Below are 57,671 nucleotides of genomic sequence, written 5' to 3'. Positions count from 1 at the left end.
TGGCTTTTGTTCCTTTGTCGCTAATTATAGCCAACAATTATTTGCCTCTGTTTGGGGCGTTATATACCTATAGAGGGTTCATGCAAAATTCAGAGGTTAACGAAAATAAAATTTCTACTATAAGGCTTGTCGTCAGGGGGATGATTTTCTTTGTTATAGGCATTATCTTTTTTGGATTTGCTTATATTTTATTCAATTTTAATAATAGTACATTTGGTAGCAACGTGATGGCTGTAATTTTTCTAACTATTGGCTGTACGTTGTCCTATGTAGCTTTTCGACCAAGAAATAATAAGGTTAGAGAGTATTTAGAAATAATTCTGTCGCCATTAGGTATATAACAGTCATTTCAGCAGAACAAAAAACAGCTGGTTTTTGCTCGTGCCTCGCTAATTTTAACCAGCTATTTTAATGCCTCTGAATGAGGCGTTAGGTGAATATGGATCCACATGCCAAACTTGCAGAAAGAAATATAAAGCAAGAACAAGCCTTAAAATCAGAACGAAAGGAAATATTGTTGTTTATGCCATTAAGTGTGGCTATCGGTGTTTTTTACTTGTCTAGTTAAATAAACTTACAGTGCGTTGAATCCTTCTAGCCACTCAATAAAGGTATTTGAGACTTTATGCATGCTACAAGTATCGTGCTCATAAAACCATACAGCCACATCCATTTGTTTATGGTTACAGTCGCTTTTTTTGAAACAAAACATGTTACCCTTGCAATCAGAGGCAAACAAAATATGTCCTTTAGGCATACCGCTCATTTCATATAAATTTGATAGCGAGTAAACATCTTCAAGGCTTAAAAAATCTTGCACTTCAGTAATTTCAACATTTAAATCACAAATTTTTGTTAATACATTCGGGGTGTGAACTAAGCCATAGGTGGTCAGTAAGTATTTATAGGATTCAGGTAAAACGACCGCTAATTTTTCTTCTAATTCAGTAATGTCGCTATGATTAAGTGGCACCATAACGTTTTTACTGCTCCAATTTTTTACGAATAGATCAATGCTATTCATCTCAACATACTCCATAATGTGTGCCATAGATTAAGGCTTGTTATTGTATCTTAATAATACTGCCGAGTACTTTTTTGATTTAGCTCACCTTTAAAAACAGTAGGTAAAATGACAAATTTCAATACCGAACACCAGCAATAATGAAAGCATGTAACCAATGTGGAAAGTGCTGCCTTAAATACGGTGCTAGCGATCTGGTAGCAACACAAGATGAAATTGATTTATGGGAAATATTTAATCCTGAAATTTTTCAATTTGTGAAAAATAATAAAATTTGGTTTGATCCTAAATCAGGTCAGCGTTTTAACGTTTGCCCATTTCTTGGTGTTGAGGCTAAACTTGATGAGCAAGCGTCGGATAAATATACCTGTAGTATTTACTTAAATCGACCAGAAGATTGTCGTCTCTATCCAAGCCATGTTGCCGAAATGGTAAGAGACGAATGTGAAATGATCGAAGTAGTCGATTTGGAAAATACGAAAAAAGCGCAACAACAACTCGATTTATTGATGGAAAAGTAATTTGCGTTTGTTAAGTATTTAGTAACGCTTTTTTACTTTTATTGTTACCTTCGCTGCTGTCTGATTTGTCTTTATGGGTCGGAATTTTGAGCTTTTTTAAGCTTGCGAGTAATGTTTTGGCTCTATAGTAGGCTTCGGTATTTGGATAGGTTTCAATAATATAAAGCACGGTACCAAGTGCATTAGCCGGCTGCTTTAATTTTACATAATTATCTGCTTTTAAAAATAACAAATTAGCTTTATCTTCTTGCGAATATTCATACGTTGATAAAGCTCGGTTAGTTAACCTTAATGATTCTTCATATTCTCCAGCAGTGTATGCCTTATAAGAGCGGCTGGCAGCGCTAGGTCCTAATGAGCAACCGGCTTGAGTTAAGCAAATAACCAGTAATAAAGCTTTTGAAGCGTTTTTCATAAATCCCTCTAAATATTGTTTTATTGCGCTTAATATAAAATAAACATTAACAAGTTACTATAAGTTAATCTAAATTCACTTATAGTTATTTAATGAAAATCAATTTGTTAGCAAAATCATTCCGCTAAGCTTAAGCTAAATAAACATTAATTTTGTGTGGCTTGTACTTTGTTGTTTAAGCTTCTACCTTGCAATGGCGGTAACAATTAAACGTTTAGTTTTATTTGTGCTTGATAAACTAAAGGGATAACAGGTGATTAACGTTATCATGGTATTTTCATGGTACTCATAGGCGCTACTATCGTTTTCATCAACAACGCGCATGTGATTTATCTGATATTGCTTGGTTTGTCCGCTGTTATCTTCTAATTGAAAAATATCACCAATATTTACATTTTCTAAAATAGCGAAATGACTATCGTTATGTGCTGAAATAACGGTGTTGCCAATTTGGTTAGGCTTTGCTGAATCTTGCAGCCAGCCTGGGCCAAACGCCATAGTACGGCCAGTCATACCGGATAAAATAATCCATGAGTGTGCTTGAATAGCTTGTTTATTTTGCATGTGGTTGTTTCCTAAGTGTGTTGGCAAGCTACCTAAATAGGTTAATTTCGCAATAGGGTATGTGTCAGCCCAAGGCCAAGGCCTGATGTTTTTTTCACCTTCAATGGTTTGTTGCCATGTTTGTTGTAATAGGTATTGGGCTAAGGTAGCTTTGCTCAGCAAATATAGTGGCTCTATGCAAAATATACTGGCAATCACAATGGTTAATAATGCAAAACGCTTAGCCCAGTTCATGTTTTTTCCTTTTATGGCTTGCTGTTGTTTTTGATACTGACAACAGCTTGGCGCTGGCGACAAATGAGCAGAAAACTCAAACCGATGAACATAACACTTAATGCCAAACTCAACTTCCATTGCCAATTAAGGGCTGTTTTAGGCATACCTTGACCGGCAGGTAAGTTATTTTTTAGCTGTTTGCTTTTAGCGGTTAAATGGCTAGGGCGTGAAATTTTATGCTCTACCGCAACTAAACTGGTAAACGGCGTGACCAAGTTGAACTTTAACGCTAAATCAATAATGGCTTGCTTAGCGCTTGGGGTTTTATCAAGCATTAGCTGACGATAGTGATCGGCTATTTTTCGGCGAGCCCATAAGGTTGCAAGTGCCGGAATTTCAGCTTGTTGCTTTTGAGCGTCATCGCTATTTTGGGGTGTTAAAGGTTCATGAGTTAAAACCTGGTTCGTGTTTTTTAACGAGACGGGCAATTGCCAATCTTTACCTTGGTAAGTTGCACTCACCATAGCGCTATCTTTGTCAGATAAAAGCTCATCACTTTGATAGCTTAAAAATATTGGCTCGCCAGCATATAAATCAGGGATCGGATTTGGACTTGTGTTGACATTTATCCCTTTGCTGTTTTGGCTCATTTCAAATTTAATGTCGGTTAACACGGGCTGGTCGAGTTTGGTAAATAACTTTTTCATTTCAGGAATTAATTGCTGGTGACTACCAATAAAGTGATAACTGCCACGACCAACTTCAGCGGCACGTTTCATAAAGTATCGGTTAGGTGCTGTTCCTAAACCCACAGTGAATAGGCGTTTATGGGCCATTTGTTGATTGATCATCTGGAATATTTCCGCTTCATTGCCAACAGCGCCGTCGGTTAAAAAAACTATTTGCTCTAAGCGCTTATTGTTTTTGACAAAGGTAGAGTTAAGTTCATCACTATTGAGGTTAGGCTCGCCACTAACGCTTATTGGCATTAACGCTAACGCTAAAGCGGCTTTTATTTCAGTACCGCCGTCGGCATCTAGCTGTTTTACGTGTTGCCAAGCGGTATGTTTATTAAAGGAAGTTGCGGCTACGGCTTGTTCAAAAAATGATTCGGCTTTGTTATTAAAAATGATCAGCTGAAAGGCGTCGTGTTCATTTAAGGTTGATAACGCATGTTTGAACGCTTGTTTTGCTTGCGCTATCGATTGACCCGCCATAGAGCCTGATTTGTCTAAAACAAAAGTCAGTTGACGCGCCTGTGGATGCTCATCGCGTGGTGTTAAGTTTTCAATTTTTTCAGGGATCACCATTAACAAACCATACGTGTTATCTTGATAGTTTTCGGTGAAATTAAGCACTTGAGGTAAAGCTTGATTTTTGTATTGCCAAACTAATTCAAAATCTTTATCGAGCGGATGATTGTGCATTTTCATCACAAAGTGGTGCTGCTTTTGTTGTTCAATTATGACGGTATGATTTAGGCTTTTAAGTTTGGCTAATTCAGCACCACTATTAAGGGTTAAGCTAAAGTCGATGGTGTGAAGCGTGTTACTGTTTTGCTCATCGGTAAGGTTTTGTTGATTGCTTTTAAATAATAAGTTGGGAATTTTTTCTGGAATAAAACTCTCACCTTGCGTTAGCTCTTGGCCATTTTGCGCTGATGTTGGTGTGTATCTAGGTGTGATCGCCATTGGAAAATGTAAACTGAATTGATTGTTATCAACATGTACTTGCTGAAAGTAAGTTAGCTCAACCGTGATCGTTTCATGGGGAGGAATATTGGCAACCTGCATAGAAAATAAATTTGGTCGTAATTGTGCTAATAGGGCGGCTTTTTTTCCTGATTTTTTTGCTTGTTCAAAGGTGCGTTTCGCTTGTTGCTTTTCTTGTACTATGCCAATAATTTCACGCTCAGCTAATTTGATGGTTAGTTGATTAACCGCGGCATCATCAGGCAATGGAAATACATATAACGCATGTTGCCAGTCATCTGTGGTATTTTTAAATACTTGTAAAATTTTGGCGTTGGCAACAATACCTTGCACATTAATATCTGCTTTGCTGTTAAGTTGTGGCGCTTGAAAAAACTTTCCATTTTCCGCTTGTTTAAAAAGTAATTGACCTGATTGAACATCGGCAAGTTTTACTTCTGTTAAAGCCGGTTTTTGGGGAATGTTTTCTGCAATATCGGTTTCTGTTTGATATGACGCCGCATTAACCACATTGTCAGCAATGGCGATACCCGTAAAAAACACACTGGCAAAAAACACCTGTTTAACAGGAATGAAAGTGATGGGTTTGAACAAGGTTTTTAGCAATACGCGATAGGGTAAATATTGCATAGCAGCCTCTTTATTATGTTATTAAGTGAAGTAGGATTTAGTAAAGTTAGGGGCTGTTAAATTCCAGCCCCTGAGCATAACTTAATTGCTTGCGGTTAAACTTTGTTGCGGTTGTAGCTTTATCTCAACGCGGCGGTCAAAAAAGTCATTTTGATAATCTTGTTGACTTTGCATAGGTGAACTTTCACCAAGTGCGGCAGTGACAATGTTGTTTTCATCAACACCTTGCTCAATTAACAAAGCTTTTACTGATGCAACACGATTGGCTGATAACGTTAGGTTGTGTTCTTCGTCACCGTTACGGTCGGCAAAGCCTGATAAATGTACTTTTAATTCAGGGTTTTCTTTGATCAATAAGGCTAATTGTTGAACTTGCCCTTGATAAAATGTCTCAACGTCACTCGAATTAACTTTAAATTGTAAATTCAGCTTTATTTTTTCTAACGCTTCTCGGCTATTGATAGTGTTGTTTGCTAGGTTTAATTGCTCACTTAATAGCTGATTTTGTTGTTCAATTTGATTTAGGCTTGAAATAAGTTGCTGCTTTTGTGTTGTTACTTTATCTAATTGTGCTTGGTTGGCGGTTAAATTAGCTAAGGTTGCTTGACGATCATCATCAATTTCTTCAGCATTACCAATTAATAAACCGATAGTGCCTGCTATCATAGCGCCAACAGGGCCGGCAATGATTGAACCGGCCACTAAGCCACTGCCTAAACCAATAACGGTTGGTTTTTCATAAATGGCTTGTTCTTGATTTTGAGTTTTTGCCGAAACTGAGGTTGGCGTAAATGCCGCAGTTACTGATAAAGCAAGGATGATTGAGCTGCTGATCACATGTTTTTTCATCATAATATTCTCTTTAGTAGGTTATACAGTTAATGGTTGTTTTATCGTTGTCTTGTTCGATGACTTCATTAAACCGTATTGAAATGGCAAAACAGGGGATGAAAAATGGCAATGTGCTGAGCAATTGTGGCAGAAATCTGGCAATTGCCGTTTTGCACTTTTTAACTGAAATAAATGAGGTATTATGTCGGTAAATAAGCTAATGATTTATCAAAAGTAGAGTTAGATGAGCAGACGTATTGCAATTGTTGAAGACGAACAAGCGATCAGAGAAAACTACACTGAGCTATTAAAAAAGCAGGGCTATCAAGTGCAAGCATTTAATAACCGCAAGCAAGCGATGGCCGAATTTGAGCAGCGCTTACCTGATTTAGCCATTATTGATATTGGTTTAGAAGATGAAATTGATGGTGGTTTTGTTTTGTGTCAGGCATTACGGAATATGTCGAGCTCTATTCCTATTATCTTTTTAACCGCACGTGATAATGATTTTGATACCGTCAGTGGTTTACGTATGGGGGCAGATGATTATTTAACCAAAGATATTAGCTTACCGCATATGACTGCACGTATTGCTGCCTTGTTTCGCCGTATTGAAGCTACTAAGCAACCAGCACAACAAGAAGAGTGCATAGAGTGCGGGCCATTAACGTTGTTTGTTGATCGTATGGTGGTGCAATGGCATGACTCACCTGTTGATTTAACCGTGACCGAATTTTGGATGGTTTATTCATTAGTGAAAGTACCTGGCCATGTTAAAAACCGACAACAATTGATGACAGATGCCAAAGTGTATGTGGATGACAGCACTATTACCTCGCATGTTAAACGTATTCGTAAAAAGTTTATGGTTCATGACCACAACTTTGATTGTATAGATACGGTTTATGGCATGGGCTATCGCTGGAAAATAGAGTCTTAGCATGTCGATATCGCTTAACCATGCTCATAAAAAAACGCAAACTAAGGTAAAACATAAAACCAGCCGTTTTCGTGTGGGCTTACGGTTAAAGCTTTTATTCTTGTCTTCTTTTTTATTTGCTATTCCTTTATTAGGCTACCAATACGTTTGGGAAATGGAAAAGTACCTACGAATAGGGCAAGAAAAAACCTTAATGGGTACCGTTAGAGCAGTAGCCACGGCTTTACATGAACGGCCAAAGTTATTTGATGCCCAAGCAAGCTTTTTGCCGAATGTGCAAAAAGGGCGTGATTTATATGCTTACCCGATTGTTGATCCTATTCGCCTAGATGGGGTCTTAGATGATTGGCGTAATAGTCAGCATGCGTTAACGTATCAAGCAGATTATTTAATTTCAGGTGCTGATATTTATCAACCGCAAACCTTGTCATTTGAACATATGGTGGGCAAGTACCGTGACTACCTTTATGCTTATTTTAAAGTGGTTGATGAAGATATTGTTTATCGCCCTAAAAACAGTTTAAAAGTCGATCAAAACGATTTATTACAAATTGCTTTTGTTACCCCAGCAGGAGATTTTCGTCGGTACATTATTGCCGCGCAGCAAGCCGGCTGGTTAACTCCTTATGAATTATTAACCGATTCTAGCGACAGTATCCCGTTAAAACCCGAGCCGAGAATTCAAGGCATGTGGTTAGAAACTGAGCAAGGTTATAATATTGAACTTCGCATTCCGCTTGAATTATTAGGTAGCCAATTAAGTTTTGCAATTGCTGATAAAGATCAGCAACGCGCGCAGCAAATCACCATTGGCACCGCACAATTTACCCAAGCTGAGCAGTTGGGAACGGTATTATTACCATCTCCTGAAATTGAAAATATTATTAAAGGGTTAGGTCATAGTGAATCACGTATTTGGGTGGTGGATCAACATGGCCGAGTTTTAGCAAAAGCGGGTGATATTAAACGCTCTGATGGCGTTTGGCGGAAAATAGCTTATCAAACCCCAGCCAGTAGTTGGTATGATCCCATTCAAGAAAAACTTAGCTGGTTATACAACAAAATTTTGACCACGCCACCAAGTGATTTTACCGATGAATTATATGATGTTGGCCAATTAGAAGGCTCTCATTTAACCAAAGCTCTCACTGGTGAAGGTGCGGCGACTTGGCGTTTAACAACCGATAAGCGCGCGGTAATATTATCGGCGGCTTACCCTATTTATAGTGATGGTATAGTGATGGGAGCCGTTATTGCCGAAGAAACAACTAATGGCATCAGAACATTACGTAATAAAGCATTACAAGGCTGGTTCAACGTTATTTTAGCGGTTATGGGGTTGGGCACATTAGCGTTATTTTTGTTTGCCTCACGTATTTCATCACGTATTCGTGCGTTAAGCTCACAAACGGAACAAGCAATTGATGAGCAAGGTCGAATTGTTCATCCAATCATACCAACTAGCGCTGGCGATGAAATTGGTGATTTACAACGAACCTTTGCCAATATGGTTGATGGTTTAAGCCAATACACGCTTTATTTACAAGGTATGTCGGCACGTTTGTCACATGAACTACGTACCCCTGTTGCGGTGGTTAAGTCATCACTTGAATCGTTAGAAATGGATCTGCCTGAAACTGAAAATAACATTTATATGAAAAGGGCAAAAGAGGGCGTTAGCCGGCTTTCAACAATTCTAACCTTAATGAGTGAAGCTACCCGGTTAGAGCAAAGTTTAGAAAATACTGAAATTACTCAATACGATATTAGCGACGTTGTTTCAGGTTGTGTGCAAGGTTATCAATTAACGCAACCTAAGCAAAAATTTGCTTTAACTGTAGCCACCATGAGTAATAAACAAGTTAATGGCAGCCCTGAATTATTGGCACAATTATTAGATAAGTTATTAGCCAATGCTGTTGAGTTTTCTTTAGCTGAGCAAGCGGTACTCATTTCATTAACACAGCAAAACCAGCAAGCCGTGTTAACGATTGAAAATTTTGGTACGGGTTTGCCCGAAGCGATGCAAGAGCGTTTATTTGATTCAATGGTGTCGGTACGTAGCCATGAAAACTTAAAACCGGATCAGCAAAGCCAACCTCATTTAGGTTTAGGTTTATATATTGCTCGGTTAATTGCTGAATTTCATCAAGGTAGTATTAGTATTGATAACAACAGTGACAATACTGGTGTTGTTGCAAAAGTTACTTTGCCGTTAGTTGACAAGAAAACCTAAGTTATTGACCTTATTAATTTAAATAGTAATAACCGTTAGCATCGAAATACAATAATTATCTTTAGATTGCTTTGCGCTTAGTGTTTTTTTACGTTAACCTGAAATTATTGCCCGCTACCATGTTACATATTGATGAAGCAGATAATTTTAACGTTAGGTTTTAGTTTTTTTAGTGTTGCTGTTTCGGCCAATATGCCGATAAAAGTTATTGATCAATATGGTGAGCCTGTAGCCAATGCTGTTATTAGTTATCAAACTAATACTTCTACTGCTATTTCTAGTACAGATCTCCAAGCACCAAATCAATCACCACCTCAAACAATAGCTGTGATGGATCAAATAGATCGGAAATTTCAACCACATGTTTTAGTGGTTGAGCAAGGCCAGCAAGTTAGTTTTCCAAATAGCGATAATATTCGCCATCATGTTTACAGTTTTTCAAACCCCAAAGCATTTGAAATTAAGCTTTATAAAGGGAGAAGCACAGAGCCCGTTTTGTTTGATAACACAGGTGTTGTTGTACTCGGCTGCAATATTCACGACAACATGGTTGGTTATATTTATGTGCGAGGGGATGAAACGGCATTATTAACCGATCTACAAGGCAGAGTAACGCTACCTGATAACCCGACAGAAATAACCGTGTGGCATGCGGGGTTGTCGATTAATAATAACCTTAGAAAAAAAATAAGCATCGATCATCATGAAAGTACATCGCCGTTAGTGCTCACTCTAGAGTTATTAGCTAAACCTAAGCAAGATAAAGCGGATAGTGGCTTTAAATCAAAACGTTTTGGTAAGAAATATTAGCATGCGTTTAAAGTCATTAAATTTTCAAATATTCAAACTTATCCTTGGATTATTATTATTTACCGCGCTTGGTATTTTGGTGAGTGTATGGACTAATACTAATCAGCATGCGGAAAAACAGTTAAAGAAAAACTTAGTATTAGCAGAGAATGTTTTTCAGCAGCTATTGGTGTCAAGAGAGCAGCAACTATTTAATTCAGCAGATATTTTAACCTCGGACTTTGGTTTTAAACAGGCCATAGCAACTCAAGACAAAGCAACCATTGAAAGTGTGTTACAAAACCATGGTGATCGCATTGACGCGGATATTATGGCGGTTATTTCATTATCAAATGAAGTTGTAGCGAGTACTACCCCTGCGTTGATTTCAGGTAAGCCGTTTCCTGATCAAAATTTAATGAGTCAGGTTTTTAGCGATGGTGGTGCCAGCTCGTTAATGATTTTTGAAGATAAACTCTACCAAGTGATCATGTTAACCATTAATGCACCAACCCCCATTGCGGCGACATTACTTGCGTTTGAAATGGATCAGCAATTATTAAAGCGCTTAAAAGTGATCACTAAACTGGAAAACACTATTAGCGCCTTTAAAAATGATCAACGATTATTGAGTATTAGCACCTTAAGTGAAGTTGCAGCCTTAGATGCCTTAACAAATGTTGATAATCAAATATCTTGGTTTAGCATTTATTTTTTAAATGAAAGCGCCTTAGTGTCACGGCAGTTTATCGTACAGAATCAACAAGATATGTTAATTGTTGTCACGCTAACTGAAGATATGTCGGCTATTTTCCAAGAGTTTTACAACTTGCAGGCAAATATTTCCATTATTGCTTTATTTGCCGTTATGTTGGCGTTAATTTTTGCTTATGTTTTATCGAATAAATTATCGCGTCCGCTGATCTCATTCGCCAAAATAGCAAAACGAATTTCATTAGGGCAATATCATCAAAAACTGCATGAAACGAGTCAGTTGAAAGAAGTTAGACGCCTAAGTGACGCTTTTGAAACCATGCAGGACAATATTCAAGCACGTGAAGACAAAATTATTTTTCAAGCGAACCATGATTTATTAACCAAACTTAATAACCGTTTTTATATTGAACAGGTTTTACTTCAGCACTTAACAAGTTCAACTGGCTTTCAAGCGATCGGGATAAATATTTTTGCTTTTCGTGATATTAACGATGTTTTTGGTTACCAAAATGGTGATTTATGCTTAAAACATATTGCTAATGCTTTAAAAAAGCTAGGTGGCCAATCTGCACGATTAACCGGTGGAGAATTATTATGGCTACCGGATAAAACATTAAGCATAACGGAACTTGAGCTTATTAAAAGCAACCTTGAAGCGCCATTAATAAATGATGAAGTTACTATTCGCCCTAAGTTAGTATTTGGTGTTCTAGCTTGTCCTGATGATGCTCAGTCACTTGAAGTTTTCTTTAAACGGTTAAACATAGTTTTAGATGAAGCAAAAACAACCGAAGGTAAATTGTTAAGTTTTGAACCGAGATTCGAAGAAAAGTATACCCGTCGATTAACGGTAGTGACTGAACTAAAACATGCTTTAGCAAAAAGTGATGGTGAATTTAGACTGTTTTACCAACCGAAATTGTCGATATCGGAAAATAAGGTACAACATGTTGAGGCATTAATTCGTTGGAATAATGATATTTTAGGTTTTGTTTCTCCTGAAGAGTTTATTACTGTTGCTGAGCAAGCGGGTATTATTAATCAAGTGACTGATTGGGTTGTTAAACAAGCGATTATTGATGCTAAATATATTCAACAGCAAGGCATTGATATTTGTATTGCCATTAACTTATCTGCACACGATATTGCCAATCCAAGGTTGCTACCAGATGTATTAGCGCTCTTAGAAAAATATCAAGTTGCTAAAACGTGTTTATCTTTTGAGATCACTGAGAGCGATTTGGTACAAGATCCTGTTCATGCGATTGCTGAAATGAAGCGTTACCGTGAACAGGGCTTTGCTTTAGCGATTGATGATTTTGGTACAGGCTATTCATCTTTAGAATATTTAAAAAATTTACCAGTCACAGCATTAAAAATAGATAAAAGTTTTGTTTTAAATTTAGCGAGCGAAACGAGTGATCAAAGCATTGTGCAAACTGTAATTAAGTTAGCTCATCAGTTTGGTTTATCCGTGATCGCCGAAGGCATTGAAGAACAAAAAGCTTTAGAGCTATTGCAACTTTGGCAGTGCGAATATGCACAGGGCTATCATATTAGCCGACCAATTCCGTTAGCTGAACTGATCGCTTGGCATCAAGAACATCAACAACATCAATGGTTATCTGTATGACAACAAAGAATTTTTTTTCAAGGTGTGAAAACTTCAGTAAAGTGATTTTGTTACCACTGTTATTGGCAAGTACTACCGGTAACGCAGCGGACGGTAAATTAATTGCTACAGCTGGACTAATTCAAGTAGAAGGCAGTGGTGGTGGTGGGCTTGTGCCCTGGGCAACCATAGCTGGTTACGACAGCCAAGAGCAAACCTCATTATCGGCGGTTTCTTCAACGGTAAGTTTAGATGATTATCGTTTAAATGTATTGGGCTTAACGGCATCGTTTTATGATCGGGTGGAAGTTGGCTTGACTCAGCAACGTTTTGATTTAAAAAACTTAGGTGGCGAAATTAAGCAAAACATTATCAGTATGAAATACCGTTTATACGGTGATGTGGTTTATTCTGATTGGCCTCAACTTAGTGTTGGAATGCAATATAAAAGTTTACAAGACAAAGCCGTGGCAGAATTGGTTGGCGCCGATAAAAGTGATCATGGTATTGATTTTTATCTCGCCATGACCAAGGTTCATCTTGGTGCTGTTGCCGGTTATAACGCTTTATGGAATGTGACATTACGAGCGACTAAAGCTAATGAAATGGGCTTATTAGGTTTTGGTGGGGTTAATAATGATGATTATCAAATAATGACAGAAGCTTCTGTCGGCCTATTAATGTCTCGCCATTTAGCATTTGGTGTTGAGTATCGCCAAAAACCCGATAATTTAGGGTTAAATGAAGATGATTGGTATGATTATTTTGTCAGTTATATTCCGAATAAAAACTTTAATATTACGCTTGCTTGGGCTGAGCTTGGCAAAATAGCCGGTAGTGAAAAACAAAGCGGACTTTATTTGTCGATTAATGGCCAGTTGAGGTGATCACCATGCAACATCTTTTTAAAATAGTTTATTGCTTTTTAGCGTTATCCCTTACCGCTTGTAGCACAAATCAGCACTCCATCACTTTGTATCAAGAGTTAGGTGGTGAAGAAAAAGTGGCTGAAATTGTTGAAAACTTTATCAGCGAAATTGAGTTTAATGCTGATATTTATCATTACTTTAAAGACTCTGACATTGGTCGTTTTCGTGACAAGCTTAATGAACACCTGTGCTTTTTAACAAATGGTCCTTGTCAATATACTGGTGATAGCATGGTTGATGTACATACCGGTATGAATATGACCGAGAGAGACTTTAATTTAGGTGTTGATTTGTTTATTAATGCCATGACTAAAGCGAATGTGCCACATCCAGTACAAAACAAGGTACTGAATGTTATGGCGAAAACACGTAAAGAAATTATTTATTTGTAGGCTAGAGCGTGTTGACCTTTCGGGTATAATTTTTGTTCTAACTGAGCGCTTTCAGAACAAGGCGCAAGCGATGCAATATCGTTATTCTCGACAATTTCTCCTGCGTTGTTCTAATAACCTGCATCCATGCAGGAATATATAAAAAGTGAGTAGCGCAGTGCAGGAAGCGCTCAGAACGAACCCGAAAGACAACATCTGTATAGCCTTTCTACTACGTTATCGCTCATTTATGTAGAACAACTACACCTCAATCGCTCTGCCTTGTATAAAGCCCATACAGACTGCCGCAAAAATATACAGCAAAGATCAACACGCTCTAGTTACAGTGAAAAGCAATGAGATACAAGCTACAAAACAAAAAACAAAAGTAAAGCACCAATAGCCATAACGGTATAATAAGGCTTGCCATTTGGTACCGAGCCTAATAACCAAAAATAACAAAAGGCTAATGCTAATAAAATACCGCTGCCAATTAATAAATTAAATAAAGGTGTGCCCATAATTAATGCGGTAATGGTTAACGGCACACTATAAAGCATCGCAGAATATAAAGGTTCGCGTTTAATGGTGTGTAGCTTAATAGCCGCAGCTAATAAAATAACTTTAAAAATAATAATGAACATAAAGGCTCTAAATGAAATTGATATAAGTCAGCATGTTAAAAGAAAATACGTTTTTTAGCGAGTACAAGTAAGCGCTTTAAATAGCTTGAATAATTAAAATTAAGAACAGTACAAAACTTACCCCTTGCCAGAACATAACCGGATCGCGTTGAATTAACGGAGGTTTGGTTTTAGCCAGAAAAACTTTATTGGGTTGGCGCAGGTCATGAATAAACTCAGAAAGTTCAGAGTAACGTTTTAAAGGATCCACTTTTAATGCATGTTCAAGGGTATGATCAAGCCAAACAGGTAACTCTGATTCGTCATTTATAATTGATTTGTAATTTAGTTTACGCTGTGCCGAAACACTTTTTGCTTGCGCTATTTCTGTTCCATAAGGAAAACGGCCGGATAACATTTGATAGGTGATCACAGCTAAAGCATAAATATCAGATGCTTGGCTACCCAGCTTACCTAAGAAGTATTCAGGAGCAGAATAACGAATGGTACCACGCATTAACTCTTCGGTGTCGACATCGGTAACACCAGCAATAAAAGTTGAGCCAAAATCAATAATTTTTACCGTACCTGTGTTGTCAATCATGATATTGGCAGGGCGCAAATCTTGATGGATCATTTCTTGTCGATGAAACGCTTGTAAACCTTTAGCAACTTGTTCAATGATAGTTCTAACTTGTTCTAATTTAGGTTTGGGGTTATCTATCATCCATTGGCTAAGTGGAATACCGTCGATAAACTCACTGACAAGATATAAATAATGACGTTTTCTATTTGAAACAATCGCTTTAGCAACATGTGGGTTATTAATACGTTTAGCTATCCACTCTTCTAACATAAAACGTTCAAGATATTGATTATCGTTTCTTAACTCAGTGGAAGGGGTTTTGATCACCACCGTTTGCCCCGTATCATTGTCTTTAGCTAAAAACACATGGCTACGACTACTAATATAAATTTCGCGTAAAATCTCATAGCCGTCAAATTGCATTCTTGGTGAAAGCCTTGGTGGCAATGGCAGCATAGTTAATTGATGTACTTCGTCTAATTGGTATTCAGGTACATGATCAATACGAACTATCTGTATACTTAAATTATCATCGCTACCAGAGTCTAATGCTTGTTGGATGATGGTATTTGCCGCGCTGTCAAGATCATCGGCATCAGCTATTGTTTTGACAATTTGAGCATGACTAACGAACTCATAGACACCATCCGTTGCAATAATATAAATATCTTCTTGTTCAAGTAATTGGCTTTGGTAATCAATTTCAAAACTTTGTTCTATACCTAATGCTCGGGTTAAATAGCTAACATCAGCTGAAACTACGCGGCGGTGATCTTCGGTTAGTTGTTCTAACTGTTGACCAGATAATCGGTAAATACGCGTATCGCCTGAATGAAACAGGTGTGCGGTATTAGATTTTAAAACTAAGGCACTGAAGGTACAGATGTACCCTTTATCTTTATCAAATCGATAAGGGCTATTTCGTGTTTGGGCATAAAGCCAGGAGTTAATTGATTTAATGACTTTCTGAGCGGAAGTTTTTACCGACCAAGAGTCAGAGGTACAGTAATAATCTTCTAGGAAACCAGAAATTGCCGTTTCACTCGCTATTTGGCTCACCTGACTGGAACTAATACCATCAGCCATTGCTAGTACAATTCCTTTGCTGCTTAACATTGGCTCTTTGGGTATAACACTCCCAATAAAGTCTTGATTAACAGCTTTGATCCCTTTACTGGTAGCACCGCCAATACTGACACTTAAAGGTAGATTCATAACACGTTTCCCATGGTATTGAATTTTTTGATATTTAAAAAAGAAAAGACTTCGTAATTAAGGTTACGAAGTCTTTGTTTATTGAGCAAGTTTACCTAAAAATCTTTATGTTTAGATAAATGAGGCTACCATATTAACCTAGCTTACGGTTAGGTGAAGTTCTAACATGAGTGAGGTATAAAGGTAAACCCACCAATAATAAACCACCTGCTAAATTGCCTAATACCGTAGGAACTTCATTCCATAATAAATAATCGTAAACCGTAAATTCACCACCCATGATCATAGAGAATGGGAATAAAAACATGTTAACAATTGAATGTTCAAACCCCATAAAGAAGAACAGCATTACTGGCATCCACATAGCAGCCATTTTAGAACCTGCTGAAGTTGAGATCATAGCACCAACAACACCCATTGATACCATCCAGTTACATAACATGCCACGAATAAAAATAGTAAACCAACCACCAACACCATGCTCTTGATAGCCTAAGGTTCTTGATTCACCTATTGAAGCAACTTTAGCCGCTAATGCGCCACCATCGGTGCCATAACCATAAGTTAATATAAAGGACATGAAAAACGCGGTGGTTAATGCGCCCCCGAAGTTACCAATAAATACAAGTCCCCAATTTCGCAGTACACCACTAACAGTTACTCCAGGACGTTTATCAAATAATGCCAGTGGAACTAAGGTAAATACACCCGTCAGGAGATCAAACTTCATTAAATAAAGCATAATAAAACCAACTGGGAACAAACATGCACCTAAAATAGGGCTGCCTGTTTTCGTAGCAACGGTAATGGCAAATACCGCTGCTAATCCTAAAATAGCGCCAGCCATAAAGGCACGTATAATGGTATCTTTTGTCGACATGTAAACTTTTTGTTCACCAGAATCGACCATTTTGGTGACAAATTCGCTGGGTTCTATATAAGCCATAAGTATCTCACTGTTTGAAGTTGGTAAAATTATTGTTATTACTTACTTGGAATTGCAGTTATGGTGCCAATTAAGTAACGTACTGATATTAATAGTTAAATTTCAAATTAATGTGTTTTTTTGAGGGATAGGCGCACAAAACTGATTAGCTAAGCGCACCAAGATGGATCACCATGATTTATAAGGTAAAAATTTGCCATTTAAGGTTAAAATAACTCGATCACCTTTGGCATTTTCTTCTTTATCTACCTCCATTGAAAAATCGATAGCACTCATAATGCCGTCACCAAATTTTTCTTGGATCACTTCTTTTAAAGTATCGCCATAAACACCAACGACTTCATATAAACGATAAATAAGTGGATCTTGTGGTACGGATTTATCCCATTCTTTGGTTGGGTATTCCATTAATATCGCTTTCGCTTCGGCAGGTAAGCCAAGAAAGGCAACTAGCTTTTCAGCTTCAGGCTCAGGGCAACTATTCATTCCTAAACATGCTGATGTAGTCCAAACAATCGACATGCCAATGGCATCTGCAATTTCTTGCCAAGATAGTGCCTTGTCTTTTTTAATTGAAAATATCGCTTCAGTAACGTCGAGTTTATTCATGTTATTTCCTCATTTGGGATCAGGTTTAATAAATTAAGCTGGTAAATATTTTTGTAAGCTAAAAACACAAAATAGGGCAAAAGCTAAATTTAAGTGCAATGCGCTTAAGTTAAGCAACAGTATGTTTTTAATAAGGTTTAAACATTCTGTTAACTAAACCTGATATAGCTACAACCGTGCCAGTTAATAAAATATATTTAAGTTATTGTTTTTAAATATTAAAAAGTAAATTTCACTTTTCTTTATAATCACGATATTTCGTTGGTAACGATATTTCGTGGTATTTATAACGAGATCTCGTGGTTTTGGCGTGATAATTGAACAATGAAGATAATGAAAGTTGAATCAGGCAAAAGAGAAAACGTATGTTAAATCACTTATTTATGAATGCTCCTACCGCAATGTTATTGCTCGATCCTCATCAAAACAGGCTGATAAAAGTAAATCAGGCGGCTGATGACTTGTTAAATTTAAACGGTAGTGATTTATCAAACTTTTCTGTTACTCAGTTTTTTCCAAGTTGTTTGGATAAGTTACTCAACTTTACTCAGCAAATACTCGAGCAAAAAACGGCTTGGAGTTGTGATTTAAGTTTAATGCTCAATAATGAGCTTATTCCGTTAGACGTGAATGCCTGTGTTTTAGATGAGTATTTGTTGTTTAGTTGTCAAAAAAGAGATGTGACTTTTGGCCGTTATTTTCAATCGATTGTCGAAGCAAATTATCAATCGGGTTTTCCATATTGGAATAAAAATGAAACGGTCTTTGAAGAAATAGAACGGCAGAATCAATTATTATTAACGGCTGTGGGTGATGGGATTTATGGCGTTGATGTTGATGGTAATACTACCTTTGTGAATGTAGCCGCAGAAAAAATTATTGGCTGGAAAAAGTCTGAGCTGATCGGTCAAAACATTCATGATCTTATTCATCATTCACATTCTGATGGTAGCCACTATCATGCACATGAATGTCCTATTTTTGCAGCTTTTAACGATGGCGAAGTTCACAGTGTTGATGACGAAGTATTTTGGTCTAAAAGTGGTAAAGCTATTCCTGTTGAATATACAAGTACGCCGGTAACTGAAAATGGTTTGTTAATTGGCGCAGTGGTAATTTTTCGTGATATTACTGAGCGTAAAGCGATTCAAGCTAAATTATTAAATGCTTTGCAAGAAGTTGATGCACTAAAACAACGATTAGAAAAAGAAAACGCGTACTTATTAGAAGAGTTAAATGCTGACTTTAATCATCATCAAATTATTGGTCAAAGTGAAAAAGTACGGCACATGGTCAATCAAATTGAATTGGTTGGGCAAACCGATGCTAATGTTTTGATCACAGGGGAGTCAGGTACGGGGAAAGAATTAATTGCGCGCGCTATTCATGAAGTTAGTGAGCGACAAGGACGGCCACTTATCAAAGTAAATTGTGCCGCTATTCCAGTAGATTTATTTGAAAGCGAATTTTTTGGTCATGTTAAAGGGGCGTTCTCAGGTGCTATATCTGATCGCCTTGGCCGTTTTGAATTAGCTGATGGTGCCACCATTTTTTTAGATGAAGTAGGTGAAATACCTTTACAGCTTCAAGGTAAATTATTAAGGGTGTTGCAAGAGCAGCAATTTGAACGGGTGGGAGAGTCTAAAACTCGACATGTTAACGTTAGAGTGATTTCAGCCACGAATCAAAACTTAAAAAGTTTAGTTGAACAACAAAAATTTCGTGAAGACTTATATTTCAGGTTAAATGTTTTTCCAATCCACTCGCCCGCACTGCGGGAGCGTATTGACGACATTCCCTTATTAGTTAAGCATTTTATTGATAAAGTTTGTTTGCGTTTTAACAAGCCACAACCACAAGTGTCGATAGCCCAAATGCAATATCTTCAGCAGTATCAATGGCCAGGAAATATTAGGGAATTAGAAAACATTATTGAACGGCAACTCATCTTAGCAAAAAGTAATAAAATAAATTTTGATTTTTTAGCAAAAGAAATACCCACGTCAAAAGCTAAAATAAGTACTTTTGCTAAAGACAGTTTATTGAATGCGCAACAACAAAAAGAATTAGAAAAGCATAATTTAGAACATGCGTTAGCACAGTGTAAAGGCAAAATTTATGGTGAAGATGGTGCGGCACAATTGCTAGGTTTACCACCAACTACGCTAGCGTCAAAATTGAAAAAATTTGCCATTAATAAGCGCTTGTTTAGTTGATTATGAGGTAAATACAACTTTGTTAGTGGCAGTAATCGTTCGATAAAAAATGTGAACACGAGTATAGATTCGAATTAATTTTGTAAATAACTGTAAATTTATTAGTGTTATTTGGGCTTGTTGATATCTTTAATCTTAATTATAACAATAACAGGGTGATCACATGGTTAACTCTACAACACAGTTGTCGGCAGTCATTGCGATGAACCGCTTTGGTTTAGGTGCTAAACCAGGCGAAATAAGCTTAGCAAAAGCGGATGCAAAAAAATGGTTAAAATCAACTTTAACTCATATTAGCTATGATCCTTCCTTACCCGGCTCTGAGGCGGTGATAGCAGAACTTAATCAATATCGCATGATGAAGCGCAAAGCAAAGTCAGCTCCTACCGAAGAGCAAGAAATGAGCATGAAAAATGCGAAAAATTCCCCTCGAAATCTTGCTCGAACATTGATTGTTGATAGCCTTCGCCAAGCAATTGCATCAGACAATAGCATTAGCTGGCGTTTATTAGATTTTTTCTCCAATCATTTTAGTGTCTCCGATGCTGGCCAAGTGATGGCGGGACTTGCGCCAACATTAGAGCGAGAAGCCATTGCGCCTCATTTATTAGGTAAATTTGAGAATATGTTATTAGCGGTGGTTCAGCATCCAGCCATGTTGATTTATCTTAATAATGAAAAGTCGTTTGGTCCTAACTCAAAACTTGGCCGTAAAAGAAATAAAGGTATGAACGAAAACTTAGCTCGGGAAATACTTGAGCTTCATACTTTAGGTGTAAATGGCGGCTATAGCCAAGCTGATGTGATTGAATTAGCCAAAGGGATCACTGGTTGGACGGTACAAACAAATGAAAAATCCTCGGATCATGGCTTTTATTTTAACGCGAATGGTCATGAACCAGGTAAACGTAGTTTATTAGGAAAAACTTATCCGCAAAAAGGGCGTTTACAAGGTGAACGCATGTTACGAGATGTTGCTAATCATCCAAACACGGCTAAATATATTTGTTTAAAATTAGCGCAACACTTTATTAGTGATTCACCTGAGCCAAGCTTGTTAGCTAAGTTAGAAAAGGTGTGGTTAACCAGCCAAGGTGATATTAAGTTGGTGATGCACGCCTTAATTGATGCTGAAGAAGCCTGGCAGCCCGCACAAGAAAAATTTAAAACCCCTCGGGAGTTTGTTATTTCAACATTACGGGCGTTGAATATTGCGCGTATTAAAGACAGATATTTATTATTTTCATTAACCTCGTTAGGCCAAAAACCTTTTAATGCGGGTTCTCCTGCAGGCTTTGGTGACGAAAAAAATGATTGGAACGGTGCTAGTGCTTTAATGGCAAGAATTGATTGGGCTAATGCTATTAGCGCAATGAGTAAAGTAAATGCAGAACAAGTAATGAAAAACTCGTTTGCCGATACATTAAGTAAAACCAGCTATCAAACCATTACTCGTGCAGAAAGTAGAAAACAGGCGTTAACATTATTGTTAATGAGTCCTGAATTTCAACGGAGATAATCATGACTGAATTAAAAGAACAAAATCAACTTAATCGTCGCCAATTTGTCAAACTTTGTACTGGTGCTAGTTTAATGGTTTGGCAAGCTAAGGCGTTATCGGCAACACAACTATTATCTACCAATAACACCAATAAAAAAATTGTGTGGGTGGTGTTACGGGGGGCGTTAGATTCATTGCATACCATAGTACCTACGTTTGCACCTGAATTAAAAACATTAAGACCTAAATTATCGACAAGTTATAAAAGTGAGTTATTAGCCCTTGATAATGGTTTTGCGTTACACCCAGCATTAACCAATTTACATGCTTGGTATAAAAACAAACAATTAGCTCCGGTAGTTGCCGTTGGCAGTGGTTATGGTGCGCGATCACATTTTGACGGGCAAGACTATTTAGAAAGTGGTAAGCCTAGGATTGATCATGACTCTGGCTGGTTAGCTCGTGCGATTGATATTAAAAATAAAAAAGCCTTAGCAATTGCGCATTCTACACCAATATCTTTAAGAAGCAGTGAGCAAGTCAGTACTTGGTATCCAAGTAAATTAAAAGAGTCTAAAGAAGATATTTATCAGCAGTTAGGTAAACTTTATCGTGATGATGAAGAGCTCTCTGCTCGTTTACAAGAAGGTCTTGAAACCAAACGCTTAGCTGAAATGGATATGGGGGGCGACAAAAAACAAAATGGCAAGTTTAAAGATTTAACGGCTGCTTGTGCCAAATTATTAATTGCAGAGCATGGCGCTGATTGTGCGATGTTAGAACTAGGTGGTTGGGATACTCATAATAATCAAGAAGCGCGCTTAAACCGCCAGTTAACTGAATTAGACCAAGGCTTGGCTATTTTAAAAGATGGTTTAGGAGATACTTGGCAAAACACGGTGGTGATTGTGGCGACCGAATTTGGTCGAACAGTACGAGAAAATGGTACGGGAGGCACAGATCATGGCACGGGAAGTGGGCTATTTATTGCCGGAGGTGCGGTAAAAGGAGGGCAAGTATTAGGGCAATGGCCAGGATTAGCGGATCATCAATTATTTAAACAACGAGATTTAATGCCTACAACCAATAGCTTTTCTTGGTTTGCGAATGTACTTGAACATCATTGGGGCTTTAATCAAAGCGAATTATTAAAGGTGTTTCCAGAGGTTGCCTTATACCCCAAACAACTTGTTTAAACTTTAGCCGAGGGAATATTAGATTTATTATGGAATAATATTTGCTCTATAAGTTTACGTTTATATTGTTAAAGCATTTGCTGAAAACGTGAACCGATAGAGCAAATAATACCATTCCGTATAAAGAAGTACTCACTTAGAACGGTATGGGCGGCATTAGAACAAACAAAATTTGTGAAGATATAGTTATTCTACATCAAATAAATTTTGTGCAGTTATCATGCTGCCCATACGTTCCCAAAGGGCGAGTTTTAAAGGCTTATATGCAGCGTTATTGATTTTGACAAGGGAATAACCATTCTCTTCAATCAATGCCTTGCCTCTAAGCCTTTAAATTCTCGCTAAGCGAGCACTTTCTTATACGGATTGGTATAGGTTGCTGGAATACATAAAGCAACTTTTAACCTGAGTTCAGGTTTTTAACTTTCTTTATTCGGAAATTTCAAAATGTTGTCTACACTTAAAGATAACCTTAGTGTTGTTTTACGGGCTGTTTTAAGTAGAGTAAGGATAGTTAATCAGATGATACAAAAAGTACCTCATTTACATAACAGAGCACAAACTTCAAAGCCATCGGTAACTTTGGTTGAGAGTTGGTTGGCGATAGCCAAGCTAAATGACAAACATGCTTATAATCGTCAGCGCGCAATTGATTTAATTAAACTTATTTTTGGCTCTATTGAATTCGCTGAACGTTATGTGCAAATTGAAAATGAAAAATTACCGCAACGCAGCGTTCACACGACACAAGCTGTAATACGTTTACATAATTAGCTATTACTTATTTTAAAGTGTTGTGAAAATGAGCTAACTCGTCTCATTACTCTTTTTTGTCTGAAATTCTCTCTTATTACCTCGATAATTTATACCCTAAAATAAGCGCTCTGATAGCTTATTGGTTTATGTTATAAAAAATTAATGCTGTTGCTTGTCTTGATTGTAAGCTAAATTACGTTAGTGAAAAATTCATAATCAAAGAGGACTAACAATGAAGTTAATTACCGCAATTATAAAGCCCTTTAAACTTGATGATGTTCGTGAAGCATTAAGTGCTCGTGGCGTTGAAGGTTTAACAATTTCTGAAGTTAAAGGCTTTGGCCGTCAAAAAGGTCATACAGAACTATATCGTGGTGCCGAATACCAAGTAGACTTTCTTCCTAAAATTAAAATGGAAATCGCCATTGGTGACGACCTTGTTGAAAGCACAATTGAAGCTATTTTAAGCTCGGCTCACACGGGCAGTATTGGTGATGGTAAAATATTTGTCACAGCGATCGATAATGTTATTCGTATTCGTACTGGTGAAACGGGTAATGAAGCTCTTTAATATTTGCTAATAATTTACTGATAAAAATAATTAAATACTTTAGTTCTAGAGCAATGGCGCTCTAAAAAGTATCAAAAAATAATAGAGCAACGAAGCTCAAAAAATTTACAATGTGGTAAATATAATGATAAAAAAGTTTAATTTTATACTCATGTTGCTGATGACAACATGTTCTTTTTCCAGTTTTGCAGCAGATGAGTTAAACAGTGCGAATACCGCATGGATTTTAACCGCTACCGCTCTCGTCTTGTTAATGACCTTACCGGGGTTAGCGTTATTTTATGGTGGCTTAGTTCATCGTAAAAATATTTTATCGGTATTAATGCAATGTTTCGCCATTGCTGGTATTTCTTCCATTTTATGGTTGGTTGTAGGTTATAGCTTAGCGTTTGGTGAGGGTAATGGCTTTATTGGTGACTTTAGTAAAGTCATGATGATCGGCATTACTAAAGAGACATTAGCAGGCGATATTCCTGAAAGCTTGTTTATGTTGTTTCAAATGACGTTTGCCATAATCACCCCAGCATTAATAATTGGTGGTTTTGCGGAGCGTATGAAGTTTTCGTCGGTGTTATTATTCAGTGCCTTATGGTTATTAGCGGTTTATGTACCCGTGACTCACTGGGTGTGGGGTGGCGGTTGGCTAGCTGAAATGGGCGTTTATGATTTTGCTGGCGGAATTGTTGTTCATATTACGGCAGGTGTTGCTGCGTTAGTTGCCGCTATTGTCTTAGGACCTCGTGATGGCTTCGCTAAAAATCCACATCTACCGCATAACTTAACCATGACAGTAACCGGTGCTGGTTTATTATGGGTTGGTTGGTTTGGCTTTAATGGTGGTAGCGCCTTATCAGCAAATGGTGATGCTTCTATGGCTATGTTAGTTACCCATATCTCAGCTGCTGCTGGTGCGTTAACTTGGGCGGCAATTGAATGGAAAAAGTTTGGTAAAGCCAGTGTTTTAGGTGCGGTAACGGGTATGGTTGCTGGCCTTGGTACTATCACTCCCGCTTCAGGTTTTGTTGGACCTGGTGGTGCATTAGTTATTGGTATTTCAGCTGGTATTGTTTGTTTTGCCGCAACCGTATATGTAAAACAAAAATTAAAAATTGATGACTCACTTGATGTTTTCCCCGTGCATGGTGTTGGTGGTATTTTAGGTACTTTATTAGCGGGTATCTTCTCAGCAACAACATTAGGTGCGTTTAGTGGTTATGGTTTTGCTGATGGCATTAGTACTATGGGCGAACAAGTTATGGTGCAATTAACGGGTATTGGAGCAACAATTATTTACACCGCTATTGTTTCTTATATTTTATTAAAAGTTGTTGGTGTTTTAACTGGTGGCTTACGTGTTTGTAAAGAAACTGAAACGAATGGTTTAGATTTAGTTGAACATGATGAAAGTGGTTATAACCTTTAATCACATTAATAATAAATGAAGCTCGTTTAACAAAGCAAAAAGGCGCTAATAGCGCCTTTTTTAATACCTACTGAAAACAGGTAATTATTTATTTCTTTATTTTCAAACCATTAAAGGTTGTCTTTACGATAAGCTTCACAAGCTTCTTCGTCGTCGCATTCACCGTATAAGTATAAACTGTGATTAGTTAATTTAATATTATGAGATTTAGCAATATCTAATTGACGTTGCTCAATAATATCGTCTTCAAACTCAACTACTTTACCGCACTTCAAACAAACTAAGTGATCATGATGTTTTTTGTGGGATAATTCAAATACCGACTTACCACCTTCAAAATGGTGTCTAGTTACAATACTGGCATCGTCAAATTGGTTTAAAACGCGATAGACGGTTGCTAAGCCAATTTCTTCGTGTTGTTCTAACAAAATTTTATAAACATCTTCAGCACTAATATGCTGGTTATCGGGATTTTGCAAGATACTAAGAATTTTTACTCGAGGTAAAGTAATTTTTAGGCCAGCGCGTTTTAGTTCTTCGTTTTGATCTGACATACAACCATTATCGATAAGTAAGTTAAAAAAAGAAATTATAGGAGGTTATTGTGCAGGTTGAAAGCCCTAGTTGACATCTTATGGCATTAAATTTTTATTTAAGGCGTGATTTTAGCTATTATTGTCTGGTACGATGAGTTTGAATGCTGTTAATACGGGAGTCAGTGCATAAAATGAAACAAATATTGAGAAAAGCTTGGTTAATGAAATATTTATTAAATATTTGGCCGCCGTTTTTATTCACAGGGATACGAGTGATTAAGTTATCAGCTGATTTTAAAGAAGCTAAAATACAACTAACACAAAGACCGTGGAATACGAATGCTGTTGGCGTTCATTTCGGCGGCTCGTTATATTCGATGACAGATCCGTTTTATATGTTAATGATTTTAGCGCAAGTGGGTAAAGATTATATTGTTTGGGATAAAAGTGCTGATATTGAATACATTAAACCGGGTAAGGGTAAAGTATTCGCTGACTTTGTAGTTAGTGATGGTTTGATTGATGAAATCCTTCGTCAAACACAACATGGGGAAAAATATTTACCACAATTACCGGTAAGTATTGTTAACGAGCAAGGTGAATTAGTCGCTAAATTAAATAGAACCGTGTACATTCGCAAAAAACGAACTAATCAATAATTACCATATGAAGATAAATAATTCCTGCGATATTTATTCGTCAATTGTTGGCTATCATCTTGATGATGAAAATGACTGGGTAGCTGAATTAGCTTGTCAGCACTTTCAGCATGTTCGACATAAACCACCGTTTATTAATCGTCCTTGGGTGGTTACTGAGATTGGTCGAAAGCATATGTTAGGGCATAAGTTAAAATGTATTAAGTGTAAAAATAATGCGCCAATTGATACCTTGTCATCACCAAAGGTTAACTTTTAGCTAAAGCCATTATCTAAAAGTTAACCTTATTATTGGCACATTATCACGACATTTCTCTACGTTACAATTTAGGCGAAGTAAATTGGCCGCTTTCTATTTTATCTAAGGTTGAACTTGCTACCTTATCTAAAAATTCAGCATTTAGGCGGTGTAATTGAGCGAAATCGCTTAAACTTTTTTCGCTAATATCGTTATCATCGGGTCGATACAAATAAAGTACCTTTAACCAGATGTATGCTTTTTTATATTCTTTTTTATCGGTAAAAATAGTAATTAATGACTTTAATAATTCTACATTAATTTCATCACCTTCTTGGTACAGCTCAAGTGCACGATAAAGTAGCATTAATGTTTTTTTGTCATCAATTTTAGTGTAGTAAGTTGCCAAAAAAAACTGAAGCTCGGGAGTTTCTAACTGGTGTGAACCTTCAAGTGCTTTGAACTTCGCTAAAGCATCTTTATTTAAATAACGTGACCAATGATAATAAAGCAGATAAGGATCGTCAGAGTTTTTAGTTTCTTCGGATAACTGTTGGATTTTTTCAAGCGCCTTTTCTTTATTTTGTATCCGATAAGTTTGTTTTTCTTTGAGTTTGATATGCTCGATTTTAGCGGCATGGCTCATGCAATCTTTATAATCTTCGAACTTGATCAATAAACGGTATTTATTAACATCAATATTCGATAATTCTAGCTCATGATAACCTAAGAGAACTTGTTTTCTTTCTGCTTTACACCAAGAATCAGCGATAAATTCTTCACATACATCGGCATGCATTTCACATAGCTCATTAATTGTTGGTGTTGGGTTGCAGGCAGATAACCCAATTAGGCTACTTAAAAGTAAGGGAATTTTTATTTTTATGGTCATGTTGTCGGTTCAACATTGTGTAGTATTGATATTAAGTTATCACAAATTACGATTTTACTGTTAGCCTGCCAGGTTATTTTTTTAGATTATTTGCGCTTTCTAAGCATTGTTGGCGATTTTTTAACCTACACCTATAATTAACTAATAGCTTATATTTTTAATGGGGTGCTTACGATGAAATTCATCAAGGTTTTATTTATCACCATGACAATTATGGGTGTAAGTATCTTAACGGTGGGTTGCCAGTTAACAGAAAAAATATATCAGCCCCAGAATACATTTGTTAAAAGTGAGCTTTATGCCGATGACCATTTTATCGGTTATCAAAATCATCAATTAAAAACGGAAAATGAAATTTTTCAATTAACACCAGAAATGGTTGAGTTGATTGATAAGAACATTCATTCCCACAAGCCATTAAAGCAGCAAGTATTTGATTTGTTAAATTTGATATTTGATGAAGAACAACTGGGGTTGGCTTACAAAAACTCAGCCAACTTAACAGCATCACAAACCTTTAAAAACCGTGAGGCTAATTGTATATCTCTCACTATTATGGCTTATGCGTTAGCCAAACATGCCAATTTAACAGTACAGTTTCGTGATGTTGAGGTACCTGAATATTGGATCCGTAATGGAGGCTATAACTTATTAACTGGTCATGTAAATTTAGTTGTATCGGAAAATAAAGTAGAAACACAAGAATATATCTTTAATCCGACAAGTGTTGTTATTGATTTTGATCCCTATATTCGTAAAAAAGAATTTCCCTCTAAAATAATCAGTAAAAATAAAATCACCGCTATGTTTTATACGAATGTGGCTGCTCAAGCCATTATTAAAAATAATTTTAGCTTAGCATATGCCTATTTAAAAAAAGCAACTGAATATTCAGCAAGTTATAGTCCTGCTTGGGGGAATTTGGGTATACTTTACCGTATGGTTGGCTTAGATCAGCTAGCGATTAATGCCTACGAGCATGCCATTACATTAAACCCTAAAAATTATACCTCGATCACTAATTTGGGTATTGTGTTTAATAAAGTTGGTCGTTATGAAGACGCGAAACTTATTCAAAAAAAATTACATGATTTACGCATTAAAAATCCGTATTATCATGCGTTGTTGGCTAGAGACGCTTTTTATCAGGCTGATTACCAAACGGCCATTTCGCGGTATCAATTAGCAATTAAGCTGGATGGTCAGCAACATGAGTTTTATTATGGTTTAGCTAAAGTTTATGCTCAAATCGGCGATGGCTCGTTAGCGCGTAAAGCATTAAAAAAAGCAATTAAACTGAACAAATACCCAGATATTGATAAACAATATTATGCGAAGTTAAATTTGTTAAATGAAAATATGGTTAATTAATTTGAGCTGGTGTTGACGATCAACCTAGACAACTATTAGGCTTATTTCTATTAAGAACTTTTGGTTGCTTATAGTGTTAGTTATACATTCTTTAAAATGAGTTAGGCATTATTATTTTGAATAAAAAATTTATTACCGCACAGTCATTGTTAGAAGACGCTTTTAAAATGGCTGATAAAGTTTATCAAGACGGTTTTAAACCGGATTATATTATTGGCATTTGGCGAGGTGGTGCCCCCGTTGGTATTGCGGTACAAGAATATTTTGATTTTAAAGGGGTTAACACCGATCATATAGCGGTAAGAACGTCGGCTTATCATGGGATCGGACAAAACAAAAAAAATATCACCGTACATGGCTTACATTATATTATTGAAAATGCGTCACATGATAATAGCTTGTTGATCGTTGATGATGTTTTTGATTCCGGTAAAAGTGTTGAAGCATTAATGAAACAACTTAAAAGCCAAATGCGTGCAAATTATCCAACAGATGTTAGGGTTGCTTGTCCTTGGTATAAGCCGGGTAATCGGCAAGTTGAGATCACCCCTGATTATTACATTCACCAGTCAGATGATTGGCTGGTGTTTCCTCATGAAATATCAGGTTTAACTGTTGATGAAATTAAACAGCATAAATCGGATATTGCCCACCTTGATTTTTTATTTCAAGAATAAAGCTTAAGTTGAGTTATTGCTTACCTAACAGTTTAAAAATATTCTTCGCAATATCAATATTATTTTGAAAGCCAAAAAATAACTCTTTCCTTGGTCCTAAAGCATAAATAGGAACGTCTGCTCCTGTATGTCCTGCGGTTGTCCAGCCGGTATGACTACGCTTATTAATGATATCTCTAAGGTTTTTGGTTAGGGCGATAATGGTTTGAGATTTTGTTGTTAAGGCATTATTCACCGAATTTTCGGAAGCCGCAGGTTGATTTAATACTGCTTTTTTTACCTTTATTAATCGCTCTAGTTCTGTGCTAGTTAAGTTAAAACCTAACGTTGAATTTAAATAAGTAGCATTTATACCATGATCATAAAGGTAGTTTGCCATGCTAGTTGGTGATACTTTTATGTTATGTAAAACCTCTGGTTGCCATAAATATTTTTTATCTTTGCCAATAGTTAAGCCCCCCGTGTCATGATCAGCAGTTAAGATGATTAAGGTATCAGGATTGTTTTTGCTATATTGTTCTAAAAATAACAGGGTGTCTTCCAACTCAGCCATTTCATGCATTGCGACAGCTATATCATTATCATGAGCCGCCCAATCTATTTGGCTTGCTTCGACAAGAAGGAAAAAACCAGGGTTATTTGAGCCATGCGATAAATGTTTAATCGCCGCTTTTGTCATTTTAGTTAAACGATTTTTTTCTGTATCGTCGATATGTGAAGGTAGACCTTTAGGTGCAAATAACCCGATTATTTTTTGCTGGTTATTTAATGTTTCTAGCTGTGCGTATTGATCAATATATTGGTAATTATGGCGCTTAAACTCGTCGATTAAATTTCTATCTTTGCGAATAAAATACTTTTGACCGCCACCAAGCATTACATCGACTTTAAATTCACCATTAATTTTTTCATCAAAATAACTGTCAGCGATAGCATTTTTTAAATTACGGTTTTCAATATGGCTAATATAAGAGGCAGGTGTTGCATGATTGATTTCGGAAGTAACAACAATACCGGTATTTTTACCTTGAATTTTGGCGAATTCTAAAACGCTTTGCACTGCTTGTTTGTTAATATCAACACCAATTGCCGCATTATAAGTTTTAACGCCTGAGGCGAGGGCGGTGGCACTAGCGGCTGAATCAGTTACAAAACCAGAAGACTCATCAGGATAAGTACTAACACTGCCAATGAAATGCCGATCGAATACCGTTGTTTGGATATCTTGTTGCTTAGTTTTTTTATAATAACGGTAGGCCGGCACAAAATTAGGCCCCATACCGTCAGCAATGAACATGATAATATTTTTGGGCGGTTCAGCAAAAGCAATCGCTGAAAATAAAGAAAACAGCAAAAAGATCAGTTGCTTCATTAAAACCTCTAGTGTTTACATGTAATAATATAAGCTTTCTATTTTAACTATTAAAATAAGCTTGTCACTTATTTAAATAATACGTATTTTCCTGATAAAATGAGTAACAATTCCATTTGTTAGCGTTAACAAGGTCTTTGGCTGTTATTTTATTTAAAAAATAACATTTTATATTGGTAATAATCCCTTAAGCTTGGTAGATTAACGCTCAATTTTCTTAGTGGCTACGAGCTTGCTAAGAACAAAATTTGTGTCACTAAATAATAGAAGTAACAGAGTATAAAAATGTCTTATCAAACTGATGATCTACGCATAAACAATATTAAAGAATTACTGCCGCCAATTGCTTTATTAGAGCGATTTCCTGCAACTGAGCGTGCATCTAAATCTGTGTTTGAAGGCAGAGAAGCCATTCATAATATTTTACATAATGGTAGCGACCGTTTATTAGTGGTCATTGGACCTTGTTCAATTCATGATCCTATCGCGGCTATTGAATACGGTGAGCGTTTAGTTAAGTTACGTGAAAAGTATAAAGATACCTTAGAAGTTGTTATGCGTGTTTATTTTGAAAAGCCGCGTACAACTGTTGGTTGGAAAGGATTAATTAACGACCCATATTTAGATGATAGCTATCAGTTAAATGATGGCTTACGCATTGGCCGTAAATTATTACTTGATTTAAATGATTTAGGGTTACCAACTGCGGGTGAGTTTTTAGATATGATCACGCCACAGTATACTGCGGATCTTATGTGTTGGGGTGCTATTGGAGCACGTACAACGGAAAGCCAAGTACACCGTGAATTAGCTTCAGGCTTATCTTGTCCGGTTGGTTTTAAAAATGGTACCGACGGTACTATTAAAGTGGCGATTGATGCCATTGGCTCTGCTAGCTCTCCACATCACTTTTTATCGGTGAATAAATTTGGTCATTCAGCGATTGTTGAAACCACAGGTAATGGCGATTGTCATATTATTTTACGTGGTGGTAAATTACCGAACTTTGATAAAGAAAGTGTTGATGCAGTTATTGCTCAGTTAGAAAAATCTCATGCAACCACAAAATTAATGGTTGATTTTAGTCACGCTAACTCAAGCAAGAAATTTGAAAACCAAATGTTAGTTTGTACTGATGTTTGCCAACAAATTGCTGGCGGTAATGACAATATCTTTGGTGTTATGGTGGAAAGTCATATCAACGAAGGTCGTCAAGATTTAGTTGATGGTAAAGCGGCTAACTATGGTCAAAGTATTACTGATGCATGTATCGGTTGGGCTGATACTGAAACTTTATTAGCGCAACTTGATCAAGCCGTTGCAGCAAGACGTGCTAAATAAACATTATTGTTAATGTATTAGCAGCTTAATAGAAACCACCGATTAAGGTGGTTTTTTTATGCCTAATATTTGATAGCGTTTCGATATTTCATCACATTATTGTTAGAATTCTAACGATTGTTTTTTGCAAACATCACGATGATAACACCTGATAAGACAAGGCAGGTTGCGAGTGTTAACTCTAGAGTAATTATTTCGTTAGTAAAAATAACCCCACCAATGCTAGCTAATATTGGAACTAATAACTGTAAGACACCGGCTTGGATCGCCGAGATATATTTAAGGGCAATAAACCACAAATAATAACCAAGGCCACTAGTAATCGCGCCTGAAATAATGGCTAATGTGATACCTGTTGTTGTAAAGGATTGTTGCTGGTAATTTAAAATTGCCAATAACAGTATCATCAACAGCGTTTGCATAAAGCTATTGGTGGTTAATAGTAATGGCGGTTGTGTTTTAGGTGAACTCTGGCCTGATATTGTATACAAGCCCCACGCAATTCCCGCACCAGCCATTAACACAAAGGCATAAACTGAAGGTGTGGTTAAACTTGGGTAAACTAAATAAATTAAGCCAGAAAAAGCAAGGGTTAAGCCTAATAGCTCATTACGAGTGATTTTTTTAGTTTTGAAAAAGCTGAATGAAATTAAGGTTAATTGCACAGCACCAAATAAAATAAGCGCTCCGGTTCCGGTATCTAATGCGACATAAGCATAAGAAAAGCCCAGCGCGTAAATGAACAAATACCAAGCGCTTAATGAAGGCATCAATTTTATTGATGACCAAGAAAATACATCTTGCTTAGCTGAATTTTGAGCGGCTTGTTTACCGTATGACAGTGAACTTTTTGAACTGAAATAAGATAATAATAACAGGGCTATAATACCTGAGCTTAAACGGATATTGGTAAAGCTTGCAGGATCTATCTTGCCGTCAGCCAGTGCTAATCGACATAAAATTGAGTTACCGGCAAAAGCAATTAACGCTAATGAAGTATAGAAGATCGCTTTAGTATTTAGCATTTTGGATAATTCTGTTGATTGAACATTAATATTCAACGTGGCGTTTAAATGGCGGTAAAGCATCAAGTAATTCTTTACCGTAGCGTTTGCTAATAACCCGTCGATCTAACAAGGTAATAGTACCAACATCTTTTTCATTACGTAATAAGCGACCACTGGCTTGGATCAGTTTTTTGGATGCTTCAGGTACCGATAGCGACATAAAAGGGTTACCGCCTTTAGCGGTGATGTATTCTGCTTGTGCTTCTTCTACTGGTGAGGTGGGTACTGAAAAAGGTAGTTTAGTAATAATTAAATTGGTTAATTGTTTACCTGGTAGATCAAGCCCTTCAGAAAAACTTTGGGTGCCAAAAATAATAGATTCAAGGTTTTTTTCGATACGTTTTTTATGGCTGTCGATAATTTTTTGTCGTGACTGCTCACCTTGTACTTGAATTGGTAACTTATGTTTAGCACGTAAAGCATCTGCAACTTTTTCCATTTGCCAATAAGATGAAAACAGCACTAAACTGGCTTTTTTATCGGTTAATAATGCGGGTAAACGTGCAATTAATTCGTCGGTAAACTTATCGTGACTTGGCTCATATTGCATATTAGGAATAATTAGGGTCGCGTTATTTTGATAATCAAATGGCGATAATACGTGTAAATATTGACTGCCATCATTTGTTGATAAACCGGCTTGTTTAATAAAATGGTCAAACTTATTTAAGGCTCGAACAGTGGCAGAGCATAACACGGCACCTTCACATTTTGACCACAACATATCTTCTAAGGTAAAACCCACTTCGATAGGCGAGGCTGATAACAAAAAGTCTTGTCGCTTACCTTCAATTAGTTCAAGCCACCTTGCTAAGGGAGCCGCTTTCTCATGATCGGTTTTTGCGTACATGCCCCAAAGTGCTTGAAAACTTTCTAAACGCTGAATTAAAAAACCGGCTTCAGCTAACAAGGGTTCAGCCAAATAGAGTTTTACTTCATTTTCTTTAACCGCTTCCATTAAGGTATTATAAAGTTTATTAATTTGAGCCAAAGCACGTTTACTTGCTTCAGTTAACGATTCGCTGTGGTGTTTAATGGTTTTGGGTAAAATGCCATTTTCAAAGCGGTATTGTTTTTCTTTAGCGAAATAAACGGGTTGATTGGCCTCAATAAAGGTTTTAATTTTTTGTAAATCCGCGATTAGCTCCAGCGCTTCATCGGCTAATTTTAATGACGGTGATATCGCACTTTGGCTTTTTACTAACTTTGCTATTTTATCGCCACATTCTTGCAGCTTTCCAAGCCAATCAAGGGCTCCCTTGATGGTAGAACTTGCACTAGAAAAGTCACGCGTTACTTTTGGTAGGTGATGAGCTTCATCAATAATGTAAAAAGTATCAGCAGGTTCAGGTAAAATTCGACCTCCACCTAATTCTAAATCGGCTAATAACAAGCTATGGTTAACCACCAACACATCAGCCATATCCATGGTTTCTCGTGCTTTATGAAAAGGGCAATGGGTATGTTCAGCTAGGTGTTTTAAACAGCTGTGTTTGTCACTTTGTATTTGCAGCCAAATATTATTAGCAATGGTATCTGGCCAAGAATCTCGATCACCTGCCCATGTATTATTGATTAATGCTTGGTGCATCTCTTGTAAAATTCTAATATCTTCAGCGCGGGGTTTTTCAGCAAACGTAAAACCAGCTTGTGGGCTGTCATCATTGGCAACAGCATTAGCTAGCTTTTGCGCACAAACATAACGTTGACGTCCTTTTGCTAAGGTGTAGCTGAAATCGAGTTTGCCATGTTCTTTTAAAAACGGTAAATCTTTGTCGATAAGCTGTTCTTGCAGAGCAACGGTAGCTGTGGCAATACACACTTTTTTTTGTTTGCTAAGGGCTAGTGGTATGGCACCTAAACTATAAGCGAGGGATTTACCTGTGCCGGTACCCGCTTCAATGGTGATAATTTTACGATCTTTGCTGTATTCACCGGCTAAGGTTTTAGCTATTTCAGCGATCAGTAAGGTTTGTTGTTGCCGTGGATGAAAGTTGGGCAAACTTTGGCCAATAGACTTATAACATTCACGAATTTTTTGTTTGATTTTTTCAGACAATTTGGCCGTTGAATGTGGTGATGGTGGTTGGCTTAATGGTTCAGATGGCATATTTCACTCGAGTTGTGCTCTGTTTTTAACTGGGACTAAAAGCGACGCTTATGATGTGAAAGATTCCATCTTTCAGTCTTTTATATTACACTGCTGTATATATTAACAGGGTGTTTGATTGTTTACTAGAATTTATACCAATCCGTATAAGAAACTGATCGCTTAGCGAGAATTATGTGAGCACTTCTTTATACGGAATGGTATTAGTTTTTCAACCTTGTCAGTCTTGTATTTTTATGGCCGTTTTTTAAGTAAATGTTTATGACAACAGCAGTATCTTCCGGTTTTTTATTATCCCGTCAATGTCATGATCAAAAACATGGCATCGTTATTACGCTGTGGTTAAAAACAGAAACTGGCCCAGTTAAATTACAAATTCAAAATCAACGCGCGTTATTTTTTGTTGAGCAGCAGCAAAGCCAGTTAGCTGAAGAATTTCTCCGCGTTGAAAATATTCAAATTGATGAAATAAAACCCTTATCGCTGAAAACGTTTAATCAGCAAACGGTGAGCTGTTTTTATTTTAAATTTATGCGCGACTTTTACGCCGCGCGTGAAATATTAAAACAATATAATATCAAATGTTATGAGGATGACTTTCGACCGGATGATCGTTTTTTAATGGAACGCTTTATTACGGCGAGTGTTTGTTTTCAAGGGACAAGTGTAACACGTGAGCATTATCTTGAAGTGAATCATGCGCAGGCTAAACCCGGTGAAGCGGCATTAAGTTTAGCTTGTCAATTGTCGGTCTTATCTATTGATATTGAATGTGCTTTTGATGGTCAGCTTTATTCGATTGGTGCCTATGGGGATGATATTCAAAAAGTTTTTATGATCGGAGAGCAAAAGGCACAAGCGTTAAATGAATCGCATGATTATATCGATTGGTTGTGTGATGAAAAAAGTTTGCTTCTTGCTTTTATTACTTGGCTTAAACAAGTGGATCCCGACATTATTATTGGTTGGAATGTTATTAATTTTGATTTTGACTTATTACAAAAGCGCTGTGATCTCCATAAAATTCCTTTTGCGATTGGTCGAGATGGTAAAACACCCTATTGGCGAAAAAATCATGCGAGTGAGCAACGTTTTATTTCAATAAGTGGCCGAGTTGTCCTTGATGGCATTGATCTGCTAAAAACAGCCACGTATAACTTTCCAAGCTTTTCATTAGAAAATGTCGCTAATACTTTATTGGGTTTAAGTAAAAAAGTCAGTGATGTTGATAATCGCTTAGCGGAAATTAATCATAATTTTCAACATAATAAAACCGCACTTGCCGCTTATAACTTGGAAGATTGCCGGCTAGTGTCACTTATTTTTGAAAAAACGGATTTATTAAATTTTGCTAAGTTACGTGCGCAATTAACCGGGTTAGATATTGATCGTGTGGGAGGTTCCGTTGCCGCTTTTACCAATCTTTATACCCCTAAGTTACATCGTGCTGGTTATATTGCGCCGAATATGGGAGATGGCACACAAGGTTTTGTTTCACCGGGTGGTTATGTCATGGATTCGATCCCAGGTTTGTATAACGATGTTTTGGTTCTCGATTTTAAAAGCCTGTATCCGAGTATTATTCGCACCTTTAAAATTGATCCTATGGGGATGATCCAAGGTTTATTACAAAAAGATAGCCAGCCTGAGCGTGTTATTGCCGGTTATGACGAAGCTTATTTTTCACGAGATGAGCATTTCCTGCCTGATATTATTCAATCATTATGGGCTGAGCGCGACAAAGCAAAAGCTGATAACAATGCGGCACTGTCGCAAGCGATAAAAATTATCATGAATTCATTTTATGGTGTTTTAGGTTCAACAGGATGCCGATTTTTCGATCCTCGACTATCTGGCTCTATCACCAAGCGTAGCCATGATTTGTTAAAAACGACTCGCCAATGGATAGAAGAAAATAAAGGTTTTACCGTTATTTATGGCGATACCGATTCCATTTTTGTTGATATTGGCAAACAAGACAGTGCCGAAAAAAGTAAAGCGATTGGCAAAGAGCTAGAAAGTTACATTAATCAACAATGGCAAAGCTATTTAAAAGATAACTATCAATTAGAAAACCACCTCGAAATAGAATTTGAAACACACTTTTGTAAATTTTTAATGCCAACAATACGTGGTACGGATGTTGGCACTAAAAAACGTTATGCTGGCTTAATAAAAAACAAAGGCGAACAGCATATTGTTTTTAAAGGGCTAGAAAGCGTAAGAACTGACTGGACCGAATTGGCAAAAGTGTTTCAACGTGAGTTATATCACCGTGTTTTTAATGATTTACCGGTTAAAGCTTATGTCGCTGAGATGGTAGCAAAAACCGAAGCCGGCGAATTTGATGAGTTATTAATTTATCGTAAACGTATTCGCCGTAAATTAAACGATTATGTTAAAAACGTACCACCTCATGTTAAAGCGGCTAGAGCTGCTGATTTATTGAATGAACAACATGGCAAGCCGTTGCGTTATCAAAACCGTGCTTGGATTGAATATTTGATCACCAGTAATGGCCCACAAGCTAAAGAGTGGCTAAGTGCACCACTTGATTATCAGTTTTATATTGAACGACAACTTAAAGCGGTGGCAGATGCGATATTACCTTTTGTTGATACCAGCTTTGATGAAATTACCGATAGCCAATTAAATCTGTTTTAATTTTATTGTCTACAACCACGATTTTATTGCCAAAGAGGCTGTAAGTTCACGCGTATTCAGGTTACAGTTGTTATTATATAGATGGCTAGATAGCTGTTTAATTACATTAAATGATTTTATTCTTCTCATTATTAGGTTTTAACTAGGTAGGTACATGAAAAAAGATACCAAAATTGTTAGTGCAGGTCGCAGTAGCCAGTGGACTCAAGGTGTGGTGAACCCACCAGTACAAAGAGCTTCAACCGTTGTCTTTGATACGGTTAAAGACATGAAACATGCAACAGCAAATCGTGGTAATAAAGTGCTTTATTACGGCCGTCGTGGTACGACAACATCATTTGCTTTTAGTGATGCTATGGTGGATTTAGAAGGCGGTGCAGGTTGTGCGTTATATCCTTCTGGTACCGCTGCCATCACTAATGCCATTATTTCTTTTGTCAAGGCAGGTGATCATATTTTAATGGTTGATAATGCTTATGAACCAACGCGTAGTTTTTGTGACAATATCTTAAAAAAATTAAATATTGAAACAACCTATTACGACCCATTAATTGGTGCTGGCATTGAAGCGCTAATTAAAGAAAATACAACATTGATCTTTCTTGAATCACCTGGTTCATTAACCATGGAAGTACAAGATGTACCGGCCATTGCAGAAGTGGCTCATAAACATAATTGCTTAGTGATGTTAGATAATACCTGGGGCGCGGCGATCAATTTCCAACCTTTTGAGTATGGTGTTGATGTTTCAGTACAAGCAGCCACTAAATATATTGTTGGTCACTCAGATGTCATGTTAGGCACAGCTACAGCAACTGAAAAATATTGGCCTCAATTGCGTGAAATGAGCTATACCATGGGGCAATGTACCTCACCTGATGATTTGTATTTAGCGTTAAGAGGTATACGTACTTTAAGTGTGCGAATGAAACAGCACGAACAAAATGCCTTAAAAATTGCCAAATGGTTAGCAGGGCGCGATGAAGTAGAAACGGTTTTTCATCCGGCTTTAGCTTCATGTCCTGGACATGAATTTTTTCAACGGGACTTTACTGGTTCAAATGGCTTATTTTCGTTTGTCTTAAAAGACAATCAAACCTTGAATACTCGTGCGATGTTAGATGGTATGCATCATTTTAAAATGGGCTATTCTTGGGGCGGTTTTGAAAGTTTAATTTTAGCCATTAATGACGTGCAATCTTTACGAACTGTCACAACTTGGGCCTACAAAGGGCCATTAGTACGTTTGCATGTTGGTTTAGAAGATGTTGACGACCTTATTGACGATTTAAGCCAAGGTTTTGAGCGTTTGAAAAGTCAGTAGGAAGCGTTTCAAAAATAGGCTTAATATTCATAATTAAAGTCATAAAGCAAAGTTATAAAACGAAGCTATAAACCAAAGGCGATTAAATATCGCCTTTTTATTTTATAATTGTGTTTTGTTTATTGTTAACTGTGTTACGATTGTTTAAATACCAATCCGTATAAGAAAGTGGTTGCTTAGCGAGAATTTAAAGGCTTAGAGGCAAGGCATTGATTGAAGAGAATGGTTATTCCCTTGTCAAAATCAATAACGCTGCATATAAGCCTTTAAAACTCGCCCTTTGGGATCGTACGGGCAGCATGATAACTACACAAAATTTATTGGATGCAGAATAAACTATATCTTCACAAATTTTGTTTGTTCTAATGCCCCTTTACCGTTCTAAGTGAGCACTTCTTTATACGGAATGGTATTAATCATCCATATTGGGTAATACTGCTGTAAGAAAAACAACTTAATGAGTAATTGATATGATGAATATGATCACCAGACTTATTTTAACTTTGAGCTTATTGATACTAAGCACGGCTAATAGTTACGCACAAAAGGTAAACTTTAAAGAAGTTTTTAGCGGTACAAAGTTAGCTACGGACATTAAATTTATTCCTGAGCAGCAAGGACAAGTTTTTATTGCTGAAAAAGGCGGTAAGGTATTATTTGCCGATTTTAATAGTAAAAAGACTTATACGGTGACAACTCTTGCGGTTCGTGATCGTTCAGAAATGGGCGTGTTAGGTTTAGCCTTTCATCCACAATATCCGCAAGTGAATAAAATTTATATCAATTACAATCCTAAAGATGGTGAGCCGAGAACACGTATTGCTGAATTTTCAGTGACACAAAATAATGCGGCTTATCAATTTATCCAAGAAAAAGTAATCCTCGAGGTGGAGCAGCCGTATTTTAATCATAACGGTGGCCAAATTGCGTTTGGCCATGACGGTTATTTATATATTGGTATGGGGGATGGCGGCAAAGCGGGCGACCCACTTGGCCATGGCCAAAACTTAACGACCTTACTGGGGGCAATGTTAAGAATTGATATTAATACCAAGGAAAAACCTTATTTGGTACCGGCCGATAATCCATTTATCAATAAAACCGATGTCTTACCTGAAATTTGGGCTTATGGTTTACGGAATCCGTGGCGTTTTTCTTTTGCACCTGACGGACAACTAATTGCTGGAGATGTTGGGCAAAGCTTATATGAAGAAGTGTCTATTATTGAAAAAGGTAAAAATTATGGTTGGAATATTATGGAAGCTGATCATTGCTTTGAACCTAAAGATAACTGTGACCAAACTGGACTAAGCTTACCTAAAATTTCCTATCCACGAGATCAAGGTATTTCTATTACTGGTGGTTTTGTTTATACCGGAGAAAAAATCCCTGCGTTAAAGTCACACTACATTTATGCTGATTTTATACTGGGTAATATTTGGGCGGCAAAATATCCAGCGCTTGAAAAGCCAGTAAAAATATTCTCTGGCAGTTATCAGTTTCCTACGTTTGCCCAAGATGCTGCTGGTGAAATATATGCTGCCGATTATCCGACAGGTAAAGTTTTTCAATTAGTACCGTAATTACCGAACTTTCAGCTGAATTAACACTTGTTGCTTGGACAATTCTCTATACAATATTATTTTATTTATTCTATAGAGAATTGTTATGGCTGAAGAAACGATCTTTTCAAAAATTATCCGACAAGAAATTCCAACCCCTTTGTTATATCAAGATGAGCTAGTTACCGCATTTCGTGATATTGCGCCTCGTGTTGACAGCCATATTTTAATTATTCCAAATAAACTTATTCCGACGATTAATGATGTTACCGAAGATGATGAATTGGCATTAGGGCGAATGATCACAGTTGCCAAAAAATTAGCAAAAGAAGAGGGCATTGATGAAAATGGCTATCGTTTGATTATCAATTGCAATAAACATGGTGGTCAAGAAGTGTATCATATTCATATGCATTTATTAGGTGGGCAGCCTTTAGGGCCAATGGTGAGTGTTTAATGCTTGGAAGCAGGAAGCAGGAAGCAGGAAGCGATAAGCAGGAAGCGATAAGCTATAAACTAAAAGCTTTAATCAAAGCTGAAGTTTTTAGTTATCACTTACACCAAATTGTTATGGTGAGATTGTAGAGTTTAATATCTATCGTTTTAATAAATTGTTAAAATGAGGTTATCAACCAAGGGGTGCGGATAAGATAAATTTTATCTGCTGAGATGTGGTATCACACAAACCCTCGAACCTGAACTGGATAATGCCAGCGTAGGAATGGGTATAACACCGCCATAACATGCGCTGGTTCCATATTTTTGATTTATATGAGAACCACATGACAAGTAAATTATCTTCTATCGCTTTAGCGATATCATCAGTTTTAATTATTAATCCAAGTTTTGCCGAAGATGATACTTCAGAAATTGAAGTGATCACAATCAAAGGTGATTTTCGCGAAACTAATATTCAACAAAGCCCTAACGCGGTAAGTCTATTATCAGAGCAAGATATTAAACGCCGTAACGCTCAAAACTTAGAAGAAATTATTGCCTTAGCACCCAATGTTAATTATGCCGGTGGTTCGCAACGGGCGCGTTATTATCAAATTCGTGGTATTGGCGAACGTAGTCAATTTCAAGAGCCAATTAATCCCTCGGTAGGCATTATTATTGATGATGTTGACTTTACCGGTATTGGCAGTATTTCATCAATGTTTGATGTTGCTCAAGCAGAGGTTTTCCGTGGACCACAAGGTACGCGTTTTGGCGCTAATGCGCTTGCGGGTATTGTCAATATTACGACTAATGCACCCACCGATAGTTTTGAAGGTGCGGTTAAAACAACGGTTGGTAATTACGATAGCCAAGGTTTAGGTTTGGTTGTTTCGGGGCCTGCGAGTGAAAAAGTCAATTATCGTTTCGTTGCAGAACAATATAAAAGTGATGGTTTTATCGATAATGTTTATTTAAACCGTGATGATACTAATAACCGAGATGAATTAAGTATGCGGGGAAAACTCGCAATTGAAGCGTCAAAAGAGTTAACCATAGATATTTCGGTTATGCATTTTGACTTTGACAACGGTTATGATGCTTTTTCATTAGATAATAATCGTAATACTTATTCGGACGAGCCAGGCTTTGATACACAAGAAACCACAGCATTATCAAGCCGTTTTAATTATACCGGTTTTAATGCGTTTAACATGCTGTTGATCACCAGTTTTTCAGATAGTGATATTGGTTATGGGTTTGATGAAGATTGGGCATACGGTCAATATGATGATAACACCGGCGAATGTATTTCACTTGATACTGGCTGTTTAGGTGAAGTTTGGGGCTATTCAACCAAAGATCATTATGATCGTAATAAAAAAACAGCCACGCTTGAATATCGACTTACCTCTAATCAGTCATCAAGAATTTTTAATAACTCAACGGACTGGGTTGTTGGTGCCTATATAAACAAACAAGATGAAACGCTAAATAGAGCATTTTTTGACTGGGATCTTTATAGCGACGCTGAGTTTAATTCAACCTTTGAAACCACCTCATCTTCGCTTTATGGTCAACTTGATACTCGTTTAACAGATAAATTAACTTTAACCAGTGGCTTACGTTTTGAACATCGGGCTGCTGATTATATTAACTCTTATCAAGTGAAAACTGCACCCAAAGAAGATATGTTAGGTGGGAAGCTGGCATTAACCTATCAAATGTCTGAAACCGATATGGTTTATGTTGCCGTGAATAAAGGTTATAAAGCGGGTGGTATCAACACTCAAGGTTCTATTGATGAGTCACTTCGTAAGTTCGACAAAGAAAGCCTGTGGAATTATGAAGCGGGTTATAAAGCAAGTTTATTGAATGGTGATGCTTATATTCGTGCCTCAGCGTTTTATATGGATAGAAAAAATATTCAATTAAAAAATTATGTTGTTAGCGGGCAAAGTTTTAATCCGTTTTTACAAAATGCTAGTAAAGGTAAAAACTATGGTCTTGAGCTTGAGTCGAGCTGGCAAATTAATGACGATGTTGAGTTATATAGTTCGCTTGGTTTATTAAAGACTCAATTTGATAGTTTTATTAATGGCAAAGGAGAAGAGGTTGGCGGTGATGAACAAGCTCATGCACCTGATTATCAATTTGCGCTTGGCATTAATTATTACTTAAACGAACAATGGTTACTTAATGTGGGCATTGATGGCAAAGACGATTACAAGTTTTCGGATAGTCATGAGCAACGTTCAGATGCTTATCAATTATTACATGCCTCAATTACCTACAGTGAAGAACAATGGGATATAAGTTTGTGGGGGCGTAATATTACCGATGAAGACTACCATATTCGTGGTTTTTATTTTGGTAACGATCCGCGTGATGGTTATGTTGATAAAACTTATTATCAATTAGGTGAGCCGGCTGTGTTCGGCGCAACATTTAATTATTCATTCTGATCTATCTGTTAATAAGGTGATATTACGTTTTAACTCTTTATTGATGTTAAAGCGTGATATACCCGAATAAAAAAGGTTATTTAAAGATGCAAATATCCATTGAACTGAGTTTATATCCCTTAGCTATCGACAATTACAAAGATGAAATTTGGGCTTTTATTGAAAGGTTAAGAGCCGTAGATGGCTTACGCGTCGTCACTAGCGGTATGAGTTCATTAGTGTTTGGTGAGTATGATTTGGCTGTTCATCATGTGATGAAAGAAATGAAGCATGTCCATGAAACGGTGGGGGCAGCGGTATTTGTTTGTAAGTTTATTGGTAGCGATCGCTCTCACATCATTAATGATGAAGGTTAACGCGTGAACGAAATTATTAACTATTATAGTAATATTCATGTAATTGAGTGGATTGCAGTTATTGCCTCGTTAGCTTATGTACTTTTTGCCGCTTACAATAATATATTGTGCTGGCCTGCTGCGATCATTAGTACAGTGTTATATAGCTTTATTTTTTACGAATATTATTTATGGTCTGATAGTGCCTTACAAATATATTACTTAGCCATGGCTTTATACGGTTGGTATTGCTGGCGTGATAGAGTTGCACAAACACAGGAACAAAACTTAACTATCTCAACATGGTCTTTATTAAGCCATATAAAAGCTATTGTTATTTTAGTGATTGTTTCATTGATTGTTGGCTATTTGATGGCGACTAATACACCCACAGATTTTCCTTATTTAGATGCGGCGACAACGGTGTTTGCTGTTTTTGCTACTTATTTAGTGACGCAAAAAATATTAGAAAATTGGCTTTATTGGATTGTAATCGACTTTGTGTCAATTTATTTATATGTTGAAAAAGCATTACTTCCAACGGCATTTTTGTTTTTACTGTTTGTGGTTATTGCATGTTTTGGTTATTTTAAGTGGCATAAAATATATTTAACCAACACAGGTGAACAAGTTCGCGTTGGTTAAAAACTGCTTCGATAAGTCCATTTACGATAAAAGTTAAGTTAAAAAATCATGCTATCTGAATTAAATGAAGTGTTAAGGCGCTATCTTTGAATATAAAAAGCCAAGGTGATAATGATGTTATTCAACAGCTATTATTGCCTCAGTTACGCCAATGTCCGTTAGCTGAATTAGACATCAGTAAGATCACCTCGATCACTGAAATTCAGCATGGCTTTAGTCAGCATTGTTTTGAAGTTTCAACATATAACAAACAATATATTGCCAAGGTGTTTTTAGCTGGAAATGTTGAGCAGCATATCGAGTTAGCCGCTTACCAGTTTTTAAATAGCCACACAGATTTTACCGCGAAACTGTTGTGGTCTTCATCGTATGTTATTTTATTAGAAAAAATATCGGGGCAGTTATTGGTCAGTTCATCTAAGCCATTAACGACCAAGCTGGAGCTAATTTTTCCAGTACTGGTTAAGCTCCATCGATTAGATGATGAGCTATTAACTTACTGCCAGCCGCTTGATTTTAACCGATTGTTTACTTCGTTATTAACAGAGCTAATACTGCCGGCAAATAGCTTATCATTACTTGATATTTTTATAGACAAAACACTGACTGATTTAACGCGGCAATTAAATTCTGTAACGGACAGTTATAATGCTAAAGCATTACCTGTGGTTGCTTGCCATGGTGATTTAAATTTTGGCAATGTGTTTTATCAGGGAAATTCAAACCCAAACGATGAGCGGGTCATGTTCATTGATTTTGAATGTTTAACGTTAATGCCCAGAGAATATGATTTGGCCATGTTATTAGCGATTAATGAGTTAGATAACACATTAATCGCAGACGTTGAGCATTTATACAATAAAGCTTGCAATGAACTCCCAAGTAACGATAAATCAGAGCCAGTGTTAGACCGCGAGCTGATCCAATTATATTATCAACTGGCATTATTAATTAATGGCTTATGGTACTTAAAAAAATATCAAGTAAGTAAAGAAGGTATGTTTAAAATAAAAGCGACGAAGCAATTTTCATTGTCTGCTTGTGATTTAACGATATCAGAGCTGATCTGTTAGCTTAAATTACTTTTCAATAAAAAACCGAGCTGAATATTAATTTAGCTCGGTTTTTTATTTTCATGTTTCTTTGTTTTGTTTAATTTGAAACGTTTTTAAGCAAGATTATTGCAGTTCACAGGTTAAACAAAACGAGTAGGTGCCTTGTGGGTCGTTAAAATGATTAAACTGTTTAAGTTCTTTGTTTAACCCTTTTAATAATAATTCGACAGGGCCCAATGTGGTCACTGGCTGTGGATCAAACATCACGTTAGCTGCTTGTCCAAGCGTTTCTTTTAAAAACTTATCCATTGGTGATAATTCTTTTTCAACTAACTTGATATCATAATGCTCGACACCTGAAAGGGCAGCAGCAGCATCAATAGCTGTTTGTAAATCACCTAATTCATCCACTAAACCAAGTTCTTTTGCTTTAGTACCTGACCAAACACGACCTTGAGCAATGGCGTCAACTTCCGCTAAGGTCATATTTCGATTGTCAGCAACCAATTGAATAAAGTCTTGGTAACCTCGGTTAATATTTAATTGAATCAGTTTGCCGATATTTTCATCTAAGGGACGAGTTAAAGCAAAACCACCAAGATCTGTAGTACCAACACCATCGGTATTAATGCCTAATTTAGCTAAGCTTTCTTCAAAGGTCATGATTAAACCAAAAATACCAATAGAGCCGGTAATAGTGCTTGGAGAGGCGATAATTTTGTCAGCAGATGCTGAGATCCAATAACCACCAGAAGCAGCGTAGGTGCCCATTGAAGCGATAACAGGTTTACCCGCGGCTTTGAGTTGTTCAACTTCTTGTCGAATAATTTCCGAGGCGTAAGCACTTCCGCCAGGGCTATCAACACGTAAAACAACGGCTTTTACACTATCATCTTCCCGTGCTTTTCTTAATAGTTTGGCTGTGCTGGTACCGCCAATGGTGCCTGGTTTTTGATTTCCATCGAGAATATTACCTTTGGCAACAATAATCGCAATTTTGTCGCTATTAGGGTTTTCAAACGGTATTACCGGTTTGTTGGCTTTTAAATAATCGTTAAAGGCTATTTGGTTAAAACTATTTTTTTTGTTTTCACCCACTAACTCAATAAGGGCAACACGCATTTCTTCACGCGTTTTTAATTCATCAACCCAGTTATTTTGTAAAGCATATTCAGCAACACTGCCGTTAGCGGCTTCAATTTTTTTGAGTAGTACTTGCGCATTATCGTCAAAGTTATCAAGGCTTATATTACGCTGTTTGGCAACATCGTGTTTGTATTGTGACCATAAATCATTAAGCCATAATAAGTTAGCTTCTTTAGCCGCAGGTGACATATCATCACGCATAAAGGGCTCTACTGCAGATTTATAAGTACCAACACGAAAGATATGTTTGTTGATTGATAGTTTCTCAAGTGCCGTTTTAAAGTACATTTGGTAGCTATTAAAGCCTTCAAATAATAACCAACCTTTAGGGTTTAACCAGACATTGTCAGCATGGCTTGCAAGGTAATATTGCGCTTGTGAAAATTGATCACCAACGGCGATAATTTTTTTACCTGAGCTTTTAAAGTCGATAAGTGCTGCGCCTACATCTTGAAGCTTACTTAAACCGCTATTTTGTAATTTGCCTAATTTAAGTACTAAGGTGTTAATGCGGTCGTCATTTTTTGCTGTTTCTAAAGCATATAAAATATCGGCTAATAACACTTCAGGGTTATCATCACCTTGTTCCATTGCTTCAGCCATAAAGGCATCAGCAGGGTTGACATGTTGTTTTTGTTCAACAATAGCGCCTTTTAAATTTAACACTAAGGCTGAATTATTAGGCACTATAATTTCATCTTTATCGCTAGCAATTGCAACAATAAAAATAAATAACAGCGTAAAAAATAGCAGATTTAGAATAATAATGCGGGATAAATTGAGTATTCGCCATAGTTTTGAAAATAGACGTCCTATCATTTTTGATTAACCTTATAATTTTGTTTAATTAACAATTTAGTGCGCCAATTATGCAACGTATTCGAGTGAGCGTTAAGAGATTTAATTAGTAAATCTTGGTTAAAGCTTAAAAAAATGAAATAAAATGTAAAAACATGGGTCTTCTTGTGAAGATACCACTACTTTAGTTGATGAATTTTTATGTCGCAGATTGTTTTATTTTATCAAGGGTGTATTAAGCAGTTACCTAAATTTGATGGTATACCGGCTTTATTAATCCGTTTGTTTTTAGCGCCTGTATTTATTATGGCAGGGTATAGTAAGCTGCAATTAGGTAATGCCGATGTCACTGGATTGGCCAGTTTATTGGCAGATCCTAATATTGTTGATTGGTTTGGTAATAGTGACTATGGCTTAGGTTTACCATACCCTAATTTATTAGCTAATTTAGCTGCATGGACGGAATTTTTAGGTGGCTGGTTGTTGTTAATTGGCTTAGCAACACGTTTATTAACCTTACCGTTAATGTTTACTATGATAATTGCTGCAAGTACCGTTCACCTTGACAATGGTTGGTTCGCTATTACGCCAACTAATCCTGATACCAGTGCTGCCAAAGTATTTGATTGGTTAGGAGTTGATCATGCCAGCGCTAGTTTAGAAAATAGCGAAGCAACAGCTGCAAGGCTTAATCGTATGCGTAATATTCTTGCTGAGCATGGTAATACCGATTGGCTTTATCAAAATGGCAGTATTGTGGTGTTAAATAATGGTATTGAATTTGCCGCAACGTATTTTATCATGTTGTTAGCTTTGTTATTTATTGGCGCTGGTCGATATACCAGTTGCGATTATTTCTTGCAAAAATATTACCGAAACAAAGAACGGCGTTTTATTTCATAATAAACTCGTTTAGACTGACGTTTTGATTCATTTTCGGAATTTTAATGGATAGTATCGAACTCCTCTTAAATCGTCAGTCTAACCCTTTTTTGACAGCACCTGCACCAACAGGTGAGGTATTAGAAAACATTCTTAAAGCGGGCATGAGAGCCCCAGATCATGGTGGTTTATTACCTTGGCAGTTTACAATTGCCCAAGATGCGGGTTTAGAAAAACTTAGCGCTATTTTTTCAACTGCTATGACTAAGTTAACGGATGATCCAGCCAAAATTGAAAAAGCGAAGAATATGCCTTTTCGAGCCCCAATGATTATTATTATTAGTACTCGTTATCAAGCGCATGAAAAAGTGCCTGAACAAGAGCAATTAGTTGCGGCTGGCTGTGCTGTTCATGGTATGCAAATGGCGGCGTTTGCTCAAGGATATGGTGCGATGTGGCGCACCGGTGATTTTAGTTATAATAATGAAGTTAAAGCTGCGTTAAACATTGAAGTGACAGAGGATATTGTGGGGTATTTATATGTTGGTAGTATTAAAAAAACATTGCCGACTAAACCGCTAAAAGATTATCGCGATTTCACTCGTTATTTATAAGGCTTTATTTAAGCATCACTATTTTTATTAAAATTAAGACATAAAAAAACCCTGAAATTCAGGGTTTTTTTATTTAAGCTTTTAATGTTTTACTTATTTGATAAGCTATAGACATAAGCACTAACTAAGTGAACTTTTTCTTCACCTAATATTTTGTTCCAAGCAGGCATGACACCAGCTCTACCATTACGGATAGATTCTTGTACAACACGCTCAGAGCCGCCATATAACCATACGTTATCCGATAAGTTTGGTGCGCCCATAGGTAAGCCTAACACAGCACTACCTTGACCTTCATCACCGTGACAACCGCTACACATAGCGAATTTCGCTTTACCTTCAGCAGCATTACCTTCTTTTGCTTCACGATTACTTAAGCTCAATACAAAGGCAGCAACGTCTTTAACGCCTTGCTCACCACCTAGCATAGTTTGCCAAGCGATCATGCCTTGTGCTTTACGACCATGCATGATGGTCTCTTTGATAGCTTCTGGTGTATTTCCGTATAACCAGTCATTGTCGGTTAAGTCAGGAAAGCCAGTAGTACCGCCAGCATCAGAGCCATGACATTGTGAACAGTTTTGTAAAAACAAACGTTGGCCCACTTTTAAGGCTTCTTTACTATAAACTAATTTTTGTTGTTCAGGCGTTAGTTCAACGTCATCACTAACTTCAAAATCAATTTCTTGTGCTTGCGATGCCGCAATTTCTTTAATTGATAATGCTGCGTAAGTGGCAAAAATTGGATTGTATTTTTCATCGGCGCGTTGAATTTCACGGTCGTATTCAACAATCACCCCAAAAAGACCGTCTTTTTTAGCTGCTTCTGATTTAGCAAATGCCGCTTTTTCTTCCGATTCTTTTAAGTTTAAAATACCTTGGTTTGAACTGGTCCATTTAGTTAAACCTTCCCAATTACCAAGACCAGGGAACATTAATAAATAACCAAAACCCCAAATAATGGTCAACAAGAAGAAAGTACTCCACCATTTAGGTAGTGGGTTATTTAATTCTTCAATACCATCAAAGGTATGGCCCATTGATTCGCCTTCAGGTACACCGGCGAAGTTTTTTAAGCACATTCTTAATAATAAATAACAGCCCACTAATGTGCCAAGTGTTAAAACTGTGATCCAAATACTCCAGAAGCTAGACATTATTAGTCTCCTGTTTGCTATTTTTGTCGTTATTATTGTTTAAGTTGTCGTCTTCTAAGATTGAGTTAGCCGCATCATCAAATGATGATTTGCGTTTTTTGCTATAAGCCCAAGCAACAATAATGATAAATAGTGCCAAAATAAGGAGGGCGATTAACCCTCTGAGAGTGCCATAATCCATCATGTTATTTCAACGCATGACCAAGAGATTGAAGATATGCAATTAATGCATCCATTTCTTTTTTCCCTTGCACTTCAGATTTTGCTTTAGCAATATCCTCAGCTGAATAAAGTGGAATAGGATTACCCTCAGCATCTTTATGACTACGATTACGAGTTAACACATTAAAGGTAGCTAATTTTTTAGCCGTTAACTCGCCATCTAAAGTGTTTTCTTCTAACCACTTAAACGAAGGCATATTTGACTCTGGCACAACTGAACGCGGATCAATTAAATGTGCACGATGCCAGTCATCACTATAACGACCACCAACACGAGCTAGATCAGGACCAGTACGCTTAGAACCCCATAAAAATGGATGTTCCCAAACATGCTCACCAGCAACTGAATAATGACCATAACGTTCGGTTTCAGCACGGAAAGGGCGGATCATTTGACTATGACAAACGTTACAACCTTCACGAATATAAATATCACGACCTTCAAGCTCTAGCGCAGTATAAGGGCGTAAATTATCAACCGGTGTTGTTGTTGCCTTTTGGAAAAACAATGGGGTAATTTCAACCAAGCCACCAATACTGATCGCCATAATGGTAAAAATAAAGAACCAACCAACGTGTTTTTCTAATTTTTCATGTTTATTTTTTGGATTATTTGCCATGACTTACTCCTTAAGCGATTTCTTGTTTCTTAAGGCTGCCATTTTCAGCACCCATTGTTTTAAACATGTTGTAAATCATTAATGCAAAACCAGCAACAACTAAAACACCACCAAGAAAACGCATGAAATAGAAGGGGTAAGATGCAGTTAAACTTTCAACAAAGCTATAAGTTAAGGTACCGTCAGTATTTACTGCACGCCACATTAACCCTTGCATAACACCTGAAATCCACATAGCAACAATATATAAAATAATACCGGCGGTGTGCATCCAGAAATGAATGTTGATTAATTTGATGCTGTACATACGACCTTGGTTAAATAAAACTGGAATTAAGTGGTACATAGCACCAATTGATACCATAGCAACCCAACCTAGAGCGCCTGAATGTACGTGACCAATAGTCCAGTCAGTGTAATGAGATAAGGCATTTACCGATTTGATTGCCATCATTGGGCCTTCAAATGTAGACATACCATAGAAAGATAAAGAAACAATCAAGAAACGTAAAATTGGATCATGACGTAATTTATGCCAAGCACCTGATAATGTCATGATACCGTTGATCATCCCACCCCATGAAGGAAGGAATAATACGATAGACATAACCATACCTACTGATTGAGCCCAGTCAGGTAACGCTGTGTAATGTAAGTGATGCGGACCCGCCCAAATATATAAAGAAACGAGAGCCCAGAAATGTACGATAGATAAACGGTATGAATAAACCGGACGTTCAGCTTGCTTAGGTACAAAATAATACATCATCCCTAAGAAACCTGCAGTTAATAAGAAACCTACGGCATTATGACCATACCACCATTGCATCATGGCATCGATAGCACCTGAGTATAATGAATATGATTTCATCATAGAAACAGGGATCACCATACTGTTACCAATATGTAAAACTGCAACGGTTAAAATAAAACCACCAAAGAACCAGTTAGCCACATAAATATGCGAAGTTTGTCGTTTGATAATAGTACCAAAAAAGACAATGGCGTAACTTACCCAAACAACGGCAATAAGAATATCAATTGGCCATTCAAGTTCAGCATATTCTTTACTACTGGTATAACCTAATGGCAATGTAATAATCGCTAGCAGGATAATGGCTTGCCAGCCCCAAAAGGTAAATGATGCTAACTTTCCGCCAAATAAGGTTGCTTTACATGTGCGTTGTACAACGTAATAAGAAGTTGCAAATAATGCACTAGTACCAAAGGCAAAAATAACAGCATTGGTATGAAGAGGTCTTAGACGAGAATAGGTCAACCAAGGTGTTTCAAAGTTTAACGCAGGCCAAATTAATTGAGCTGCAATCAAAACACCAATAAGTGTACCCACAAATCCCCAAATGACCGTCATGACAGTAAACTGACGTACAACATTCATGTTGTATTCGACTGCTGACGTATTTTCTTGATTCATGTTATGGTTTCCGCAGTTATTATATTTAAATACCAGAAGGGTTGTAGTGGCTAAAAATAACGCACACTGTTTAATTTATAGCCTAAAAATAGACATAAAGCACAGATAGTTACAAACCCGCGCGCATGATAATGTTTTAGCGACAATTTGTCATCCGATTCGCAAAGAAAACCTGTTCTATATCAATAAATTTTTTTCTGTTGTTAACATTACAATTTAATTTGCATAGAATCAGGCCATCGAGTTTTCATCATGGTAATTTAATGTTCATTAAATCCTTAACCGTTAGCGTTATCATTTTATTGATCTATGGCTGTAATAAGCCAGCTGAACAGAAACAAAGCGCTACTTTTGCTGTATGCCAAGATTTTCAATCAAGTTGTACACTTAATTTAGGCGAGAATACCTTTGATATTGTCTTTGATAAAACCAAGCTCACACCCGAGCAGCCTTTTACACTGTATTTACGAAGCCAAAATGGTTTTAGCCAAAATAACTTTTCCGGCTACCTTGAAGGGGTCAATATGTATATGGGTAAAATTCCATTATTTTTTGAACCGACACAAAGCAAGAATCAATTAAAAGCAACGTCAATGTTTGGTAGTTGCAGCGAAAAGCAGATGATTTGGCGGTTATGGGTGGTTGAAACTAAGGTAGGCTCTGAGCAAGTTCTTAATAAAAATTATATTGATATTTCGGTTATGCAATAAAATCAGGATGAAAAAAAACCTGCATAAAGCAGGTTTCTTTCTTCCCTTAGGAATATGGCTCCTCAACCTGGACTTGAACCAGGGACAAACGGATTAACAGTCCGTTGCTCTACCAACTGAGCTATTGAGGAATTGTCTTTTATTCACACTTGGTGATTTCAATAATGATTAAACATTACCGATAATATGGCTCCTCAACCTGGACTTGAACCAGGGACAAACGGATTAACAGTCCGTTGCTCTACCAACTGAGCTATTGAGGAATTGTTCTTTCTTTGCTTTCGCAAGTAACCGCTAAATTAGCCATTACTATAAAATATGGCTCCTCAACCTGGACTTGAACCAGGGACAAACGGATTAACAGTCCGTTGCTCTACCAACTGAGCTATTGAGGAATTGTTGTTAAAAGTGCTAAGCACTCGTTAACGGTGCGGAATATTAAAGGCCAGCCTGATAACTGTCAACACAAAATAATAAAAAAATTAATAAACTTGTTTGTTTGCTTAATTTAACAACAAAAAGCTGGAATTATTATCAATAAGTGTATGAGTTTTATCCGCGCATGAATGCTTTGTTTGTTATCCACTAAAGCTGTGGATAACTTTGTGGGTTGTTCTGTAGAAAAGTGTAACAGTGTGTCAGAATGCGGGGTTAGAAAGATCGCTAGTTTTTTAACCTGTTTTATTTTATCTATAAAAATCAATTGCTTGGTGTTTTGAGTTTTCTAGGGCGGCGTTTTTCATGAACAGGGGACGTTTTTATTTAACATCATAAAATTTTTAGTAAAAGTAATTTAATTGTGGATTTTATCAATTAATTGAAATTTACGTGGCGAGTATATCGCCTATCTTTTACAATACTTCTTTTGTCCTATTTTTCTGTATTTAATGGCTACTGCAAAACCACAATCAAATGACTTACTCGAAGGTCAGGTGTTTCTTACGCTTAAAAACATGACCATCCCGATGATCTACGGCATGATTTTGTTAATGGCATTTAACCTAGTTGATACCTTTTTTGTTGGTTTATTAGGTACACAGCCGTTAGCTGCCATTAGTTTTACTTTTCCTATTACCTTTACTGTGATTAGTTTATTTATTGGTTTAGGTATTGGTACTTCTTCTATTATTGCAAATTTACTCGGTAAAAAAGATGTTGAATCAGCTAAATGTGCTGCTACCTCTGCCTTATACCTTTCAAGTATTATTGTTGGTATTGTTGCTTTTATCGGATACCTTTTTACCGATGAAATTTTTACCTTACTAGGTGCAAGTGAAGCATTATTGCCGTTAATTCGTGAATACATGGATATTTGGTTCTTAGGTTGTATTTCTCTAATGGGGCCGATGATAGGTAATGCGATTTTAAGAGCGTCGGGTGACACCAAAACGCCGAGTATTGTAATGGGCGCTGCTGGCTTAATTAATGCTATTCTTGATCCTATTCTTATTTTTGGCTGGGGGCCGATACCCGAAATGGGCATGCAAGGGGCAGCCATTGCTACTTTTATTTCTTGGTTGTGTGGCACTTTTTTAATTATCTATATTCTTGTTGTAAAAAAACAACTTATTCATACGCAATTGCCTAGTCTTGCATTATTTAAAAAATCCAGTCGTAACATCTTAAGCATTGGTTTACCGGCCGCGGGTGCCAATATGTTAACACCTATAGCCTCAGCTATTTTAACGGCAATTGTCGCCGGTTATGGTGAATCCGCCGTTGCTGCTTTTGGCGTAGGCTCTCGTATTGAATCTATAGCTTGTTTAGTTGTGTTAGCGATGTCGATGACGTTACCACCATTTATTGGTCAAAACTTTGGTGCTGGTAAAATGGATCGTGTTGAACAGGCTTATAAAGGTTCTATTAAATTTGTGCTTTATTGGCAGGCATTTATCTATTTAGTTTTAGTATTGTTAGCCCCCTGGATTGCTGATGTGTTTGCTAAAGAACAAGCCGTTACCGATACCATTATTTTATTTATGTGGATAATGCCGTTAGCTTATGGTTTACAAGGGGTGGTTATTTTAACTAACTCATCACTTAACGCCTTACATAAGCCGATGTCAGCATTAATTCTTAGTATTATTCGTTTATTTGTTTGTTATGTGCCACTGGCCTATTTAGGCAGTATTTTGTTTAGTATTGAAGGTTTTTTTATTGGCGCAGCTCTTGGTAATTTATGTATGGCGTTTATTTCTTATCGTATTTTTACAAATCAATTTAAAACGCCAATGATGGTGGAAAACAATTCATGAAAAGTATCGAACTGATTTCTGACTATACACCTAGTGGTGATCAACCCACAGCGATTAAAAAACTCTTAGAAGGAGTTGAGTCAGGTTTGGCTCATCAAACCTTATTAGGCGTTACCGGTTCGGGTAAAACCTATACGATTGCTAATGTGATTGCCAAACTCAACCGGCCTACCATGTTATTAGCGCCCAATAAAACGTTAGCGGCGCAGTTATATGGTGAAATGAAAGAGTTTTTTCCTAACAATGCGGTTGAATACTTTGTTTCTTATTATGATTATTATCAGCCAGAAGCTTATGTACCAACAACTGACACCTTTATTGAAAAAGATGCATCTATTAATGATCACATCGAACAAATGCGGTTGTCGGCAACTAAAGCGTTATTAGAGCGCCGTGACGTTATTATTATAGCCTCGGTTTCCGCTATATATGGTTTAGGTGATCCCGACGCTTACTTGAAAATGATGTTACATATTCGTCAAGGGGATATTATTAATCAACGGGATATGCTCAGACGATTAGCTGAATTGCAATACACCAGAAATGATGTCGCATTTCAGCGTGCGACTTATCGTGTGCGCGGTGATGTTATTGATATTTTTCCTGCGGAATCGGATCGCTTAGCATTAAGAGTTGAACTTTTTGATGAAGAAATTGAGCGCATCAGTGAGTTTGATCCTTTAACCGGGCAAGTTGAGCGCACGTTAGCTCGAGTGACTGTTTATCCTAAAACGCATTATGCAACACCACGAGAACGAATTTTATCTGCTATTGAGCAAATTAAAATAGAGTTAAAAGAACGCTCAAATCATTTAAAGGAAAATAATCTGTTAGTTGAAGAACAACGGGTTGTGCAACGGACACAATTTGATATTGAAATGATGAATGAGCTTGGCTATTGCTCGGGCATTGAAAACTACTCAAGATATTTATCTGGTCGAGGTGAAGGCGAAGCACCACCAACTTTATTTGATTACCTGCCTGATGATGGTTTGTTGATCATCGATGAATCACATGTCACAGTGCCACAAATAGGTGCTATGTATAAAGGTGACCGATCGCGAAAAGAAAACCTAGTGCAATATGGCTTTCGTTTACCATCGGCCTTAGATAATCGACCGATGAAATTTGAAGAATTTGAAGCTTTAGCACCACAAACAATTTATGTTTCGGCAACACCAAGCCAATATGAATTAGATAAGTCAGGTGATGATATTGCTGAGCAGGTAGTTAGACCGACCGGTTTATTAGATCCGATCATTGAAGTACGTCCTGTTGAGACCCAAGTAGATGATTTATTATCAGAAATAAAATTAAAAGTCGCGCTTGGCGAGCGTGTGCTTGCAACTACCTTAACAAAACGTATGGCAGAAGATTTAGCCGACTATTTAGATGAACATGGTGTTAAATGTCGCTATCTCCACTCAGATATAGATACCGTTGAAAGAATGGAAATTATTCGAGATCTTCGGTTAGGTAAGTTTGATGTTTTAATTGGCATTAACTTATTACGAGAAGGTTTAGATATGCCTGAAGTGTCGCTTGTTGCAATTTTAGATGCTGATAAAGAAGGCTTTTTACGTTCAGAGCGTTCATTGATCCAAACCATAGGCCGGGCAGCTCGTAATATTAATGGCCGAGCGATTTTATATGCCGCTAAAATTACCAAATCAATGAAAAAAGCCATTGATGAAACTGAACGTCGCCGAGAAAAACAGCATAGCTATAATGTTGAACATGGTATTACACCAAAAGGGGTATTCAGACGAATTACCGATGTTATGGATGTTGGCGAATTTACCACAGACAAAGCATTACAAAACAAAGTGGCAGAACGAGATAATGACTATTCAACTTTAAGTATCAACGAAATTGATAAAAAGGTGAAAGAACTAGAAAACGAAATGTTTGAGCACGCTAAAAATTTAGAGT

54 protein-coding genes, 3 tRNA genes and 1 riboswitch (1 of these 58 only partly in view) are annotated in these 57,671 nt (G+C 37.0%); of the genes, 34 read left to right on the top strand and 23 right to left on the bottom strand.

Translation table 11 applies throughout. The features are described 5' to 3' along the window. The first annotated feature begins 80 nt into the window (after positions 1-80). Positions 81-341 (top strand): hypothetical protein, encoded by a 261-nt coding sequence (locus ACSLUO_RS03730; RefSeq protein WP_448246325.1) that lies wholly within the window; start codon positions 81-83, stop codon positions 339-341. Positions 342-439: 98 nt separating this feature from the next. Next, positions 440-568, top strand: a complete 129-nt coding sequence (locus tag ACSLUO_RS03725) for a hypothetical protein (protein WP_448246324.1) — start codon at positions 440-442, stop codon at positions 566-568. Positions 569-574: 6 nt separating this feature from the next. On the opposite strand, the gene ACSLUO_RS03720 is transcribed toward ACSLUO_RS03725, so the two are convergent. Continuing rightward, complete coding sequence (locus ACSLUO_RS03720; RefSeq protein ID WP_448246322.1) at positions 575-1,051, bottom strand: SMI1/KNR4 family protein; 477 nt, start codon at positions 1,049-1,051, stop codon at positions 575-577. A 113-nt stretch (positions 1,052-1,164) separates the two neighbouring features. On the opposite strand from ACSLUO_RS03720, the gene ACSLUO_RS03715 reads away from it, so the two are divergent. Then, positions 1,165-1,545: a YkgJ family cysteine cluster protein gene (locus tag ACSLUO_RS03715; RefSeq protein WP_448246320.1), complete on the top strand. Its 381-nt coding sequence runs from the start codon at positions 1,165-1,167 to the stop codon at positions 1,543-1,545. A gap of 10 nt (positions 1,546-1,555) precedes the next feature. Here the strand turns inward: ACSLUO_RS03715 and ACSLUO_RS03710 are convergent, their stop codons facing one another. From ACSLUO_RS03710 to pdsO, 4 genes are all read right to left on the bottom strand, one after another. Continuing rightward, the gene (locus ACSLUO_RS03710) at positions 1,556-1,960 is read right to left on the bottom strand and encodes a tetratricopeptide repeat protein (protein WP_448246318.1); all 405 of its coding nucleotides are present in this window, start codon (positions 1,958-1,960) and stop codon (positions 1,556-1,558) included. Between the two features lie 183 nt (positions 1,961-2,143). Beyond that, positions 2,144-2,758, bottom strand: coding sequence for a class GN sortase (locus ACSLUO_RS03705; RefSeq protein ID WP_448246317.1), 615 nt, complete (start codon positions 2,756-2,758; stop codon positions 2,144-2,146). A gap of 11 nt (positions 2,759-2,769) precedes the next feature. Beyond that, positions 2,770-5,082 carry a marine proteobacterial sortase target protein gene (locus tag ACSLUO_RS03700; RefSeq protein ID WP_448246315.1) on the bottom strand — a complete coding sequence of 771 codons (2,313 nt, stop codon included), beginning with the start codon at positions 5,080-5,082 and terminating at the stop codon, positions 2,770-2,772. 81 nt (positions 5,083-5,163) lie between these two features. Then, positions 5,164-5,934, bottom strand: coding sequence for a sortase-associated OmpA-like protein PdsO (gene pdsO, locus ACSLUO_RS03695; RefSeq protein ID WP_448246314.1), 771 nt, complete (start codon positions 5,932-5,934; stop codon positions 5,164-5,166). 29 nt (positions 5,935-5,963) lie between these two features. Here pdsO and ACSLUO_RS03690 point away from each other — a divergent pair, with 29 nt between their 5' ends. From ACSLUO_RS03690 to ACSLUO_RS03660, 7 genes are all read left to right on the top strand, one after another. Next, on the top strand, positions 5,964-6,125 hold the full coding sequence (locus ACSLUO_RS03690) for a hypothetical protein (RefSeq protein ID WP_448246313.1): 162 nt from the start codon (positions 5,964-5,966) through the stop codon (positions 6,123-6,125). A 32-nt stretch (positions 6,126-6,157) separates the two neighbouring features. Next, positions 6,158-6,853, top strand: a complete 696-nt coding sequence (gene pdsR / locus ACSLUO_RS03685) for a proteobacterial dedicated sortase system response regulator (protein ID WP_448246311.1) — start codon at positions 6,158-6,160, stop codon at positions 6,851-6,853. A gap of 1 nt (position 6,854) precedes the next feature. Beyond that, positions 6,855-9,089 carry a proteobacterial dedicated sortase system histidine kinase gene (gene pdsS, locus ACSLUO_RS03680; protein WP_448246309.1) on the top strand — a complete coding sequence of 745 codons (2,235 nt, stop codon included), beginning with the start codon at positions 6,855-6,857 and terminating at the stop codon, positions 9,087-9,089. Between the two features lie 132 nt (positions 9,090-9,221). Continuing rightward, the gene (locus tag ACSLUO_RS03675; protein ID WP_448246307.1) at positions 9,222-9,899 is read left to right on the top strand and encodes a methylamine utilization protein; all 678 of its coding nucleotides are present in this window, start codon (positions 9,222-9,224) and stop codon (positions 9,897-9,899) included. Position 9,900: 1 nt separating this feature from the next. Next, positions 9,901-12,228 (top strand): EAL domain-containing protein, encoded by a 2,328-nt coding sequence (locus ACSLUO_RS03670; protein ID WP_448246305.1) that lies wholly within the window; start codon positions 9,901-9,903, stop codon positions 12,226-12,228. Further along, entirely contained in the window at positions 12,225-13,094 is an 870-nt protein-coding gene (locus ACSLUO_RS03665) for a DUF3034 family protein (RefSeq protein WP_448246303.1), read from the top strand. The genes ACSLUO_RS03670 and ACSLUO_RS03665 overlap by 4 nt, the downstream gene beginning before the upstream one ends. 5 nt (positions 13,095-13,099) lie before the next feature. After that, positions 13,100-13,528 carry a group I truncated hemoglobin gene (locus ACSLUO_RS03660; RefSeq protein ID WP_448246301.1) on the top strand — a complete coding sequence of 143 codons (429 nt, stop codon included), beginning with the start codon at positions 13,100-13,102 and terminating at the stop codon, positions 13,526-13,528. A 347-nt stretch (positions 13,529-13,875) separates the two neighbouring features. Here the strand turns inward: ACSLUO_RS03660 and ACSLUO_RS03655 are convergent, their stop codons facing one another. The 4 genes from ACSLUO_RS03655 to cynS form a co-directional block, all read right to left on the bottom strand. Continuing rightward, positions 13,876-14,151 carry a hypothetical protein gene (locus ACSLUO_RS03655; protein WP_448246300.1) on the bottom strand — a complete coding sequence of 92 codons (276 nt, stop codon included), beginning with the start codon at positions 14,149-14,151 and terminating at the stop codon, positions 13,876-13,878. A 76-nt stretch (positions 14,152-14,227) separates the two neighbouring features. Beyond that, positions 14,228-15,931, bottom strand: coding sequence for a bifunctional protein-serine/threonine kinase/phosphatase (locus tag ACSLUO_RS03650; RefSeq protein ID WP_448246298.1), 1,704 nt, complete (start codon positions 15,929-15,931; stop codon positions 14,228-14,230). A 133-nt stretch (positions 15,932-16,064) separates the two neighbouring features. Continuing rightward, positions 16,065-16,877 carry a formate/nitrite transporter family protein gene (locus ACSLUO_RS03645; RefSeq protein WP_448246296.1) on the bottom strand — a complete coding sequence of 271 codons (813 nt, stop codon included), beginning with the start codon at positions 16,875-16,877 and terminating at the stop codon, positions 16,065-16,067. Between the two features lie 168 nt (positions 16,878-17,045). Further along, positions 17,046-17,486 carry a cyanase gene (cynS, locus tag ACSLUO_RS03640; RefSeq protein WP_448246294.1) on the bottom strand — a complete coding sequence of 147 codons (441 nt, stop codon included), beginning with the start codon at positions 17,484-17,486 and terminating at the stop codon, positions 17,046-17,048. 365 nt (positions 17,487-17,851) lie between these two features. Here cynS and ACSLUO_RS03635 point away from each other — a divergent pair, with 365 nt between their 5' ends. The 3 genes from ACSLUO_RS03635 (at position 17,852) to ACSLUO_RS03625 (ending at position 22,399) form a co-directional block, all read left to right on the top strand. Further along, positions 17,852-19,702: a sigma-54 interaction domain-containing protein gene (locus ACSLUO_RS03635; RefSeq protein ID WP_448246293.1), complete on the top strand. Its 1,851-nt coding sequence runs from the start codon at positions 17,852-17,854 to the stop codon at positions 19,700-19,702. A gap of 163 nt (positions 19,703-19,865) precedes the next feature. Further along, the gene (locus ACSLUO_RS03630) at positions 19,866-21,221 is read left to right on the top strand and encodes a DUF1800 domain-containing protein (protein WP_448246291.1); all 1,356 of its coding nucleotides are present in this window, start codon (positions 19,866-19,868) and stop codon (positions 21,219-21,221) included. Between the two features lie 2 nt (positions 21,222-21,223). Next, entirely contained in the window at positions 21,224-22,399 is a 1,176-nt protein-coding gene (locus tag ACSLUO_RS03625; protein ID WP_448246288.1) for a DUF1501 domain-containing protein, read from the top strand. 186 nt (positions 22,400-22,585) lie between these two features. On the opposite strand, the gene ACSLUO_RS03620 is transcribed toward ACSLUO_RS03625, so the two are convergent. Further along, on the bottom strand, positions 22,586-22,711 hold the full coding sequence (locus ACSLUO_RS03620) for a hypothetical protein (RefSeq protein WP_448246286.1): 126 nt from the start codon (positions 22,709-22,711) through the stop codon (positions 22,586-22,588). A gap of 210 nt (positions 22,712-22,921) precedes the next feature. On the opposite strand from ACSLUO_RS03620, the gene ACSLUO_RS03615 reads away from it, so the two are divergent. From ACSLUO_RS03615 to ACSLUO_RS03605, 3 genes are all read left to right on the top strand, one after another. Next, complete coding sequence (locus ACSLUO_RS03615) at positions 22,922-23,173, top strand: hypothetical protein (protein ID WP_448246285.1); 252 nt, start codon at positions 22,922-22,924, stop codon at positions 23,171-23,173. Positions 23,174-23,387: 214 nt separating this feature from the next. Then, a complete protein-coding gene (locus tag ACSLUO_RS03610) occupies positions 23,388-23,726 on the top strand; it encodes a P-II family nitrogen regulator (RefSeq protein WP_448246283.1) in 339 nt (112 codons plus the stop codon). Positions 23,727-23,886: 160 nt separating this feature from the next. Further along, on the top strand, positions 23,887-25,149 hold the full coding sequence (locus ACSLUO_RS03605; RefSeq protein ID WP_448246281.1) for an ammonium transporter: 1,263 nt from the start codon (positions 23,887-23,889) through the stop codon (positions 25,147-25,149). A 110-nt stretch (positions 25,150-25,259) separates the two neighbouring features. On the opposite strand, the gene fur is transcribed toward ACSLUO_RS03605, so the two are convergent. Continuing rightward, the gene (gene fur / locus ACSLUO_RS03600) at positions 25,260-25,703 is read right to left on the bottom strand and encodes a ferric iron uptake transcriptional regulator (RefSeq protein ID WP_448246279.1); all 444 of its coding nucleotides are present in this window, start codon (positions 25,701-25,703) and stop codon (positions 25,260-25,262) included. Positions 25,704-25,846: 143 nt separating this feature from the next. Here fur and ACSLUO_RS03595 point away from each other — a divergent pair, with 143 nt between their 5' ends. Both ACSLUO_RS03595 and ACSLUO_RS03590 read left to right on the top strand, forming a co-directional pair. Then, complete coding sequence (locus tag ACSLUO_RS03595) at positions 25,847-26,344, top strand: DUF4442 domain-containing protein (protein ID WP_448246278.1); 498 nt, start codon at positions 25,847-25,849, stop codon at positions 26,342-26,344. Positions 26,345-26,351: 7 nt separating this feature from the next. Then, positions 26,352-26,603 (top strand): DUF3565 domain-containing protein, encoded by a 252-nt coding sequence (locus tag ACSLUO_RS03590; RefSeq protein WP_448246277.1) that lies wholly within the window; start codon positions 26,352-26,354, stop codon positions 26,601-26,603. Between the two features lie 61 nt (positions 26,604-26,664). Here ACSLUO_RS03590 and ACSLUO_RS03585 read toward each other — a convergent pair whose 3' ends face one another. After that, on the bottom strand, positions 26,665-27,474 hold the full coding sequence (locus ACSLUO_RS03585) for a DUF2989 domain-containing protein (protein WP_448246276.1): 810 nt from the start codon (positions 27,472-27,474) through the stop codon (positions 26,665-26,667). A 174-nt stretch (positions 27,475-27,648) separates the two neighbouring features. On the opposite strand from ACSLUO_RS03585, the gene ACSLUO_RS03580 reads away from it, so the two are divergent. Then, a complete protein-coding gene (locus tag ACSLUO_RS03580; RefSeq protein ID WP_448246275.1) occupies positions 27,649-28,845 on the top strand; it encodes a tetratricopeptide repeat protein in 1,197 nt (398 codons plus the stop codon). Between the two features lie 116 nt (positions 28,846-28,961). Continuing rightward, a complete protein-coding gene (locus ACSLUO_RS03575; protein WP_448246273.1) occupies positions 28,962-29,522 on the top strand; it encodes a phosphoribosyltransferase in 561 nt (186 codons plus the stop codon). Positions 29,523-29,535: 13 nt separating this feature from the next. Here ACSLUO_RS03575 and ACSLUO_RS03570 read toward each other — a convergent pair whose 3' ends face one another. Then, positions 29,536-30,894 (bottom strand): alkaline phosphatase, encoded by a 1,359-nt coding sequence (locus ACSLUO_RS03570; protein ID WP_448246272.1) that lies wholly within the window; start codon positions 30,892-30,894, stop codon positions 29,536-29,538. A gap of 285 nt (positions 30,895-31,179) precedes the next feature. Here ACSLUO_RS03570 and aroG point away from each other — a divergent pair, with 285 nt between their 5' ends. Then, positions 31,180-32,235 (top strand): 3-deoxy-7-phosphoheptulonate synthase AroG, encoded by a 1,056-nt coding sequence (gene aroG / locus ACSLUO_RS03565; protein WP_448246270.1) that lies wholly within the window; start codon positions 31,180-31,182, stop codon positions 32,233-32,235. A 110-nt stretch (positions 32,236-32,345) separates the two neighbouring features. Here aroG and ACSLUO_RS03560 read toward each other — a convergent pair whose 3' ends face one another. After that, positions 32,346-33,323, bottom strand: a complete 978-nt coding sequence (locus ACSLUO_RS03560; protein ID WP_448246269.1) for a DMT family transporter — start codon at positions 33,321-33,323, stop codon at positions 32,346-32,348. Beyond that, complete coding sequence (gene dinG / locus ACSLUO_RS03555; RefSeq protein WP_448246268.1) at positions 33,286-35,412, bottom strand: ATP-dependent DNA helicase DinG; 2,127 nt, start codon at positions 35,410-35,412, stop codon at positions 33,286-33,288. Before dinG ends, ACSLUO_RS03560 begins: the two co-directional genes overlap by 38 nt. A 261-nt stretch (positions 35,413-35,673) precedes the next feature. On the opposite strand from dinG, the gene ACSLUO_RS03550 reads away from it, so the two are divergent. The 8 genes from ACSLUO_RS03550 to ACSLUO_RS03515 all read left to right on the top strand — a co-directional run bounded on the left by ACSLUO_RS03550 (position 35,674) and on the right by ACSLUO_RS03515 (position 45,918). Beyond that, on the top strand, positions 35,674-38,076 hold the full coding sequence (locus tag ACSLUO_RS03550) for a DNA polymerase II (RefSeq protein WP_448246266.1): 2,403 nt from the start codon (positions 35,674-35,676) through the stop codon (positions 38,074-38,076). Between the two features lie 154 nt (positions 38,077-38,230). Further along, positions 38,231-39,400 (top strand): cystathionine beta-lyase, encoded by a 1,170-nt coding sequence (locus tag ACSLUO_RS03545; RefSeq protein WP_448246264.1) that lies wholly within the window; start codon positions 38,231-38,233, stop codon positions 39,398-39,400. A 470-nt stretch (positions 39,401-39,870) separates the two neighbouring features. Continuing rightward, positions 39,871-40,983 carry a PQQ-dependent sugar dehydrogenase gene (locus tag ACSLUO_RS03540; RefSeq protein ID WP_448246262.1) on the top strand — a complete coding sequence of 371 codons (1,113 nt, stop codon included), beginning with the start codon at positions 39,871-39,873 and terminating at the stop codon, positions 40,981-40,983. Between the two features lie 85 nt (positions 40,984-41,068). Beyond that, entirely contained in the window at positions 41,069-41,419 is a 351-nt protein-coding gene (gene hinT / locus ACSLUO_RS03535; protein WP_448246261.1) for a purine nucleoside phosphoramidase, read from the top strand. A 168-nt stretch (positions 41,420-41,587) separates the two neighbouring features. Then, a riboswitch (TPP riboswitch) is annotated at positions 41,588-41,701 on the top strand. Between the two features lie 43 nt (positions 41,702-41,744). After that, complete coding sequence (locus ACSLUO_RS03530) at positions 41,745-43,865, top strand: TonB-dependent receptor (protein WP_448246259.1); 2,121 nt, start codon at positions 41,745-41,747, stop codon at positions 43,863-43,865. An 86-nt stretch (positions 43,866-43,951) separates the two neighbouring features. Then, positions 43,952-44,221 carry a hypothetical protein gene (locus ACSLUO_RS03525; RefSeq protein ID WP_448246257.1) on the top strand — a complete coding sequence of 90 codons (270 nt, stop codon included), beginning with the start codon at positions 43,952-43,954 and terminating at the stop codon, positions 44,219-44,221. Positions 44,222-44,224: 3 nt separating this feature from the next. Beyond that, complete coding sequence (gene pnuC / locus ACSLUO_RS03520) at positions 44,225-44,845, top strand: nicotinamide riboside transporter PnuC (RefSeq protein WP_448246255.1); 621 nt, start codon at positions 44,225-44,227, stop codon at positions 44,843-44,845. A gap of 86 nt (positions 44,846-44,931) precedes the next feature. After that, the gene (locus ACSLUO_RS03515) at positions 44,932-45,918 is read left to right on the top strand and encodes an aminoglycoside phosphotransferase family protein (protein WP_448246254.1); all 987 of its coding nucleotides are present in this window, start codon (positions 44,932-44,934) and stop codon (positions 45,916-45,918) included. A gap of 105 nt (positions 45,919-46,023) precedes the next feature. Here ACSLUO_RS03515 and sppA read toward each other — a convergent pair whose 3' ends face one another. Next, positions 46,024-47,865 (bottom strand): signal peptide peptidase SppA, encoded by a 1,842-nt coding sequence (sppA, locus tag ACSLUO_RS03510; RefSeq protein ID WP_448246252.1) that lies wholly within the window; start codon positions 47,863-47,865, stop codon positions 46,024-46,026. Between the two features lie 180 nt (positions 47,866-48,045). On the opposite strand from sppA, the gene ACSLUO_RS03505 reads away from it, so the two are divergent. Next, on the top strand, positions 48,046-48,747 hold the full coding sequence (locus ACSLUO_RS03505; protein ID WP_448246250.1) for an HvfX family Cu-binding RiPP maturation protein: 702 nt from the start codon (positions 48,046-48,048) through the stop codon (positions 48,745-48,747). Between the two features lie 44 nt (positions 48,748-48,791). Then, positions 48,792-49,340, top strand: a complete 549-nt coding sequence (locus ACSLUO_RS03500; protein WP_448246249.1) for an NAD(P)H nitroreductase — start codon at positions 48,792-48,794, stop codon at positions 49,338-49,340. A gap of 89 nt (positions 49,341-49,429) precedes the next feature. Here the strand turns inward: ACSLUO_RS03500 and ccoP are convergent, their stop codons facing one another. From ccoP to ccoN, 4 genes are read right to left on the bottom strand one after another with little or no spacing between them, the layout of a single operon-like run. Beyond that, positions 49,430-50,497: a cytochrome-c oxidase, cbb3-type subunit III gene (gene ccoP, locus ACSLUO_RS03495; protein WP_448246248.1), complete on the bottom strand. Its 1,068-nt coding sequence runs from the start codon at positions 50,495-50,497 to the stop codon at positions 49,430-49,432. Then, positions 50,490-50,678: a cbb3-type cytochrome oxidase subunit 3 gene (locus ACSLUO_RS03490; RefSeq protein ID WP_448246853.1), complete on the bottom strand. Its 189-nt coding sequence runs from the start codon at positions 50,676-50,678 to the stop codon at positions 50,490-50,492. Before ACSLUO_RS03490 ends, ccoP begins: the two co-directional genes overlap by 8 nt. A gap of 4 nt (positions 50,679-50,682) precedes the next feature. Then, positions 50,683-51,339 (bottom strand): cytochrome-c oxidase, cbb3-type subunit II, encoded by a 657-nt coding sequence (gene ccoO, locus ACSLUO_RS03485; protein WP_448246246.1) that lies wholly within the window; start codon positions 51,337-51,339, stop codon positions 50,683-50,685. Between the two features lie 10 nt (positions 51,340-51,349). Next, positions 51,350-52,774, bottom strand: a complete 1,425-nt coding sequence (ccoN, locus tag ACSLUO_RS03480) for a cytochrome-c oxidase, cbb3-type subunit I (RefSeq protein ID WP_448246245.1) — start codon at positions 52,772-52,774, stop codon at positions 51,350-51,352. A 263-nt stretch (positions 52,775-53,037) separates the two neighbouring features. Here ccoN and ACSLUO_RS03475 point away from each other — a divergent pair, with 263 nt between their 5' ends. After that, positions 53,038-53,484 (top strand): hypothetical protein, encoded by a 447-nt coding sequence (locus tag ACSLUO_RS03475; RefSeq protein WP_448246243.1) that lies wholly within the window; start codon positions 53,038-53,040, stop codon positions 53,482-53,484. A gap of 55 nt (positions 53,485-53,539) precedes the next feature. On the opposite strand, the gene ACSLUO_RS03470 is transcribed toward ACSLUO_RS03475, so the two are convergent. The 3 genes from ACSLUO_RS03470 to ACSLUO_RS03460 form a co-directional block, all read right to left on the bottom strand. Next, a tRNA-Asn gene (locus ACSLUO_RS03470) sits at positions 53,540-53,615 on the bottom strand. A gap of 56 nt (positions 53,616-53,671) precedes the next feature. After that, positions 53,672-53,747 (bottom strand) — tRNA-Asn (locus tag ACSLUO_RS03465). A gap of 56 nt (positions 53,748-53,803) precedes the next feature. Beyond that, positions 53,804-53,879: transfer RNA gene (locus tag ACSLUO_RS03460), tRNA-Asn, on the bottom strand. 492 nt (positions 53,880-54,371) lie between these two features. Here ACSLUO_RS03460 and ACSLUO_RS03455 point away from each other — a divergent pair. Beyond that, positions 54,372-55,739 carry an MATE family efflux transporter gene (locus ACSLUO_RS03455; protein WP_448246241.1) on the top strand — a complete coding sequence of 456 codons (1,368 nt, stop codon included), beginning with the start codon at positions 54,372-54,374 and terminating at the stop codon, positions 55,737-55,739. Next, positions 55,736-57,671 carry the 5' portion of an excinuclease ABC subunit UvrB gene (uvrB, locus tag ACSLUO_RS03450; protein ID WP_448246240.1) on the top strand. It continues 68 nt past the right edge of the window, so the window shows 1,936 of its 2,004 coding nt (coding positions 1-1,936); its start codon is at positions 55,736-55,738; its stop codon lies off the right edge, out of view. Before ACSLUO_RS03455 ends, uvrB begins: the two co-directional genes overlap by 4 nt.

Source organism: Thalassotalea agariperforans (genome assembly GCF_053470345.1).
Note: the sequence above shows the minus strand (reverse complement) of the source record. Positions and strands in the feature narration are given on the sequence as shown.

Bases quoted from the DNA above. Each gene is read 5' to 3' on its own strand.
- ACSLUO_RS03730 (WP_448246325.1), top strand. From the start codon at position 81: ATGCAAAATTCAGAGGTTAACGAAAATAAAATTTCTACTATAAGGCTT.
- ACSLUO_RS03725 (WP_448246324.1), top strand. From the start codon at position 440: ATGGATCCACATGCCAAACTTGCAGAAAGAAATATAAAGCAAGAACAA.
- ACSLUO_RS03720 (WP_448246322.1), bottom strand. From the start codon at position 1,051: ATGGCACACATTATGGAGTATGTTGAGATGAATAGCATTGATCTATTC.
- ACSLUO_RS03715 (WP_448246320.1), top strand. From the start codon at position 1,165: ATGAAAGCATGTAACCAATGTGGAAAGTGCTGCCTTAAATACGGTGCT.
- ACSLUO_RS03710 (WP_448246318.1), bottom strand. From the start codon at position 1,960: ATGAAAAACGCTTCAAAAGCTTTATTACTGGTTATTTGCTTAACTCAA.
- ACSLUO_RS03705 (WP_448246317.1), bottom strand. From the start codon at position 2,758: ATGAACTGGGCTAAGCGTTTTGCATTATTAACCATTGTGATTGCCAGT.
- ACSLUO_RS03700 (WP_448246315.1), bottom strand. From the start codon at position 5,082: ATGCAATATTTACCCTATCGCGTATTGCTAAAAACCTTGTTCAAACCC.
- pdsO (WP_448246314.1), bottom strand. From the start codon at position 5,934: ATGATGAAAAAACATGTGATCAGCAGCTCAATCATCCTTGCTTTATCA.
- ACSLUO_RS03690 (WP_448246313.1), top strand. From the start codon at position 5,964: ATGGTTGTTTTATCGTTGTCTTGTTCGATGACTTCATTAAACCGTATT.
- pdsR (WP_448246311.1), top strand. From the start codon at position 6,158: ATGAGCAGACGTATTGCAATTGTTGAAGACGAACAAGCGATCAGAGAA.
- pdsS (WP_448246309.1), top strand. From the start codon at position 6,855: ATGTCGATATCGCTTAACCATGCTCATAAAAAAACGCAAACTAAGGTA.
- ACSLUO_RS03675 (WP_448246307.1), top strand. From the start codon at position 9,222: ATGAAGCAGATAATTTTAACGTTAGGTTTTAGTTTTTTTAGTGTTGCT.
- ACSLUO_RS03670 (WP_448246305.1), top strand. From the start codon at position 9,901: ATGCGTTTAAAGTCATTAAATTTTCAAATATTCAAACTTATCCTTGGA.
- ACSLUO_RS03665 (WP_448246303.1), top strand. From the start codon at position 12,225: ATGACAACAAAGAATTTTTTTTCAAGGTGTGAAAACTTCAGTAAAGTG.
- ACSLUO_RS03660 (WP_448246301.1), top strand. From the start codon at position 13,100: ATGCAACATCTTTTTAAAATAGTTTATTGCTTTTTAGCGTTATCCCTT.
- ACSLUO_RS03655 (WP_448246300.1), bottom strand. From the start codon at position 14,151: ATGTTCATTATTATTTTTAAAGTTATTTTATTAGCTGCGGCTATTAAG.
- ACSLUO_RS03650 (WP_448246298.1), bottom strand. From the start codon at position 15,931: ATGAATCTACCTTTAAGTGTCAGTATTGGCGGTGCTACCAGTAAAGGG.
- ACSLUO_RS03645 (WP_448246296.1), bottom strand. From the start codon at position 16,877: ATGGCTTATATAGAACCCAGCGAATTTGTCACCAAAATGGTCGATTCT.
- cynS (WP_448246294.1), bottom strand. From the start codon at position 17,486: ATGAATAAACTCGACGTTACTGAAGCGATATTTTCAATTAAAAAAGAC.
- ACSLUO_RS03635 (WP_448246293.1), top strand. From the start codon at position 17,852: ATGTTAAATCACTTATTTATGAATGCTCCTACCGCAATGTTATTGCTC.
- ACSLUO_RS03630 (WP_448246291.1), top strand. From the start codon at position 19,866: ATGGTTAACTCTACAACACAGTTGTCGGCAGTCATTGCGATGAACCGC.
- ACSLUO_RS03625 (WP_448246288.1), top strand. From the start codon at position 21,224: ATGACTGAATTAAAAGAACAAAATCAACTTAATCGTCGCCAATTTGTC.
- ACSLUO_RS03615 (WP_448246285.1), top strand. From the start codon at position 22,922: ATGATACAAAAAGTACCTCATTTACATAACAGAGCACAAACTTCAAAG.
- ACSLUO_RS03610 (WP_448246283.1), top strand. From the start codon at position 23,388: ATGAAGTTAATTACCGCAATTATAAAGCCCTTTAAACTTGATGATGTT.
- ACSLUO_RS03605 (WP_448246281.1), top strand. From the start codon at position 23,887: ATGACAACATGTTCTTTTTCCAGTTTTGCAGCAGATGAGTTAAACAGT.
- fur (WP_448246279.1), bottom strand. From the start codon at position 25,703: ATGTCAGATCAAAACGAAGAACTAAAACGCGCTGGCCTAAAAATTACT.
- ACSLUO_RS03595 (WP_448246278.1), top strand. From the start codon at position 25,847: ATGCTGTTAATACGGGAGTCAGTGCATAAAATGAAACAAATATTGAGA.
- ACSLUO_RS03590 (WP_448246277.1), top strand. From the start codon at position 26,352: ATGAAGATAAATAATTCCTGCGATATTTATTCGTCAATTGTTGGCTAT.
- ACSLUO_RS03585 (WP_448246276.1), bottom strand. From the start codon at position 27,474: ATGACCATAAAAATAAAAATTCCCTTACTTTTAAGTAGCCTAATTGGG.
- ACSLUO_RS03580 (WP_448246275.1), top strand. From the start codon at position 27,649: ATGAAATTCATCAAGGTTTTATTTATCACCATGACAATTATGGGTGTA.
- ACSLUO_RS03570 (WP_448246272.1), bottom strand. From the start codon at position 30,894: ATGAAGCAACTGATCTTTTTGCTGTTTTCTTTATTTTCAGCGATTGCT.
- aroG (WP_448246270.1), top strand. From the start codon at position 31,180: ATGTCTTATCAAACTGATGATCTACGCATAAACAATATTAAAGAATTA.
- ACSLUO_RS03560 (WP_448246269.1), bottom strand. From the start codon at position 33,323: ATGCTTTACCGCCATTTAAACGCCACGTTGAATATTAATGTTCAATCA.
- dinG (WP_448246268.1), bottom strand. From the start codon at position 35,412: ATGCCATCTGAACCATTAAGCCAACCACCATCACCACATTCAACGGCC.
- ACSLUO_RS03550 (WP_448246266.1), top strand. From the start codon at position 35,674: ATGACAACAGCAGTATCTTCCGGTTTTTTATTATCCCGTCAATGTCAT.
- ACSLUO_RS03545 (WP_448246264.1), top strand. From the start codon at position 38,231: ATGAAAAAAGATACCAAAATTGTTAGTGCAGGTCGCAGTAGCCAGTGG.
- ACSLUO_RS03540 (WP_448246262.1), top strand. From the start codon at position 39,871: ATGATGAATATGATCACCAGACTTATTTTAACTTTGAGCTTATTGATA.
- hinT (WP_448246261.1), top strand. From the start codon at position 41,069: ATGGCTGAAGAAACGATCTTTTCAAAAATTATCCGACAAGAAATTCCA.
- ACSLUO_RS03530 (WP_448246259.1), top strand. From the start codon at position 41,745: ATGACAAGTAAATTATCTTCTATCGCTTTAGCGATATCATCAGTTTTA.
- ACSLUO_RS03525 (WP_448246257.1), top strand. From the start codon at position 43,952: ATGCAAATATCCATTGAACTGAGTTTATATCCCTTAGCTATCGACAAT.
- sppA (WP_448246252.1), bottom strand. From the start codon at position 47,865: ATGATAGGACGTCTATTTTCAAAACTATGGCGAATACTCAATTTATCC.
- ACSLUO_RS03505 (WP_448246250.1), top strand. From the start codon at position 48,046: ATGTCGCAGATTGTTTTATTTTATCAAGGGTGTATTAAGCAGTTACCT.
- ACSLUO_RS03500 (WP_448246249.1), top strand. From the start codon at position 48,792: ATGGATAGTATCGAACTCCTCTTAAATCGTCAGTCTAACCCTTTTTTG.
- ccoP (WP_448246248.1), bottom strand. From the start codon at position 50,497: ATGTCTAGCTTCTGGAGTATTTGGATCACAGTTTTAACACTTGGCACA.
- ACSLUO_RS03490 (WP_448246853.1), bottom strand. From the start codon at position 50,678: ATGGATTATGGCACTCTCAGAGGGTTAATCGCCCTCCTTATTTTGGCA.
- ccoO (WP_448246246.1), bottom strand. From the start codon at position 51,339: ATGGCAAATAATCCAAAAAATAAACATGAAAAATTAGAAAAACACGTT.
- ccoN (WP_448246245.1), bottom strand. From the start codon at position 52,774: ATGAATCAAGAAAATACGTCAGCAGTCGAATACAACATGAATGTTGTA.
- ACSLUO_RS03475 (WP_448246243.1), top strand. From the start codon at position 53,038: ATGTTCATTAAATCCTTAACCGTTAGCGTTATCATTTTATTGATCTAT.
- ACSLUO_RS03455 (WP_448246241.1), top strand. From the start codon at position 54,372: ATGGCTACTGCAAAACCACAATCAAATGACTTACTCGAAGGTCAGGTG.